General features: G+C 48.7%; 56 protein-coding genes and 3 pseudogenes. 38 read left to right on the top strand and 21 right to left on the bottom strand.

What is annotated here, in order from left to right:
- The 9 genes and pseudogenes from I6E49_RS09135 to I6E49_RS09095 form a co-directional block, all read left to right on the top strand.
- A pseudogene (locus tag I6E49_RS09135) lies at window positions 1-117 on the top strand (GNAT family N-acetyltransferase); the annotation flags it as partial.
- Window positions 118-160: 43 nt separating this feature from the next.
- Complete coding sequence (locus tag I6E49_RS09130) at window positions 161-1,282, top strand: efflux RND transporter periplasmic adaptor subunit (RefSeq protein ID WP_005816213.1); 1,122 nt, start codon at window positions 161-163, stop codon at window positions 1,280-1,282.
- Window positions 1,279-4,392, top strand: coding sequence for an efflux RND transporter permease subunit (locus I6E49_RS09125; RefSeq protein ID WP_007837417.1), 3,114 nt, complete (start codon window positions 1,279-1,281; stop codon window positions 4,390-4,392). Before I6E49_RS09130 ends, I6E49_RS09125 begins: the two co-directional genes overlap by 4 nt.
- A complete protein-coding gene (locus I6E49_RS09120; RefSeq protein WP_005816221.1) occupies window positions 4,393-5,751 on the top strand; it encodes an efflux transporter outer membrane subunit in 1,359 nt (452 codons plus the stop codon).
- A 137-nt stretch (window positions 5,752-5,888) separates the two neighbouring features.
- Window positions 5,889-6,203: pseudogene (locus I6E49_RS09115) on the top strand (hypothetical protein); the annotation flags it as partial.
- Window positions 6,200-6,964, top strand: a pseudogene (locus I6E49_RS09110) (SIS domain-containing protein); the annotation flags it as partial. The pseudogenes I6E49_RS09115 and I6E49_RS09110, both read left to right, overlap by 4 nt.
- Entirely contained in the window at window positions 6,961-7,149 is a 189-nt protein-coding gene (locus I6E49_RS09105) for a hypothetical protein (RefSeq protein WP_005816226.1), read from the top strand. The pseudogene I6E49_RS09110 and the gene I6E49_RS09105, both read left to right, overlap by 4 nt.
- Before the next feature lie 234 nt (window positions 7,150-7,383).
- A complete protein-coding gene (locus I6E49_RS09100) occupies window positions 7,384-8,526 on the top strand; it encodes an ImmA/IrrE family metallo-endopeptidase (RefSeq protein ID WP_007897423.1) in 1,143 nt (380 codons plus the stop codon).
- A complete protein-coding gene (locus I6E49_RS09095) occupies window positions 8,517-9,074 on the top strand; it encodes a DUF4411 family protein (protein WP_005816230.1) in 558 nt (185 codons plus the stop codon). The genes I6E49_RS09100 and I6E49_RS09095 overlap by 10 nt, the downstream gene beginning before the upstream one ends.
- 162 nt (window positions 9,075-9,236) lie before the next feature.
- On the opposite strand, the gene I6E49_RS09090 is transcribed toward I6E49_RS09095, so the two are convergent.
- Window positions 9,237-9,866, bottom strand: a complete 630-nt coding sequence (locus I6E49_RS09090) for a M23 family metallopeptidase (RefSeq protein WP_007837448.1) — start codon at window positions 9,864-9,866, stop codon at window positions 9,237-9,239.
- Window positions 9,867-10,086: 220 nt separating this feature from the next.
- On the opposite strand from I6E49_RS09090, the gene I6E49_RS09085 reads away from it, so the two are divergent.
- From I6E49_RS09085 to I6E49_RS09010, 16 genes are all read left to right on the top strand, one after another.
- Window positions 10,087-10,848, top strand: a complete 762-nt coding sequence (locus I6E49_RS09085; protein WP_235401886.1) for a DUF4099 domain-containing protein — start codon at window positions 10,087-10,089, stop codon at window positions 10,846-10,848.
- A 23-nt stretch (window positions 10,849-10,871) separates the two neighbouring features.
- Window positions 10,872-11,096 carry a hypothetical protein gene (locus tag I6E49_RS09080; RefSeq protein ID WP_005816237.1) on the top strand — a complete coding sequence of 75 codons (225 nt, stop codon included), beginning with the start codon at window positions 10,872-10,874 and terminating at the stop codon, window positions 11,094-11,096.
- Between the two features lie 37 nt (window positions 11,097-11,133).
- The gene (locus tag I6E49_RS09075) at window positions 11,134-12,729 is read left to right on the top strand and encodes a hypothetical protein (RefSeq protein ID WP_005816239.1); all 1,596 of its coding nucleotides are present in this window, start codon (window positions 11,134-11,136) and stop codon (window positions 12,727-12,729) included.
- A gap of 30 nt (window positions 12,730-12,759) precedes the next feature.
- Window positions 12,760-13,902, top strand: a complete 1,143-nt coding sequence (locus I6E49_RS09070; RefSeq protein WP_005816242.1) for a toprim domain-containing protein — start codon at window positions 12,760-12,762, stop codon at window positions 13,900-13,902.
- Window positions 13,899-14,384 carry a PH domain-containing protein gene (locus tag I6E49_RS09065; RefSeq protein WP_005816244.1) on the top strand — a complete coding sequence of 162 codons (486 nt, stop codon included), beginning with the start codon at window positions 13,899-13,901 and terminating at the stop codon, window positions 14,382-14,384. The genes I6E49_RS09070 and I6E49_RS09065 overlap by 4 nt, the downstream gene beginning before the upstream one ends.
- Window positions 14,365-15,066 (top strand): hypothetical protein, encoded by a 702-nt coding sequence (locus I6E49_RS09060; RefSeq protein WP_005816246.1) that lies wholly within the window; start codon window positions 14,365-14,367, stop codon window positions 15,064-15,066. The genes I6E49_RS09065 and I6E49_RS09060 overlap by 20 nt, the downstream gene beginning before the upstream one ends.
- A 17-nt stretch (window positions 15,067-15,083) precedes the next feature.
- Window positions 15,084-15,767, top strand: a complete 684-nt coding sequence (locus I6E49_RS09055) for a hypothetical protein (protein WP_005816248.1) — start codon at window positions 15,084-15,086, stop codon at window positions 15,765-15,767.
- Window positions 15,768-15,860: 93 nt separating this feature from the next.
- Window positions 15,861-16,523: a hypothetical protein gene (locus I6E49_RS09050; protein WP_005816251.1), complete on the top strand. Its 663-nt coding sequence runs from the start codon at window positions 15,861-15,863 to the stop codon at window positions 16,521-16,523.
- Between the two features lie 15 nt (window positions 16,524-16,538).
- Window positions 16,539-17,360, top strand: coding sequence for a M23 family metallopeptidase (locus I6E49_RS09045; protein ID WP_005816253.1), 822 nt, complete (start codon window positions 16,539-16,541; stop codon window positions 17,358-17,360).
- Window positions 17,361-17,392: 32 nt separating this feature from the next.
- Window positions 17,393-17,665: a hypothetical protein gene (locus I6E49_RS09040; protein ID WP_007897422.1), complete on the top strand. Its 273-nt coding sequence runs from the start codon at window positions 17,393-17,395 to the stop codon at window positions 17,663-17,665.
- A 9-nt stretch (window positions 17,666-17,674) separates the two neighbouring features.
- Entirely contained in the window at window positions 17,675-19,474 is a 1,800-nt protein-coding gene (locus I6E49_RS09035) for a hypothetical protein (protein ID WP_005816255.1), read from the top strand.
- Window positions 19,475-19,556: 82 nt separating this feature from the next.
- A complete protein-coding gene (locus I6E49_RS09030; protein WP_005816257.1) occupies window positions 19,557-22,013 on the top strand; it encodes a zincin-like metallopeptidase domain-containing protein in 2,457 nt (818 codons plus the stop codon).
- A gap of 4 nt (window positions 22,014-22,017) precedes the next feature.
- Window positions 22,018-23,574 carry a glucosaminidase domain-containing protein gene (locus tag I6E49_RS09025; RefSeq protein ID WP_005816260.1) on the top strand — a complete coding sequence of 519 codons (1,557 nt, stop codon included), beginning with the start codon at window positions 22,018-22,020 and terminating at the stop codon, window positions 23,572-23,574.
- Window positions 23,571-23,753, top strand: coding sequence for a hypothetical protein (locus tag I6E49_RS09020; protein ID WP_005816263.1), 183 nt, complete (start codon window positions 23,571-23,573; stop codon window positions 23,751-23,753). Before I6E49_RS09025 ends, I6E49_RS09020 begins: the two co-directional genes overlap by 4 nt.
- Window positions 23,754-23,825: 72 nt before the next feature.
- Window positions 23,826-24,431, top strand: coding sequence for a hypothetical protein (locus tag I6E49_RS09015; RefSeq protein ID WP_005816265.1), 606 nt, complete (start codon window positions 23,826-23,828; stop codon window positions 24,429-24,431).
- A 6-nt stretch (window positions 24,432-24,437) separates the two neighbouring features.
- Window positions 24,438-26,360: a zincin-like metallopeptidase domain-containing protein gene (locus I6E49_RS09010; RefSeq protein WP_005816267.1), complete on the top strand. Its 1,923-nt coding sequence runs from the start codon at window positions 24,438-24,440 to the stop codon at window positions 26,358-26,360.
- Between the two features lie 106 nt (window positions 26,361-26,466).
- Here I6E49_RS09010 and I6E49_RS09005 read toward each other — a convergent pair whose 3' ends face one another.
- Window positions 26,467-26,832 (bottom strand): DUF2958 domain-containing protein, encoded by a 366-nt coding sequence (locus I6E49_RS09005; protein WP_005816269.1) that lies wholly within the window; start codon window positions 26,830-26,832, stop codon window positions 26,467-26,469.
- 2 nt (window positions 26,833-26,834) lie between these two features.
- Window positions 26,835-27,128, bottom strand: coding sequence for a hypothetical protein (locus I6E49_RS09000; protein WP_005816271.1), 294 nt, complete (start codon window positions 27,126-27,128; stop codon window positions 26,835-26,837).
- 394 nt (window positions 27,129-27,522) lie between these two features.
- Between I6E49_RS09000 and I6E49_RS08995 the strand changes: the two genes are divergently transcribed.
- Window positions 27,523-28,785 (top strand): ATP-binding protein, encoded by a 1,263-nt coding sequence (locus I6E49_RS08995; RefSeq protein WP_005816273.1) that lies wholly within the window; start codon window positions 27,523-27,525, stop codon window positions 28,783-28,785.
- A 140-nt stretch (window positions 28,786-28,925) separates the two neighbouring features.
- On the opposite strand, the gene I6E49_RS08990 is transcribed toward I6E49_RS08995, so the two are convergent.
- The 7 genes from I6E49_RS08990 to I6E49_RS08960 all read right to left on the bottom strand — a co-directional run bounded on the left by I6E49_RS08990 (window position 28,926) and on the right by I6E49_RS08960 (window position 35,570).
- Entirely contained in the window at window positions 28,926-30,332 is a 1,407-nt protein-coding gene (locus I6E49_RS08990; RefSeq protein ID WP_005816276.1) for an OmpA family protein, read from the bottom strand.
- A gap of 54 nt (window positions 30,333-30,386) precedes the next feature.
- Window positions 30,387-31,838 carry a MobV family relaxase gene (gene mobV / locus I6E49_RS08985; RefSeq protein WP_005816278.1) on the bottom strand — a complete coding sequence of 484 codons (1,452 nt, stop codon included), beginning with the start codon at window positions 31,836-31,838 and terminating at the stop codon, window positions 30,387-30,389.
- Between the two features lie 208 nt (window positions 31,839-32,046).
- Entirely contained in the window at window positions 32,047-32,931 is an 885-nt protein-coding gene (locus I6E49_RS08980) for a hypothetical protein (protein WP_005816280.1), read from the bottom strand.
- Between the two features lie 79 nt (window positions 32,932-33,010).
- Window positions 33,011-33,505: a hypothetical protein gene (locus I6E49_RS08975; protein WP_005816282.1), complete on the bottom strand. Its 495-nt coding sequence runs from the start codon at window positions 33,503-33,505 to the stop codon at window positions 33,011-33,013.
- Window positions 33,495-33,932: a hypothetical protein gene (locus I6E49_RS08970; protein WP_224204808.1), complete on the bottom strand. Its 438-nt coding sequence runs from the start codon at window positions 33,930-33,932 to the stop codon at window positions 33,495-33,497. Before I6E49_RS08970 ends, I6E49_RS08975 begins: the two co-directional genes overlap by 11 nt.
- A 54-nt stretch (window positions 33,933-33,986) precedes the next feature.
- Window positions 33,987-34,433, bottom strand: a complete 447-nt coding sequence (locus tag I6E49_RS08965) for a hypothetical protein (RefSeq protein ID WP_004319947.1) — start codon at window positions 34,431-34,433, stop codon at window positions 33,987-33,989.
- A 24-nt stretch (window positions 34,434-34,457) separates the two neighbouring features.
- Complete coding sequence (locus I6E49_RS08960; protein ID WP_005816286.1) at window positions 34,458-35,570, bottom strand: hypothetical protein; 1,113 nt, start codon at window positions 35,568-35,570, stop codon at window positions 34,458-34,460.
- A gap of 254 nt (window positions 35,571-35,824) precedes the next feature.
- Here I6E49_RS08960 and I6E49_RS08955 point away from each other — a divergent pair, with 254 nt between their 5' ends.
- The 10 genes from I6E49_RS08955 (at window position 35,825) to I6E49_RS08910 (ending at window position 40,302) form a co-directional block, all read left to right on the top strand.
- Window positions 35,825-36,448, top strand: coding sequence for a recombinase family protein (locus I6E49_RS08955; protein ID WP_005816288.1), 624 nt, complete (start codon window positions 35,825-35,827; stop codon window positions 36,446-36,448).
- A gap of 16 nt (window positions 36,449-36,464) precedes the next feature.
- Window positions 36,465-37,148, top strand: a complete 684-nt coding sequence (locus I6E49_RS08950; protein WP_005816290.1) for a DUF3800 domain-containing protein — start codon at window positions 36,465-36,467, stop codon at window positions 37,146-37,148.
- A gap of 3 nt (window positions 37,149-37,151) precedes the next feature.
- Window positions 37,152-37,688 carry a hypothetical protein gene (locus I6E49_RS08945; protein WP_005816292.1) on the top strand — a complete coding sequence of 179 codons (537 nt, stop codon included), beginning with the start codon at window positions 37,152-37,154 and terminating at the stop codon, window positions 37,686-37,688.
- 194 nt (window positions 37,689-37,882) lie between these two features.
- Complete coding sequence (gene trxA, locus I6E49_RS08940) at window positions 37,883-38,182, top strand: thioredoxin (protein WP_005816294.1); 300 nt, start codon at window positions 37,883-37,885, stop codon at window positions 38,180-38,182.
- Between the two features lie 10 nt (window positions 38,183-38,192).
- Window positions 38,193-38,768 (top strand): DUF6155 family protein, encoded by a 576-nt coding sequence (locus I6E49_RS08935; RefSeq protein ID WP_007837469.1) that lies wholly within the window; start codon window positions 38,193-38,195, stop codon window positions 38,766-38,768.
- A gap of 14 nt (window positions 38,769-38,782) precedes the next feature.
- Window positions 38,783-39,028: a hypothetical protein gene (locus I6E49_RS08930; RefSeq protein WP_005816298.1), complete on the top strand. Its 246-nt coding sequence runs from the start codon at window positions 38,783-38,785 to the stop codon at window positions 39,026-39,028.
- Window positions 39,029-39,211: 183 nt separating this feature from the next.
- Entirely contained in the window at window positions 39,212-39,649 is a 438-nt protein-coding gene (locus I6E49_RS08925) for a DUF4186 domain-containing protein (RefSeq protein ID WP_005816300.1), read from the top strand.
- Entirely contained in the window at window positions 39,646-39,852 is a 207-nt protein-coding gene (locus I6E49_RS08920; protein ID WP_005816302.1) for a hypothetical protein, read from the top strand. The genes I6E49_RS08925 and I6E49_RS08920 overlap by 4 nt, the downstream gene beginning before the upstream one ends.
- 9 nt (window positions 39,853-39,861) lie before the next feature.
- Entirely contained in the window at window positions 39,862-40,098 is a 237-nt protein-coding gene (locus tag I6E49_RS08915) for a hypothetical protein (protein ID WP_005816304.1), read from the top strand.
- A 24-nt stretch (window positions 40,099-40,122) separates the two neighbouring features.
- A complete protein-coding gene (locus I6E49_RS08910; RefSeq protein WP_005816310.1) occupies window positions 40,123-40,302 on the top strand; it encodes a transcriptional regulator in 180 nt (59 codons plus the stop codon).
- 300 nt (window positions 40,303-40,602) lie between these two features.
- Here the strand turns inward: I6E49_RS08910 and I6E49_RS08905 are convergent, their stop codons facing one another.
- The 8 genes from I6E49_RS08905 to I6E49_RS08870 all read right to left on the bottom strand — a co-directional run bounded on the left by I6E49_RS08905 (window position 40,603) and on the right by I6E49_RS08870 (window position 45,053).
- Window positions 40,603-41,094, bottom strand: a complete 492-nt coding sequence (locus I6E49_RS08905; RefSeq protein WP_005816313.1) for an SLOG family protein — start codon at window positions 41,092-41,094, stop codon at window positions 40,603-40,605.
- 3 nt (window positions 41,095-41,097) lie between these two features.
- Window positions 41,098-41,664 (bottom strand): hypothetical protein, encoded by a 567-nt coding sequence (locus I6E49_RS08900; RefSeq protein ID WP_005816315.1) that lies wholly within the window; start codon window positions 41,662-41,664, stop codon window positions 41,098-41,100.
- A gap of 551 nt (window positions 41,665-42,215) precedes the next feature.
- Complete coding sequence (locus I6E49_RS08895; RefSeq protein ID WP_005816317.1) at window positions 42,216-42,494, bottom strand: plasmid partition protein ParG; 279 nt, start codon at window positions 42,492-42,494, stop codon at window positions 42,216-42,218.
- 7 nt (window positions 42,495-42,501) lie between these two features.
- Entirely contained in the window at window positions 42,502-43,257 is a 756-nt protein-coding gene (locus I6E49_RS08890; protein WP_005816319.1) for a ParA family protein, read from the bottom strand.
- Window positions 43,258-43,376: 119 nt separating this feature from the next.
- A complete protein-coding gene (locus tag I6E49_RS08885; RefSeq protein WP_005816321.1) occupies window positions 43,377-43,802 on the bottom strand; it encodes a single-stranded DNA-binding protein in 426 nt (141 codons plus the stop codon).
- Between the two features lie 53 nt (window positions 43,803-43,855).
- Window positions 43,856-44,212 carry a helix-turn-helix domain-containing protein gene (locus I6E49_RS08880; RefSeq protein ID WP_007837478.1) on the bottom strand — a complete coding sequence of 119 codons (357 nt, stop codon included), beginning with the start codon at window positions 44,210-44,212 and terminating at the stop codon, window positions 43,856-43,858.
- A 47-nt stretch (window positions 44,213-44,259) separates the two neighbouring features.
- Window positions 44,260-44,511, bottom strand: a complete 252-nt coding sequence (locus I6E49_RS08875) for a hypothetical protein (RefSeq protein ID WP_007837480.1) — start codon at window positions 44,509-44,511, stop codon at window positions 44,260-44,262.
- On the bottom strand, window positions 44,499-45,053 hold the full coding sequence (locus I6E49_RS08870) for a hypothetical protein (RefSeq protein ID WP_005816324.1): 555 nt from the start codon (window positions 45,051-45,053) through the stop codon (window positions 44,499-44,501). Before I6E49_RS08870 ends, I6E49_RS08875 begins: the two co-directional genes overlap by 13 nt.
- A gap of 882 nt (window positions 45,054-45,935) precedes the next feature.
- Here I6E49_RS08870 and I6E49_RS08865 point away from each other — a divergent pair.
- Entirely contained in the window at window positions 45,936-46,250 is a 315-nt protein-coding gene (locus I6E49_RS08865; protein ID WP_224204806.1) for a hypothetical protein, read from the top strand.
- A gap of 355 nt (window positions 46,251-46,605) precedes the next feature.
- Here I6E49_RS08865 and I6E49_RS08860 read toward each other — a convergent pair whose 3' ends face one another.
- Window positions 46,606-46,992: a single-stranded DNA-binding protein gene (locus I6E49_RS08860; RefSeq protein ID WP_004319910.1), complete on the bottom strand. Its 387-nt coding sequence runs from the start codon at window positions 46,990-46,992 to the stop codon at window positions 46,606-46,608.
- A 418-nt stretch (window positions 46,993-47,410) separates the two neighbouring features.
- On the opposite strand from I6E49_RS08860, the gene I6E49_RS08855 reads away from it, so the two are divergent.
- A complete protein-coding gene (locus I6E49_RS08855; RefSeq protein WP_007837486.1) occupies window positions 47,411-47,557 on the top strand; it encodes a hypothetical protein in 147 nt (48 codons plus the stop codon).
- 264 nt (window positions 47,558-47,821) lie between these two features.
- On the opposite strand, the gene I6E49_RS08850 is transcribed toward I6E49_RS08855, so the two are convergent.
- On the bottom strand, window positions 47,822-48,004 hold the full coding sequence (locus I6E49_RS08850; RefSeq protein ID WP_004319908.1) for a hypothetical protein: 183 nt from the start codon (window positions 48,002-48,004) through the stop codon (window positions 47,822-47,824).
- A gap of 15 nt (window positions 48,005-48,019) precedes the next feature.
- Complete coding sequence (locus I6E49_RS08845; protein WP_005816332.1) at window positions 48,020-48,604, bottom strand: hypothetical protein; 585 nt, start codon at window positions 48,602-48,604, stop codon at window positions 48,020-48,022.
- Window positions 48,605-49,522 lie beyond the last annotated feature (918 nt).

The raw sequence follows: 49,522 nt of genomic DNA, 5'->3' as shown, positions 1-49,522 counted from the left end.
GGATGTTTCAAAGAGTTTGTGACATTCGTAAACAATCCTGACGGCTCCCCAAAATATGAAGATACCTGTGTTTATGCCATTCTCGAAAAAGAGTGGAATACCATCCGTCAGTGGTGACACACCAAACCTATTATGAATTAATACAAAACAAGAAGAAAATATGAACAAGCAATTCATTATCACGAATTTCGCCGCATTTGCTCTCATGCTGTTCCTGCCGACCGGATGCAGGCAGGCGGACGGCAAGCAGGATGCGGTGCAGAGTTATCGGGTCATAAAGGTCGCGGCAAGTCCGGTGGAAATCTCCGAGTCCTATTCCGCCGCCATACGCGGACGGCAGGATGTGGACATCCTGCCGCAAATATCCGGGCGCATTATCCGTCTGAAAGTGAAAGAGGGTGAACGGGTGAAGACCGGTCAAGTATTGGCTGTAATTGACCAAGTGCCCTATCGGGCGGCATTACGCACGGCGCAGGCCAATGTCAGCGCGGCACAGGCAAAAGTGGAAACGGCAAGAATCGAGCTGCGGGGCAAGCAGGCATTGTTTGACGAGAAGGTCATATCCGACTACGAGCTTTCTCTCGCCCGGAACCAACTGGCAGTGGCGTGTGCTGAACTCGAACAGGCAAAGGCACAAGAATCGGATGCACGCAACAATCTCTCCTATACGGAAATCAAAAGCCCGAGCAACGGAGTAGTAGGCACATTGCCCTATCGCATCGGTGCGCTTGTCGGTCCCAATATGGCACAGCCTTTCACGGTCGTGTCCGACAATGCGGAGATGTATGCCTATTTCTCCATTTCGGAGAATATGCTACGGCGATATTTGGCTCGCTATGGCTCGATTGACAGCATGATAGCCGGGATGCCGGAAGTGGGCCTGCAACTCAACGACGGCAGCCTGTACAAGGCGAAAGGACGTATTGAAACCGTAAGCGGCGTGGTGGATCCTGTTACCGGAACGGTACAAATCAAAGCCCTGTTCCCCAATCCCGACCGCGAACTGTTGAGTGGCAGCATCGGCAATGTCATCCTTCAAAACCCGAAAACGGAGGCCGTAACCATTCCCATGACCGCCACCGTGGAACTGCAGGACAAGATTATCGCTTACCGTCTGAAAAACGGACAGGCGGAAGCCGCCTATCTCACGGTGGACCGCCTGAACGACGGCAACCGGTTTATCGTAAAAGAAGGTCTTTCGGTCGGTGACACCATTGTCGCCGAAGGCGTGGGACTGGTGAGAGAAGGCATGAGCATAACCCCTAAAAACGAAACGAAATGAACCTGCGATTTTTTATAGACCGCCCGGTGTTTTCGGGCGTTATCTCGGTGGTGATTGTACTGTTGGGCATGATTTCCATGTTTTCCTTGCCGGTGGAACAATACCCCGACATCGCACCTCCGACCATCAACGTATTCGCAACTTATCCTGGAGCAAACGCTGAAACTGTGCAGAAGGCAGTGATAACCCCTCTGGAAGAAGCCATCAACGGCGTGGAAGACATGACCTATATGACTTCCACGGCATCGAATACGGGAGATGCTTCCATCAACATCTATTTCAAACAGGGAACCAACGCGGACATGGCGGCGGTAAACGTGCAGAACCGCGTGAACGGCGCACTGAGCCAACTTCCGGCGGAAGCCACCAAGACCGGTGTCACCACTGAAAAGCAGCAGAATGCCGAACTGATGACTTTCGCGCTCTATTCGCCCGATGACCGCTTCGACCAGACCTTCCTGAACAATTACGTGAAAATCAATGTCGAGCCGAGGCTGAAACGTATCAGCGGCGTGGGAAAGGCACAGTTGTTCGGTTCCAACTACAGCATGCGACTTTGGCTGCGTCCCGACAAGATGGCGCAATACGGGCTTATCCCCGATGACATATCCACCGTACTCGCACGACAGAACATCGAGGCCGCCACCGGCTCCTTCGGTGCCAATCATCCTACCGCCAATGAATACACGATGAAATACCGCGGACGCTTGTCCGGCGCGGAAGAGTTCGGTGAGTTGGTCATCAAGTCACTGCCGGGCGGCAATGTGCTTCGGCTGAAGGAGGTTGCCGATGTGGAACTGGGCGATGAATACTACAACTATTCCTCCGAAGTGAACGGGCATCCGGCAGCCATGATGCTCATCAACCAGAAAGCCGGGTCCAATGCTTCAAGCACCATCAAGGAGATTCACGAAGTGCTTGACGACCTCAGCCGGGACTTGCCCGAAGGGACGGAATTCGTGGTGCTTACCGATACCAACAAGTTCCTGTATGCTTCCATCAATTCTGTTATCCGGACACTTATTGAAGCGATACTTCTGGTTATCGTGGTGGTATATGTATTTTTGCAAGATATTAAGTCCACGCTTATTCCTACGATATCCATTTTCGTCTCCATTATCGGTACGTTCGCCGTGATGTCCATGATCGGCTTCTCCGTCAACCTGCTCACCCTGTTCGCGCTTGTGCTTGCCATCGGAACTGTGGTCGATGATGCCATTGTGGTGGTGGAAGCGGTGCAGGCGAAGTTCGACGAGGGCTATCAGTCTGCGGTTCTCGCGGCTGATGATGCCATGAAAGGCGTTTCGTCGGCTATCCTGACCTCTACCATCATCTTTATGGCAGTGTTTTTCCCCGTTGCCATGATGGGCGGGACTTCGGGAGCGTTCTACACGCAGTTCGGTATCACGATGGCTGTTGCCGTGGGAATCTCGGCAGTTAATGCCTTCACACTCTCACCGGCACTTTGCGCGCTGCTGCTGAAACCCTATATCGATGAGCAGGGTAACACCAAGAACAATTTTGCAGCCCGTTTCCGTAAAGCGTTCAATGCCGTCTTCGACCGTCTGAGCCGACGCTATGTACGTGGAGTGATGTTCATTATCCATCGCCGATGGCTGTTGTGGAGCATCATAGGCATTTCTTTCGGGTTGCTGGTGCTGCTGGTCAATGTCACAAAGACGGGACTTATTCCCGAAGAGGACACCGGGACGGTCATGGTGAGCATGAACACGAAGCCCGGCACATCCATGGCTCAGACAAGTAAGGTGATGGAGCGTATCAACAGCCGTCTCGACAGCATCGGCGAGATTGAATACAGCGGTGCGGTCGCCGGTTTCTCTTTCAGCGGTTCCGGTCCCTCGCAGGCGATGTATTTCGTGACACTCAAAGACTGGGAGCAGCGTAAGGGAGAGGGGCAGTCGGTCAATGATGTCATCGGAAAGATTTATGCCGCCACTTCGGATATTCCCGATGCCACGGTGTTCGCCATGTCGCCTCCGATGATTGCCGGGTACGGCATGGGAAACGGTTTCGAGCTTTATTTGCAGGACAAGGCGGGCGGAAACATCGCCGCCTTCAAGGAAGAGGCAGACAAGTTTGTCGAAGCCTTGTCGCAGCGACCCGAAATCGGCGAAGTCTATTCCTCCTTTGCCACGGATTATCCGCAATACTGGGTGGATATCGATGCCGCCAAATGCGAACAGTCGGGTGTGTCGCCCGCAGATGTGCTTTCCACATTGTCGGGCTATTATACCGGACAATATGTTTCCGACTTCAACCGGTTCTCCAAGCTCTACCATGTGACCATGCAGGCTCCGGCGGAATATCGTGTGAATGCGGAATCCCTGCACCACATGTATGTGCGTGCCACCGATGGCGGCATGTCGCCTTTGAGCCGGTTCGTGCGCCTGACCAAGACCAACGGCCCGTCAGACCTCACCCGTTTCAACCTGTTCAACGCCATCTCGATTAGCGGGTCTCCGGCTCAGGGCTACAGTTCGGGGCAGGTGCTCGAAGCCATCGGCGAGACGGCACGTGAAGTGCTTCCGTCAAATTACACATACGAGTTTGGCGGCATTTCGCGTGAGGAAAGCAAGACGACCAACAATGCCACGCTTATATTCCTGCTCTGCATGGTTCTGGTCTATCTGATTCTGTGCGCCTTGTATGAGAGCGTGTTCATACCCTTCGCGGTTCTGTTGTCGGTGCCTTGCGGACTGATGGGCAGTTTCCTGTTTGCGTGGCTCTTCGGTCTGGAGAACAACATCTACATGCAGACCGGACTTATCATGATTATAGGCCTGCTTGCCAAGACAGCGATCCTGCTTACCGAATACGCCGGTAAACGGCGGTCGGAAGGCATGACGCTGGCACAGGCGGCATACAGTGCGGCAAAAGTCCGCCTGCGCCCCATATTGATGACTGTGTTGTCCATGGTGTTCGGTCTTGTCCCGCTGATGATGGCGCACGGAGTGGGTGCCAACGGCAGCCGTTCGCTTGCCACAGGTGTAATCGGTGGAATGATTGTAGGTACTTTGGCTCTGTTGTTCCTTGTGCCGTCATTGTTTATTGTATTCCAATATATCCAAGAACGTGTTAAGCATAATTAAATGAAGAAGACAGTAATATATATCATATTGTCGGGATGGATGCTTGCCGGCTGTGGCACATACAGCCGGTATCATCGCCCTGACCTCTCAACGGAGAATCTGTATCGGGACATGCCGGCGGACATTGATACAATGACCATCGCGTCCCTGTCGTGGCGGGAAATGTTTACCGACCCGAAACTCCAGTCCTTGATTGAAACCGGACTTGAACGGAACGCAGACCTCAATGTGGCACGGTTACGCGTGGAAGCGGCAGAAGCCGTCCTGATGACTGCCAGACTATCATATCTTCCATCACTGGGACTGACTGCCGAAGGTAATGCCAATAAACATGACGGAGCAACGGCAAAGACATATAATGTGGGAGCGTCGGCAAGCTGGGAACTGGACATCTTCGGCAAACTTACGGCGGCAAAGCGTGGCGCAGCCGCCGCATTACAAGGAAGCCGTGCCTACCGGCAGGCCGTACAGACACAGCTTGTCGCCACTATTGCAGACAGTTACTACACCCTTGCCATGCTTGACGCACAAATGACAATAAGTAACCGGACTTTGGAGAACTGGCGGACTACCGTACGCACTCTTGAAGCGTTGAAAAAAGTGGGGAAATCAAACGAGGCTGGCGTATTGCAGGCAAAGGCGAACGTGATGCGACTCGAAGCATCCCTGTTATCCATACGCAAGAGTATTTCCGAAACAGAAAACGCCCTGTCTGCGATACTTGCCATGCCGTCACACTCGATTGGACGAAGTGATCTGGCCGAGGCTGCTTTCCCCGATACTGTCTCGATCGGAGTCCCTTTGCAACTGCTTTCCAACCGTCCCGACGTGCGTCAGGCTGAAATGGAACTGGCGCAAGCATTCTACGCCACCAATGCGGCCCGTGCCGCCTTCTATCCCAATATTACCCTCTCGGGAATTCTTGGATGGACTAATAACGGCGGTGGCGTAATCGTAAATCCCGGACAATGGTTACTTAATGCCATCGGTTCCCTGACACAGCCGTTATTCAACCGGGGCGTAAACATCGCCAACTTGAAGATAGCCAAAAGCCGTCAGGAAGAAGCCAAACTGTTGTTCCGGCAATCATTACTGAACGCAGGAAAGGAAGTGAACGATGCTCTGACCGCATGGCAGACGGCAAAATCGCAAATTGAAATCAATGCTCGGCAGGTTGAAACATTATGCGACGCTGTGCGAAAGACAGAATCGCTGATGCGTCATTCCAATACCACCTATCTGGAAGTGCTGACCGCCAAACAGTCTCTTCTCGAAGCGGAAGTGCAACAGTTACAAACTCGTTTTGAACGCATACAAAGTATAATTAAACTTTACCATGCGTTGGGAGGAGGAATGTAACTTTACAAGAATTATAACCTAATACTGAACCATGTTGTGTAATTTTTATATTTCAGTCGTCATAAACTTATAAATAAGTAATTTAGTATGCAAAAACAAATTAAAAAGTCTTCTCTTTTTTTGAAGAGAAGCAACACCTGACCCACTTCGCTACCGAACAGGATGTAGCAGAAGAATTGTTTGAGTTACTCTTAGAAGCGAGAGAACTCTATCTTCAGGATGTGATTTTGAATGGCAAGCGGTATGACCGCTATGTGGATGACTTCATCAACAGTCATCGGTATATCAACTGCAACAGTGCAATTTGCCGAAACTGCCACGAGATGAACATCCACATCGTCAAGGGACTGCTGAACGAATGCGCCCACCTTATCCAGCCTCTTTTTGAGGCATCCGACTTCTCCTTTGAGAAGTGTATGGAGTTACAAAGGAAGTATGACCGCTCGGAACCGTTGCCGCCATACAGTTGGCACGGAGCAAGGGGGCTTTTGTGTATGGCATCTGCAACGTCGTGGGTGCCTCTATCCCAAGAAATACGGATTCCGGGACATACATCCATGTAGGACCTGAGATAGGTGTGGCTTCTACCAAGGCTTTTACAGGACAGGTAACGGTGCTGATGCTGCTTGCCCTCTGCGTGGGACAGATGCGTGGTACTGTGGATGATGCAACCGTAGAGAGGATTGTCCGGGAGTTGAAGAACATGCCCCTATATATAAAAGATGTGTTGGGACTTGCTGACAAAATCAAGAACTTGTCGAAGATATACACCTATGCCCGCAACTTCCTTTATCTCGGTCGTGGGTACAACTACCCCACCGCCCTTGAAGGTGCGTTGAAGCTGAAAGAAATATCCTATATCCATGCGGAGGGTTATCCTGCTGCGGAAATGAAGCATGGACCGATTGCACTTGTAGATAGCGAGATGCCCACGGTGGTCATTGCTCCAACGGACTCGCTGTATGACAAGATAATCAGTAATGTAAGGCAGGTGAAGGCGCGTGGCGGTACGGTTGTCGCCATCATTACCAAGGGCAATGACGCAATGAAGGACATCGCCGACCATTGCCTTGAAGTGCCCGACGTACCCGAATGCCTTACACCTCTCGTTGTTTCCGTCCCATTGCAGTTGCTGGCCTATTACATCGCCATCAACAAGGATAGGAATGTTGACCAGCCAAGAAACCTTGCTAAATCAGTTACCGTAGAATGAATAGAATATTATCACTTATTGTTACCATCCTCTTTGCGTTGTGCATTGAGGCTGGCATCTTTATGCTTATTGCCCACTGGTGGGGCATGACTGCGGCCATTACCGTGATAGCCATTGAATGTGTGTTAGCCTTATGGACAGTTTACGAAATGAGACATGCGAGTGATGAACCAGTTGATGAATAACATTGCAGGCTGTGGTTAGAACGAAAAAGGCTAAAAACAAAAGGACGGGTCGATGATTCGTCCTATTTTTGTGTCTTTTTGGTGGCAAAATGTAGCGATTTAGCAAAATAAACATAAATTCCAGTGATATTCAGCATGAAAATTCGCCCATTTAAGTGAAAATGTGTAATTTTGCAACGCAAAATTGTGCCTAAGCATTTGCATCAAAACAACAATAGTTCAATCGAGGCTGATATGAAAGTAGAGATTAACAAGAAACGTTTAGAATACCTGCTGGCATTATACAAGATGTCGGTGGATGACTTGTTGTCTCTTCTGAACAAAGGCAGGAAACGGATAACAGGAGCCGCAGACATCAGTGGAGATTCTATTGATTTGGGGGTGTTGAAGCGTATAGGTGAGATATTCGACAAAGAAGTCAGTTTCTTTCAAGACTATTCTAAGTTGTCAACCAATGCAAGCAGCAGTATCTTCTTCCGCAAGACCTCATTCGGAACAGAGCTGAACTTGGAGTCGATCCGTACTGTAAACCGATTCGAGAGTCTGAAAAACGCTTTGGATGCATACAACAAACTGTCGCAACTGGATGTGAAGTTTGACATAGAACACTACACCCTACAAGATGACCCTAAGACAGTAGCCGTACGTGCAAGAGATTTTTTTTATCCCGGGGAAACTGTCAATCATAGGCAGTTTCTTGTGAAGATGATAGAAAAAATCGCCGATCATGGCATTTTTGTCTTTGAATACATAGAGACATGGAACAAGAAAGAGAAAACCAACATTGACGGTTTTTACCTTAAGCCCAATGTGATAGTGCTTAAGCATCATAAGCATTACAAGCGAGAAATATTCACTCTGGCGCATGAATTGGGGCATTGTCTATTGGGGATTGAAGAAGTGGAGTCGGTGGACATGATGGACATCTCGGCACAGACTTCATACAGTGATGTCGAAAGATGGTGCAATGATTTTGCATATCAGTTCATTATGGGACAAGAAGCAGAAACACTTGCTAACATAGCATGTGTAGATTCCCGTAACGACTACTGCATTGACCTCTTCAAGGCTATCAGTGCACGGACGCACATTAGCCGTCTTGCCTTATATACAAGGATGTATATCGACAGGAAAATCAGCTATTCGAGCTACAGCAATGTCAAGAGTGAATTGGCAGAGGAATACAGAAGAAGAGAGGAACAGGAAAAGTTGAAAAACTCTGAGAAGAGAGGCGGGCGAACACCAAAGCCCATCATTTCTCCGCTATTCTTGAAAACCATGCAATATGCCTATTTCAATGGAGTGGTCAACGAGACCACTTTCTGTTCGAGACTCAATGTCAAACCAGCAAATTTTGAGAGGGAGTTATGGCGATAGTTGTTGATACATGCTCATTGGTGATGATTGCCAAGAATTATCTTCCCTTGGATAAGGACGGACAGTTGTACTCATTCCTGGAAGAGGCGTTCTCCCGCAAGGATTTGATGCTACTTGATGTGATTCTGGATGAATCAAAACGCACCTCCAAAGGAATTGCAGTTGAAAAGATGCCTTTCCTCAAAGACAAGAAATTGGTCATTCCGACAAAGGATCTATTTCCATGTGCCCCAGAGAGATTCAGCAACATGATAGACAACAATTTCTGTGTAAGACTGAAGAAGCAGGAACTGACTGAAGAAGAATACATAGAGCAAAAGGAAGAATACCTTAAAACAGGTGATGCTAAGATTATCATTTATGCACTGAATGTACGACACTCGGACGCTATCCATCTGGAAGAGATGCAAGTAATGACGGAGGAAACAAGGCAGCAGAATGACGGTAAGTTGTTCAAGAAACTTCCTTTGTTGTGTGAGCAGATAGGGATTGGAACACTAACCGTTTCAGAATATCTGCATAGAAACGGGTTCTTTATTGACAAATAGCATAGATATTAGTATCATCTTATGACATCTTTCACGAAATCATATTATATTCGTGAATAAAACACTTGTTTTTCAAGAATAGAAATTGTTGAGGATTAGATATTTAAGACATTATTGCAATGCGGAAGGGGTGATGTGAACGACAAAAGACAAGGCGTTCTATTAGAGTGGATGCTTGATAAGATTGAGAAGAATGGACGGGTCGATGGCTCGTCCTTTTTTTGTGTCTTTGAGTGTGAGGTGCAGGTGGGGACCAGTACTGCGACCACTGTTGCCTGTCAGCGCGATGATGATGCCGGGACGGACGTGGGTGCCTTTGGTGACGAGAGTTTGGGAGAGGTGGCAATAGCTGACGGTGAAGTCGCCGTGACGGAGGGTGACATAGAGGCCTGAACGTTTGTCCTTGCCTACCTTGATGACCTCGCCGTGCATCATGGCGTATGTGGGTTCGTAATTTGCCTTCAAATCAAGCCCGTTGTGTAGGGCTTTTCTTTTTGTAAATGGGTCTCTGCGGTAGCCGAAAGGGCTGGTGACAGAGATATGACGGAGTGGACTGACAAGTGCCGTGTGGCGGTCGGTCTGCTCCGTTTGGGTTTGTAATGGGGCAAAGGCAAGAGAGTCTCGCCGCTGATGCGGCGAGCACGGAGGCAGTTGTTCGGATGTTGCGGACTGCGTCGTTTTTGGCACAGCCTTGCGGTGTACCTTAGTCTGTGTGACGGTATTGAACTGAGCGCATACTGTTGCTGATGAACAGAATATTGCTGCTATTGTGATGAGTAGAAATCGTTTCATGGTGCAAAAGTAACAAGCAATTCTTTGACTGGCATAAAGAACAAAGGGAAGACAAGAAGATTGTAACATAATATAGCAATCGAGTTTGATTTTTGAGCAGAAATCAAACTCAAATAATAATAATCGTCAAAAATAACACGCATTATCTTATGCAATTCTGCTTGTCTCTGAATAGGTATATAACTTTGCATGAGTTTAATTTCAAATTCAAAGTTAAAGTATGAAGCAAGTACGATTTGAAGAGAGCGAGGTGCCTTATCAGACACTGGCTCGTTTTGGTCTCACACAAGAGAAGATTGAAGACCTGCCCATGTGGGCGTTGGAAGATATTGGTCAGGGACGACGTTCACCGTTGCTGCCCATTCAGGTGAATAATGATGAGGGCGAGACATTGAAGAGCCGCACCCGATTTGCGTTGGTCCGTATGGAGGACGGCAAGGTGGATGTGGTCTTCTATCCGCAGTTGGAGAAATCACCATTGGAGGCTTTTACTCAGGAACAGCAGGAGGACTTGCTGGCTGGAAAGGCTATCCTTGCCGATGTTAAGGATGCTGATGGCAGGAGCAGCAAGGCTTTCGTGCAGATTGACACGGAGACCAATCAGGTGATGTCGGTACCTACGCCTGTCATCGGGCGCAACTTGGAGGTGCTGAAGGATGAACTGAAACTGAGTTCGGCAGAACTGACCGTGATGCAGAAGGGTGAGCCGCTCACGCTCATCATGGAGGACGAACAGGTGACGGTGGGTATTGACCTGAACGATAAGACCGGCATAAGGATTAATCAAGGCGACAGTCAGAAGTGGAAGGAGAACACCAAGCGAGAGTGGGACAAATACACCTTCGGGTGCTATGGCTGTTGGGTAACGGGCGATGACGGTAATCTTGACTATGTGCCTGAAGAGGAATACACGGAAGAACTTTGGAATGAGCAGAAGAAGAATGGAGAGCGCAACCGCGCCTCTTTTTCCATGCACAAATAATCTACACATAATATAATAAGTATATGGCATCAAATAAATATTATCCAGAGGATGTGCTCGTCGAGAAGATACAGAGCGGCGAGTACGGTTGGTTGGAGTATGTCAACCATCATTCTGCTGAATGGCAGGAAGAATATGAGAGCTATTGTCTGAACAACGGACTCTGCATTTGTGAAGAGAGTGCGGAGCAGTTTGTCCATCACAAAGATGAGGAACTGGAGAAGGCAATAGAGAACGGTGAAGCATGATAAATGAAGAGTGAAGAATGAAGAGTGAAGAATAAGTATGGCGATAAGAAAGAATACGAATCCCCAACAGATGGACCTGCAACCAGAGATGCGTGACTTGCTCATGCGCAATGGTATGCAGGCTCATGTGGTGAGTAATGGCAGCGGCTATCAGCTTGTGGTGCAAGGGCATGACAGTCCGCTGCTTACCTATAACATCACCGAGAAGCAGATGTTGGCTCTGACCGACTGGGGTACGAATCATGCCAACAAGTTAGCCTACAATACCTTTACGGGCATTGTGGGCAACGACTTCTATATGCCCAAGAACTTCGTTCATGCACGCAATGCCAACGGTCGTGTAGCTATGGGGCTGCACGGCTATCGTGTTGGTATCGGCGAGTATGGACGGATGGGGCGCATCGATATGCCACCACCCTTTTTAGGTTGGACACCACGCAGTCAGGAGGGATTCCATCTTCGCAGAGTTGGAGGACGATTGTTCTTCCCCGAAGCCCCGATTGTGCCTGAACGTTGGGACGGCAGAATGAAGCCTGGCGAATTGCAGAGCGGCGGTTATGGGTTCTATTATAAGGGACAGCAACAGAGTTATAGCCCTCAGCAACAGGATGTGCTGAAAGATTTGGAGGGAATCATAATGCCTTCCATCAGCCGCACGAGAAGCACGGAGCCAGCCAAGCCTTATAAGGAACTGATTACCTCGCCTGTCTATTTCACCAATGAGAAGTGGCAGGAGTGTCTGGCATCGCATGGCATCATCATTGATGAGAATGCGAAGACGCTGACCATTCAGTCGAACAGCGTCAATGCCGACATGGTGTATGACCTGACAGATGAGGAACTGAAGAAACTCACCTCCAACTCCATCAAGGAAGTGCCCGTCGTTCAACGCTTGGAACTGCTGAATGGCATCATCAAGGACGACTTTGCTGACAAAATCCTGATGGACACACTGAATAGCAAGGAGCGCATCGACCTGCATCTGCATCCCGAACTTGAACAGGAGTTGCAGCAGCGTCAGCAACAAGACGAGGAACGGTTGCTTCCGTTGGAAGAGGACGAGACTGTCAGACGTGACGTGTTGCAAGGCGATGCCATGGTGAGAGGTGAAGACCTTGCCTTGATTAATGAGAACAAGGGTTGGTATCGTGAGGGAGCGCATGGGCGTGAAGTGAAAGTCGGTGACATCATGGTGGAGAAAGTGCCTCCGATGGAGGGAGATAAGAAAGGCGAAGATAAGTATCGCATGACCGCCATTATCAATGGAGAAGCCATCACGCACGAAATCAAGCAGAAGGACTACGACAAGTTCTTGGCGGTGGATGACTACCATCGCATGAAACTCTTCTCCAAGGTTTTCAGTGAAGTGGATATGAAGACACGCCCCGAAACCAACGCCGGACTGGGCACGAAGATATTGGCGGCTCTGACGGCAGGAGCAGTCGTTACAGCAGAGGTGGCGCATGACATAAGCCACCATCATCACCATCCAGCCCCGGAGTTCTATGCAGAGCATCATGGCGGTCCACGTCCTTACTTCAAACCGGGAGTGGATTCGCCACAGGAGATTGCGGCAAGGTACTTTGAGGCAGAAGCAAATCATGTTGCCACGGAGATAAGGAGAGGATATTAACAATGTATAATTTACAATTTATAATTTATAATGAGTAGTGAACTGACATACGATGACTTTCTGGACAGGTTGAGCATACAGGAAGTACTGGTGGACGCAGGGTATCATCTGAACAAGAGAGATGGCTTGCGTTATCCGTCGTATGTGCGTACTGACAGTGAGGGCAGACGGGTGCGTGGTGATAAGTTCATTGTCACGCAGAATGGGAAATGTTGCTTCCAACCACCGCAGCAGAAGGTGTATAATGTCATTTCGTTCATCAAGGAGCATCCAGAAATGTTTTCAGAGAACAAGGTGGGAATGTCTCCTGACCGACTCGTCAACCTCGTCTGCAACCGACTGCTCAACCAACCCATAGAGGACAGACCATCGAAGATTACAGAACCAAGAAAGGACGGAAAGCCATTCAACCTGAATGACTACGACATCCACAAGTTCAATCCGCAGGACAGGGAAACGCAGAAAAGGTTTTATCCCTATTTTAAGTTCCGAGGCATCGACCTCTATACGCAGTATGCTTTTCATCGGCATTTCTGTCTGGCTACTAAGCATCGGACGGATGGACTTACCTTTGCCAACCTTGCCTTTCCGCTTGTACTGCCCAAGACACCCGACAAGACTGTGGGCTTTGAGGAACGAGGACGACCGAAGATGGACGGTAGCGGCGGTTACAAGGGCAAGGCAGAAGGAAGCAACAGCAGTGAAGGACTGTGGATTGCCAACCTCACGGGCGAGCCGTTGGATAAAGCAAGCGAAATTGTATGGTTTGAGAGTGCCTACGATGCCATGGCAGAGTATCAGATAAATCCTGTAAAGATGGTGTATGTATCTACGGGCGGCACACCCACCGAGGGACAGATGCGAGGACTTCTGTCCGTTACTCCCAACGCACGGCACTATTTGGGTTTTGACAAGGACGATGCAGGGCGGCAGTTTGTTGCAAACTTCAGGAAGGTGGCAGCAGAGATGGGCTTCCGTCACGAGCATGTGCAAGCCTATCATCCATTGGGTTGCTACAAGGACTGGAACGATGCGCTGCTCAACAAGAAATCAGCAGAACTGATTGCCAAGGGCGAACCAGATACCTTCGACTATGCCGAGTTTATCGCAGCCGGCAAGGCAGAGAAACAAAGGGAAAAAGAAGAAAAGAACACATATCATAGAAGCGTATGAGACAAGAAGATAATAGCATCATCACCTTGTGCCCCAGCATCGGACAGTTTTTCATCAACGAACTGCCTCTGTTGCTGTTGTGCGTGGCAATGCTCCTAATCGGAGGATTGCCCGGTTGTGCATATAGTACCCTGTTGCTTGTCTTCAGCCTCCTGTTCTCCCTCTGTTTACTCTACCGATTCATCTATCTGAGGAGTATCCGCTACCATATCGGGAGCGAGCAACTCATCTGTGAGCACGGAGTGTTTCAGCGGAGCGTGAACTACATGGAGTTGTACCGAGTGGTGGACTTTGCCGAGCATCAGACATTGATACAACAGTTATGCGGACTGAAAAGCGTGACCGTGTTGTCGATGGATAGAACGACACCGAAACTGGAAATGACCGGCATCAGCAACAGCTATGACGTGGTGAGTGTGATACGAACAAGAGTAGAAACGAACAAACGAAGAAAGGGCGTATATGAGATTACGAATAGATAAGATTTGGTTCATTGTCGTGGCATTGGTACTGAGCGTGCCGTCAGCCCATGCACAGATTGTGACTGCCAACCCTTTGGAATGGATGGCATTAGCAGAGGGCAACGAAGCCATCAACGGTGAGATAGAGAAGGAAATCAAAGGTCAGACCAAGACTGCCCTGTTGCAGAATACCATCGCCGCAGAGTTCACCAAGATACACGAATGGGAGAAGAAGTACAACAGTTATCTGAAAACCGCCAGTGGTTATGCCTCTTCCCTCAAAGCCTGTACCTATCTGTACGACGATGGAGTGAAGATATTCATCACCTTGTGTAAGATGCGCAAGGCCATCAACAATAATCCGCAAGGCATCGTTGCCACCCTCTCGATGAACAACCTGTATATGGAGACCGCCACGGAATTGGTGTCCGTCTTCACACTGCTGAAAGATGCAGTCGCCAAAGGAGGCAAAGAGAACATGCTGACTGGTGCGGAAAGGAGCAAGACGCTGTGGGCACTGAACGACAAGCTGAGTGCCTTCAGCAAGAAGCTGCATCGTCTTTATCTGTCTATACGATATTACACCATGACCGATGTGTGGAACGGCGTGACGGCAGGGATGATAGACCGAAGCAATGGAGAGATAGCCACCCAAGCCCTTAGCAGATGGCGCAGAGCAGGACGTATGACCATCAGTGATTAACGATAAAGGAATCAGTCATGAAGTATTTCATATCAATTGCCATTTTTATGTTTATATCATCTTTTGCAGGAGTGCGGGCGCAGAACGACCCGACTCTTGCGGGGATGATTCTGATGTACACCAACAAGGCGGAGAAAGAACTGAAGAATCAGGAGAAAGTGATGCTGCTACAATCCACCGGCCATATCTGGACCAAGGAGGAAGTGGAAGCCACTACCGACCTGCAGCGGGAGTTCAACAACTATCTGGACTCCTTCCGTTCCATCGTCAGCTATGCCGCACAGATATATGGTTTCTATCACGAGATAGGTCAGTTGGTGGACAATATGGGTGGATTGGTGGCGCAGTTGGATGCCCATCCTGCCAACGGACTTGCCGTAGCCCTGTCAGCCAAGCGCAACAAGATATACCGCGAGCTGATTATGAACAGCATCGAGATAGTTAATGACATACGCACGGTATGCCTGTCGGGCAACAAGATGACCGAGAAGGAGCGTGTGGAGATAGTCTTCGGCATCCGACCCAAACTGAAGAAGATGAACAAGCAGTTGAAGCGACTGACGAGGGCGGTGAAATACACCACCATGGGCGATGTTTGGATGGAGATAGACGAAGGGGCAAGACCCACCAAAGCGAACAAAGCCGAGATAGCAGCGGCTGCCAAGAGGCGGTGGAAGCAGGTGGGCAAGAACGTAAACTGATGGAGCAGCGAGAGCAGAGCCGAACTTGTTCGAGCTATGCCGAGTCGTGACAGAAGAAGACGAAGTCAAACCGTGATTAAAAAACGATAAGATATGGGATTTTGGAGTTCATTATTGAAATATGGTGGCAAGGCGGCACGAGGTACTGGCCATGTCATCGGAGTAACTGGAAAGACCTTAGGCAGTGCGGCACTCCACCCGCAACGCACCCTTATGGGAGCCGGCAAGGCTATGCAGACGGCCGCAGTGGGTAGTGCCGCAGGCTATGTGACATGGGAGAAGCTGACCACAGACAAGAGCGTGGCACGCATCGTAGGTGATGCTGTCATCGGCGAGAATGCCACGGAAGCGGTGGCACAAACCGCCAACGATGTGCAACGTCTGACGGGCAAGGCTGGTGAAGCCGTTGATGCGGTGAACACTGTAGCCGGAAAGATGGACACCCAGTTCAGCGGCATCAGTGATTTCTTTAGGAATATGTTCGGAGGCGTAGGATGCGACATGATAGGCAATCTCTTTGGCAATATCGGCAAGGGCAACGTGTCGGGTATGAGCATCGTCGGACTGGTGGCTGCCGCCTTCATGGTATTCGGACGCTTTGGTTGGATGAGCAAGATTGCGGGTGCCCTGCTTGGAGCGATGATCATCGGGAACAATTCTAAGGTGGCGCAAACTCTGCCTAACAGAGGCGGTACGTCTTCACATGGGCAGAACATGAAAGAAGCAGAGACCCAAAGCAGAGGGATGAAACGATAACCAATATACAGTGATATGAGATATACAGAAGAAATGATACTGCGCTCATCGAGCGGCTACTGTATGCCGTTTGAGGAGCCTATAAAGCAGGACGTGCAGATGTCCTTGGGTTACGGAGAGCAGAAAAATCCCGTGACGGGAGAAACATTCTTCCATCACGGCATAGACTTCTCAGTGAACCATTACCTGCTGTCGGCGGTGGCAACGGGAACCGTCTCTGCCATTGGGTCGGACGCGGAGCATGGCATCTACCAGACCATCCGCTACGGCAAATACGAAGTGACTTACAGGCATCTCTCCAATGTCTTCGCCAACTTCTCCCAAAGCGTCAAGGCCGGTCAGACCATCGCCATCAGTGGCGACCTGCTGCACATGGAGGTGAGGTTTGACGGAGAGGAAATCAATCCGTTGGAGTTCCTCACCATGCTCTACGGCAATATCAAGGCATTGGAGCACAATTCCCAAATGGGCATCAATGAACTGGACATGAACATCCCTTCACCCTACGACACCGACCGTCAGGAGATAGAGGCATTGATGCTCCGCTTCCTTCCCTCCTACTTCGAGGACCTTCAACAAGGAGCATACTCTCTGCCCGAACATACGGAGCAGTCGTTGAGAAACATCTTCTCGTTGGGAGCGAGCAAGCATTATTTCTACGAGACCATGCCGAGCATGGCTAATCCCTTGGGCATCGGCAACCGCTGTATGCCTTTGGCGACTAAGGTGCAGAACCTGCTCATTGCCGACTTTCTCAACTATCTTGCCATGCGACATCAGGTATATCTCTCCACGATGGACGAGGTGTTAAAAAAAAACTCCAAGAGCAAGCCCTGACGCATGACGGCATCATCGACCCTCTTGCCGACTTGGACGTGGATATCCAGAGCTTCGACATTCCGAGGATAGTGAGCGTCTATCCCGACCGGGCTGGCGTGAGATGGTGGACAAAGGCATGGTTCAATGGTAAGGAAGAGGGGGAACCCTCCGTGGAGATTGAGGAACGTATGGCCGTGCAGTTCATCCACTGCCAAGTGGACAAGGACGCATGGTTGGAGGAACACTATCCTAAGCAGATGGAGATATATCACAATGCCATCGAGCAGACAAAGGAACAGATATTACAGCAGTATAATATATAAACAAGGTATATGGCAGTTAAGAACAGTCAGCGATTCGCAGAGATAGAGCGTCTGATGGGCGACTACTTCGGGTGTCACCTTGCCCCCGTGATGGGCAGGGTGCAACGGGACTTGTCCAACAGACAGGCAGACGAGATGCGAGCCTACTCCAACAGTACGGCTGGCATCCTACGCTCATTGGCCACTGCCAATATGCCTGGTGATGACCCATACGCCACGCTGAAGATTACAGGCAAGTGGAACAGCAAGACCACCGAAGACTATCTGGCGATGTGCAAGGAGGCTATTGTCGGCAACAAGGATATGCAGCGTGACCTTGCCGTGATGGCTGAGGAATGGCGCAAGGCGGTGGTGACGGAGATAGGACGAGAGCGGTACGATGCACTCTCTAAACAACTCGGTTGTGATTTGGCATACGCCTATATCGATCACCGCATGGAGCAGCTGATGATAGAAAAAATGGTGAAAGACCGTATGCCAACATCTTCTGCCGACTATATCATCCGCAAGGCGGCACAAAGCAGTCTGTTCGGTCTGCCCTACGAACTGAACAAGTCACCCCTTGCCGCAGAGATAGAAGCCAAAGGAGAGGCAGCCTATAAGCCCTCTCGAACAGAGAAGGCAGCGGGATGGGCAGCCGGAGCGGGTGCCGATGTCGTGGCCATGGGAGGGATTGGCTCATGGGCAACCTTCGCCAAGTTTGTCGGTATCGATATGGTGATGAATGTCGGCATGGAGCACCTAAGCAAGAAAGGTAGCAGCCAAGAGGTCTGTGTCGAGGAGTGTATCAGCAAGGGAGTTTTCGGTACGGGCACCAACGTCTTCGCCTCATTCCGCAAACAGGCAAAAGTCATCAAGAACCACGAGAACAGCTATATCAAGGCTACCAACAGCCATTTCAAGAACAAGATTCCCACGAGCAATATCACTTTTATGGATTGGACGAAACAAACCGAGCAGACCTCTTTTCCTTGGAACAAAGGTACGTTCCTTGACCCTCAGAGAAACGAAGCAACCAAACGTACAGGCAAGTACAAGGATGTGCCCTTGATAGTTGCGCCTGGACAGGAAGACGAGTATCTGGAGGTTAAGGCGAGACTGGATGCAGAGGCTGAGAAGGAGAAGAAGGCAGAACCGAAAGAAACTCCTGATTCATCGACTGAAGAGGCAACACCATCTGTAGTCCAGCAGGAGGAAACAGCCTTACAAACAAACGAAAATGGATGGGACGGGCTGTTGCAGAGTTTTGGACTGAACGGCTTTTCAGACATCGGCAAGAACCTTGGTTATGTGTTGGCGATGCTGCCCGATGTACTGGTGGGACTGTTCACTGGCAAGACAAAATCGCTGAATATGGACAATAGCCTCCTTCCTTTGGCCTCTATCGTGGCTGGAATGTTCGTGAAGAATCCTATACTGAAGATGCTGTTGATGGGTATGGGAGGTGCCAATCTGCTCAACAAAGCGGGACATGAGGTGCTGGGCAGGAAACAGCAGGAAGGCATTGCACCTACAGTTAGTCCTGCTGCATCTCGCATTCAGTACCGCCAATATCCTGATGAACCACTCAATCCTCGTATCAGCAACCCGATGCTGCAAGGGCGGTGTCTCGTTGCCAACATTGACCATGTGCCTTGTACCATTCAACTGCCTGACAGTGTGATTGGGGCGCATCAGTCGGGGGCATTGCCGCTGAATACATTGGCTAACGCCATACTTGCCAAGAACGACCAGATGCGACAGATGGCAGCAATGCAGTACGAAGAGCAGGCACGGGAGAGCGTGGTGCGACCGAGGGGAATACAGTGAAGCCCGACAACAAAATTGTCGGGAACGGTGGCTTGGTAAGCCAATTATAGAATGTGATTGAGATAAACAAAAAGATAAAAGCATGAAAGAGAAATCAGAATTTGAGAAGCGGACGGCGGAGAAGCAGGTGTCGCTGCTCACTGAGGCACTGACGAGTGCGGTGGATGCCAAGGGACATTGGTTGAATGCAAGCGGCAAACTCTATCCGAAGCTCTATCCCAAGGGCTTTTCGGTCAGTCCGTTCAATGCCCTTGTCCTTGCCCTTGACTCCGATGCCAAGGGTTGCAAGAGCAATCTGTTTACGCAGTTCTCCGAAGCGAAGGCACGGGGTGAGAGCGTGAGGGAGCATGAGAAAGGTGTGCCGTTCCTGTATTACAATTGGAATAAGTACGTCAACCGCAACAATCCCGACGATGTCATCACCAAGGAGGCATACGCAGAACTGTCGGAACAGGACAAACAGCAGTACAAGGGAGTGAAAAACCGTGAGATCCGTGTGCTGTTCAATATCGACCAGACGCTACTGCCTATGGCTAACGAAACAGCCTACACTACGGCATTGAAGAAGGATGGCACGGTGGAGGATAGAGGTTATGGCGACAAGGAGGACAAGCAGCTGCATGGGTGCGTCAACGGATTCCTTCAGAAGATGAAGGACAACCTCGTGAATGTACGTCAGGACGGCACGGGTGTGGCGCACTACGACACCGAGAAGGATGTCATCTACCTGCCACGGCAGCGTGACTTCGAGCACTACAATGACTATGTACAGGAGATGATGCGTCAGTTGGTGTCTGCCACCGGTCATCAGCAGCGGTTGGCACGTGAGGGCATGGTCATGAAGAACGGCAAAGCCCCGTCGGAGGATGCCGTGAAGAAGGAACGACTCATCACTGAGATAGCTTCGGGCGTGAAGATGCTCGAACTGGGACTGCCTGCCCGTCTGTCAAAGGACAGCCTTAGCATGGTGGACTATTGGACGAGGGAACTGAAGGAAGACCCTTGTCTGATTGATGCCATCGAGAGTGAGGTGAACGGTGCGCTGAAGGTGTTGAAGAAAGCCGAACTGGGTGAAAAGGTGGAGTATGCCACCGACCAGCATCAGCGAGAGACGGCGCAGATACAGGTGCAGTTGCCCAACCACTACTTCGTAGCAGACGAAATCAAGCAGCATCCCAACGAGGAGCAGCGTACTGTGGTCATCGTGCGTGATGATGCCAGCAAGACCGCCGATGTGGTGCTGCCACAGGGTGCATCGTTGGAGGTGAACAACGAGATCAAGGGCATGAACAAGCAACGCTTCACCAATGCCTTGCAGAAAGAGGGTTATGACAACGTGCGTTTCTACAATCCCGACGGAGCCTTGGGCTTCCGTCCCGACGACAGTTATTTCGCCGACAAGAAAATCACGGTATCAAGACTGCGCAACTGGTCTATCGAAGACCTATCCTCGTTGGATGCTTCTGAGGCCGTAACCCACAGCCGTGACATCGGTTTCGACAATGTGCAGTTGGTAAAGGATGACAAGGAGCGGTGGGCATTGTACATCAAGCCCGAAGGTAAGGAGGGCTTTGCCGTCTATCCCGACAAAGGAGACCTCAATCATTTCTTCACCACCTTGAAGCAGTCGATGGACAACATCGAGCGTGTGCGTGAGGAACTGGCACAGAAGTATTATGCTATGGCAGAGGCGAAACCCGACCTGAAGGTGGACATCTTCGGAGGTAATGAGCAGGAGGTTGATTTGAACCGCATCCAGCGTGTGGCAGTATTCCGTGCCAAATCGGGCGAATGCCTGTGTGCAGCCACTATTGACGGCAAGAAGTTGCAGCCGAGAAGTGTCAGTCCGTCACAATGGCAACGATTGTGGGTGGCTCCTGACAGGGATTCCTACAAGCAGAACCTTGCCGCCTCGCTGTTTGCTGATGTATTGCAGAAAGACAACAATGTCGAGCAAAGTACACAAGAGAAGCAGGAAGAAGCGACGGAGGTGAAGCAAGCGGAGACGGCAATTGTCGATAAGCATGATGAACAGAAGGAAGTGGTACTTAAGGAAGATAAAAGCTCTGAACAAAGGGAAGAGAAGAAACAAGAGGAAAAGAAAGAAGAAAAGAAGGATGAAAAGGCTGTCAAGGCTGCTGTCTCTCCCCTTGTCCAACAATATCTTGACTTGAAGAAGAAGCATCCTGATGCCATTCTTTTGTTTCGCTGCGGTGACTTCTATGAGACCTACAAGGATGATGCGGTGAAGGCATCCAAAATATTGGGTATTACGCTGACAAAGAGCAATGGGCGCAAGGATGATGAAGGCAAGCCGTTGGCAATGGCAGGATTCCCATATCATGCCCTCGACACCTATCTGCCGAAGCTCATTCGTGCTGGTGAACGGGTGGCCATCTGTGACCAGTTGGAAATGCCGAAGCAGACAACATCATCGAAGCGTGGAATTACGGAGATGGTGTCACCTGGAAAAGAGACAGGAAAGCAGATGGCACAGGAAAGTCAAGAAACAGAACAACACACCAGTCTAAGGAGATAGGCTTATGGGAAAGAACGCAGCGTATGCCGCACAATATGCGGAGGAAGCCAAAGAACAGATGCGGATGTATGGGATTCCTGCCTCCGTCATCTTGGCGCAAGCCATACTGGAGAGCAGCAACGGACAGAGCCAACTGTCGCGCGAATGCAACAACCACTTTGGCATCAAGGCTACGGCATCGTGGTTGAAGAATGGCGGAGAGTATGGAGTCTATACGGATGATAGGCCCAACGAGAAATTCTGTAAGTACAAAAGCGTGGGTGACAGTTATGAGCATCACTCGCAGTTCCTGAAGCAGAACAAGCGTTATGCGCAGTGCTTCACGCTGTCGCCTGACGACTACAAGGGATGGACGAAGGGCATTGAGCGTGCCGGCTATGCCACGGGCGGCGGTTATGCTGCAAGTCTGCAGCGCATCATTGAAGCCAACGGACTGGACAAGTATGACAGTGAGGTGATGGCTGAGATGCGGGCAGAAGGTCGGTCGTTCGGGGTGGAGAATAATCCTCGTAGAGAAATGCCTGCTGCCCATGTACCGCAGTCTGCCGGGTATTCCTTTCCTGTGGAGCGAGAGGAGTTTCTCTTCATCACCTCGCCTTTCGGCAATCGCCAGGATCCGATGGATGCCACCAAGCAGCAGATGCACAAGGGCATTGACATCAAGACGAACCATGAGGCGGTGTTGGCCACGGAGAACGGCGGCAAGGTGGTGGCGGTGAACCATAATGCGAACACGGCAGGAGGGAAATCCGTCACCGTGGAATACAGCCGTGAGGATGGCAGCAAGGTGCAATGCTCCTACCTGCATCTGTCTGACATAGCAGTAAAGGTAGGTGACGTGGTTAATGCCAGTCAGAAGTTGGGGGTGTCGGGAAATACCGGCACCAGAACCACTGGCGAGCATCTGCATTTCGGAGTGAAGAGTGTATCGGCTGACGGCTCAAAAAGGGATATGGATCCAGCCGCTTATCTGGCAGAAATCGGACAGAAAGGCAACATCAAGCTACAGGCCCTGCATAACGGCAATGACCTGTTGGCAAAATACAAGAGCAATGCGCCACAGGAGCAGAAGGTTTCGTCGGAGGACTGGATGAAGAAAATCCTTTCCTCGGAGGACAGCGGCGTGGGCATTTCGGGAACGAATGACCCTATACTCGACATGGCGATGACCACCTTCATGTCGCTGATGATGTTGGCAGCGCAGATTGACAGCAATGATGAGGAACGACAAAAAGGACTTATCTCTGCCATGGCAGCCAACCGGCTCGTAGATTTGACCTCGCTTGTTCCAGGCATGAGGCAATGCACCATTACTGTGGGTGAGAACGGCAAGACTGTGCTTCATGCAGAGAGCGGTACGGTGAAGATTGACCGTGAACTGACCTCCTCGGAGATGAACCGCCTGTCGCTCATTTTGGGCAATGCCAATCTGTCGGAAGAAAGCAAACGGACGAAGATTGCGGGAATGGTGACAGGCATCGTGGCGACACAGCAGGCTTCGCAGAACTTCGAGCAAGGGATGGAGGCTGAGAGTCAACAACAAAATCTGCAAAGGAAATGAAAAGGATAGCAAGTCATCTGTGTACATTGCTGGTGGGTATGGTAGCTGTGGCAGGACACTTCATGCTTACCCAATGGCTTTTCGGTCAGACCGTGGCCATCATCTATCTCGGCTTCCAACTTATCATAGCAGCGTGGATAGTCTATGAACTGATACGTGCGCTAGTATATGATGATTGAAAAGAGATTATTGTCATTGCTAAGACATTTCACTTGGACGATGGATATGTATAATTCAAATAGTATCGAGCAATGATCAAATGTAATGTAACAGTGTGCGGAACGGTCAGCAAGGCTGCGACCTGCCGCACGAACAAGGAGGGCAAGGCATTCGTGAGCTTTGCCATGAACGTAGTCATTCCAGCGAAGAGCGGGATTAACAAGACCATCGAGGTGTCGGTCATCAAAGATGGGACACTGACGGAGGTGGGCAGCTGCAACATCGGCGAACGCATTGAGGTAGCCGGTGTATTGGTACCAAGAAAATGGGGCGATGTCCTTTATTTCAACCTGTCGGCAAGCAGCATCAGCCACCAGCCTGACGAGGCAGAGGACTGCATCAAGGGCGTGATGGAGTTCCGCGGCAAGGTGGGCAAGAGCATTGAGGACAAGACGGACAAGAATGGTGTGCCGTACTGCCAGTTCTCCGCTTTCAGCGCAGAGAAAGTACAGGACGGATTTGAATACATCTGGGTAAGTTTCTTCCTATTCGATGGCAAATGCGAGGCATGGCTGCAACCAGGCGTGAAAGCGAACATCAAAGGGGCATTGTCTGTCAGTGTCTTCAATGACAAACTGGACTTCTCCTGCCGAGTGTCTGAAATGAGCGAATATGTTCCGCAGCCCTATAATGGTTAATTGACTATGGGAAAGCCTTATGCTAAGGAAGGTCCGAGTGCCGAAGACAAGGCACTCGACCTGTTTGCCGATATGATGATTGAGCGTATTCAGTCGCTGTCGGGCAAAGACGGATGGAAAAAGCCCTGGTTTACTGAAGGTGCGTTGCAATGGCCGAAAAACCTGAACGGACGAGAATATAATGGCATGAACGCTATGATGTTGCTCCTGCATTGCGAGAAGGAGGGTTACAAGATTCCTCGCTTCTGTACCTTCGACCGCATACAGCAGTTTAACAAAACTGGCAAGAAAGACGAGGAACAGAAGCCCCGTGTGTCAGTACTGAAAGGTGAGCATTCTTTCCCCGTGATGCTCACCACGTTTACGGTGGTCAATAAGGAAACAAAGGAACACATCAAGTGGGAGGACTACAAACTGCTCTCTCAGGAAGAGCGCGAAAAGTACAATGTATATCCAAAGCTTCAGACTTACCATGTCTTCAATGTGGCGCAGACCAACCTGAAGGAGGTCAGACCAGAGTTTTGGGAGAAACTGGAACAGGAATACTCGATGCCCAAGGTAGAGAAGGACGAGCAGTTTGCCTTTGAACCCGTGGATAGGATGATAGCGGACAACCGTTGGATATGTCCCATCAAACCGATGTTCGGTGATTCCGCCTATTTCTCCATCAGCAAGAATGAGATTGTGATGCCTGAGAAAAGGCAGTTCAAGGATGGGGAGTCTTTCTACTCGAACCTTTTCCACGAGATGGGACACTCCACGGGTGCGGAGGGACAGTTAGACCGCATCAAGCCCGCTACCTTCGGCTCGGCAGAGTATGCACGCGAGGAACTGGTGGCAGAACTGACGGCTGCGCTGACCGCTCAGCGGTATGGCATGACAAAGCATCTGAAAGGAGATTCGGCTGCCTATTTGAAGTCTTGGCTGGATTCGCTGAAGGAGTCGCCGCAGTTCATCAAGACCACGCTACTCGATGTGAAAAAAGCTACCTCAATGCTCACGCAGCATATCGACAAGATTGCTATGGAGATAGACCAGGAGAAAAAGGCTGAGCAGGAAAACGGGCAAGGGAAAAGTTATCTATCCATAGATGACGGCGACCATGCAGTCTTGGCATATAATGGTTCTGCTGTATATATCCAGCATCATGAGAAGGAGGACTCTGTAAAGATTGCTGTGCCGACGAGTAACGGTCTGGAAGTGAAACTCTCTGTTCCTTACGACCACGGCAAAGACCTTGACACCAATTATCAGGAGGCTTTTGCCCAGTACAAAAGCCTGACAGAGCCTTCACAATCGAAAGAAAACGTCTATTATGCCTCCATCGCCTATCTCCAATCAACGGATGACACATCGGAACTGGATAAGCTAAAGGAGAAAGGTGACTATCAAGGACTGCTGACGCTTGCCAAGGAATACTATGACGGGAACGGCATGGACGAGGAGCAGACCTACAGGAAGCCGTGCCAGAACAGAGGCGATGACCTGCTAATAGAGGACAAGGACTTTGCAGTGGTCTATAACGGGAGTGTCGGCGGTACGTATGAGGTGTTCCTGAAGCATACGGAGCAAGAAGTGCGTGACCATATAACTCGCTATGGCATAGGACGTGCCAGTGAGGACGTGAAGGCTGTGGCGAGGGAGATGACCGCCGAAGAGTTTTCGGAATTGGCGCAGCGAAAAATGCCGATATTCCAAATGCCGAATGGTGGTTTGCTGAACCTGCAATATAACAAGGATAAGGATAGCCTGGATGTGGGGACTGTGACCAATGCAGGACTCTCTGTGAAGCATACCTTCCCTTTCAGCCACAACCATTCTATGGACGCAAACATCAGCTCTGCGTATGAGCAACTGCTTGACATGGAGGAGTACCAGAAGGAAGAGGTACAAGAGGAGCACGTTGCCAAGTCCGCTTTCCGAAGATGAGAGTAGTATCGTAGTATATACTAATCGTAGGCTTTACTACTCATAGTAGGTACTAACAATAGTCAGCCGCAAGGAGTAATGTCCCTGCGGCTGATTTAATTTGGGGTCATTCCATATTATGAAGGAATGCTTGTAAATCCTCGTCTGGAATGCTCTTCAGTTTCACCGGCTTGAAGCCGTCCAACTGCTCCACTTGAAATATCTCGTCCACTCCATATTTGGAGCCATCCACCTTTACGCTCTCCATTTCATTGACGGAGGTATAGCCATACTCCGTTTCATGCAGACCGCATACGATGGTGAACAACGTGGTGTCGTTACCTTCCGGCTGTCCTTCAAGTACGAACCAACGGACGTGTCCGATGAAGAATATTGCCACACAAACGGCATCCTTGCCTTTGCCGTCCTGTGAATACAGAGGATAGGATTTCAGTATCTCCTCCAATACGGGTGTAATCAATCTGCTTGCCATAGTCAATCGTTGTTAAGTGTTCTGTAATACATTCTGTTCTCTACAAGGTGTTCGATGGCCTCTGCTGCCAATCGGCACACCCACTCGTCACGCTGGTCATAACGACCTTTTTGATAGTCGTTGGCAAGGCGTTCCAAGAAGGCAAACACCACCTTGCCCTTTTCGTTGATAAGATAGCGATGGTCATCTGCAAGGGCATTGCCTACCTTGGCGGCTGACCCCATCTGACCGTTTACGAACCGTGAGAAGCACTCGACAAATGCCTGCTCGTTTTCTGATAATCTGTGTAATTCCATACGCAAAGAAATTATTTGTTCAACTTGTTTTTCTTCCCTCCTTTTGAAGCCTTTCGGCTCCTCTTGTCGGGAACTGATTTTTCGTGCATCAAAAGACTGCGGAATGAGGGCGATAAGGCAAGAAAACAGACGGAGGAGTTAATGAAATACCCAAATCTTTGATTTGCGGAAAGCTGTCGTTCAGTCCTCTGCCTGTTAGCATGGCGGTACTTGACCATTCGCCCGGGCAGTAACTTTGCAAAGAAAAATGGGCATCGGCAAGTGGAATAGACACTACAAAACAGGAAAATCATTGATTTTTAGTGCATTTTTCTTTATTTCTTTCTTTGATTTAGGATAAAATATATAACTTTGCCTCCGAAAAAGTGTCACAAGTGACAGTTTTTCGTAAAATATGATAGTAAACAGATATAGATACATAGAACAGTTGAGCCGTTCAAAGAACAACGGGCTCATAAAGATAATCACAGGATTGCGACGTTCAGGCAAGTCGTTCCTTCTGAAGAAACTCTTTCATCAGCATCTATTGGATGAGGGCGTGAGAGAAGACCATATTCTCGTCATCGACATGGAGAGTAGGAAGAACAGAGAGTTCAAGAACCCGGACTACCTGTTGGACTGGGTGGAAAAGATGATGATTGACTATGAGACTTATTATATCATCATCGACGAGGTGCAGGAGGTGGAAGACTTTGTAGAGGTGCTCTCTTCCTTGTCAGTTACCGAAGGGGCGGATGTGTATGTCACAGGCTCCAACTCGCGTTTCCTGTCCTCTGACCTGGTGACGGAATTCCGAGGCAGAGGTGACGAGATACATGTGTGGCCACTATCCTTCAAGGAGTTCATGACGGTGTATGATGGTTCGAAAGAAGACGGTTGGGCTGAATACAGACTGTACGGAGGTTTGCCGCAACTACTTACACAGGTTGGGGATGAGAAGAAGGCTGATTTCCTGCGTCGCCTTTATCGCACGGTATATCTACGTGACATCTACGAGCGGAACAACATAGAACTGAGACCTGAATTTGAAGAATTGTCGAAGACCGTAGCATCCAGTATAGGAGCACCTGTCAATGCACTGAATATAGCCAATACGTTCAAGTCCGTAAGCAATGTGCAGAGCATAACCGACAAGACAGTGTCGGCTTATCTGGAATATATGCAGGATGCTTTCCTTATCGAAAAATCCGAAAGGTTCGACATCAAAGGACGGAAATACATAGGTTCGTTGTCCAAGTATTATTATCAGGACGTAGGTCTGAGGAATGCTATTCTGTCGTTCCGTCAGAGCGAGCCGACACATATCATGGAGAACGTCATCTACAATGAGATGCGTATGCGAGGATGGCTCGTGGATGTGGGTAACGTCTATCATCGAGTGAGGAATACGGAAGGAAAGCAGCAGAGGGTGACATTGGAAGTGGATTTTGTCTGCAACAAAGGGAGCGAGCGGATCTACATCCAGTCGGCGTGGCGTATGCCCGATGCAGAAAAGATGGAACAGGAGAAACGGTCGTTGCGTCTTGTAGATGACTCTTTCCGCAAACTGCTGATCGTGGGAGAACATACCAAGCAGTGGAGCGACGAAAACGGCATACAGATAATGAGTATATATGACTTCCTGCTTGACTGGTCAAGTACTGAGAAACACGGATAAAAAAAAGATATGCGCATAGAATATGCGTTAATACATATATGATTAAGGGAGGGCCTATCCATCACGGACAAGCCCTCCCTTTCTAAAATTTATCAATGAAAAAAAAGTTTTAGTGCTCTTGTTCGGAGCTGTATGTCTGGCTATAGATACAGCAGGATTCTGGTATGGCGGTTCGCCTCATTGGGCGAGTAATCGTCAATGCCGCCATCGAAAATCTGAGAGATGGTGCCATTTTCCATACCACGTTTCATCAGTTCCTCTGCAATGAATCTGGCACGGGAACGGCTGAGGTTATCATTGATGGCTTCACTGCCTGTGGCACTGTCGGCAGCGCCGATGACCTTAACTTTCAAGCCATATTTCTTGGCGATGCGTGCTACTTCGTCGAGATTGACGAGCTGTGACCTGTTGAGCAACCTGTCAGTGCCAAGTTCAAAGAAGAAATAGATGGGCGCACCTATGCAAGCCTTTCCTGAGTGGATGAGCGATAGGTAATCGTCTTCCGGCTCACCTTCAGCATTGCCATATTCTTCTGTACAAGAGGCGGACTCCATGACCTTTGTCTTTTGACCATTACCATACTTGTCTCTCATTCTTGCACGCAGCGAGTTGAGACCGCTGTAGTCGTTTCGAGGATAGCCATTTGTGACGGAAGAAGCGGCATCGTCAGAAAAGAGGTGGCCGTACTTGTCCAGAAGTCCCTCGATGGCAAGAATCTTGCGCAGCTGCTCCAGAGTCTGACAATCTCGATCGTGCTGGGCGTGATAGCGGCTGTTGCTGTCAGAAAGGGATGAGGCGTATGCCGAAAGCCATTCGTTCTGTGCGATGTACGGGCGAGCGTCTATCACTCGCTTCCAGCCAGTCTTGCCGATGCGGACAGAGAGGCCGAGGGATGCGGACAGCAGATGGTCGCCAAGGCGGTGTGCCTTGCCATAGCCGTCAAAATCCTGCATGGTGGTCATGTTGCCTATCTCTGCCGTAACAGCAATGCGTGGGGAGAGATGATACTGCCCCTGTATGCCGTAGGAAATGGCAAAGGGCTTGTGGGCATTCACCTTGTTGTGCAGCATACCCACGCCCACGTATGGAATGACACTCCATCTGGCAAGAGTGTGTACATCGTCCTTGTAGAGGTTGCCGAGGACATTCCACATGAAATCAGCACGCAGGTACTGGTAGTCCTGCGAGGAGTTGTTGCAGTCGTTGAACTGCATACCGCCATAGTTCAGACGACCGCCGACGGAAGGTGTGAACCATTTGCCGATCGACACGGAGAATGCCGGTTTCATGCGACCGAATAGGTCGTTGCATCCGAGCGGTTTGCCGAGGAAGACCGTAGTTCCTCCTGCCGCTTGGACAAACCAGTTGTCCGTCCATGGCGAAGCTACCAATGCCCCTTTCATGTAGGAAGGTTTAAGCGGACGAAGCATACCGTCTGCCGAAAGTCTGCATACAACGGTGGTGGTGTCCGCCGTGCGGTGATAGTCTTTGGCTTGCGCACCCAATGAAAGGGCGAAGCCAAGGGATAGAATAAGTATTTTTCTCATGTTGTTCAATTTAATCTGGTGAATACTATAACAGGTGATACGTGACAGTGCCGCTTATCGTTTCTTCCTTTTGCCGGAAGAGGGGCGCATCATGCGTGCAGCTTTCATCATGCAACGGCGTGCCCAAGCGCGTTCATCCTCGTCATCGTCACGTCCCCATTTGAGGTCGGACGAACTGCCGCCACCGCCATGACCTTCGGCAAAGGTGGTGGCATCATCGACGTAGCCGAGGAATAGAAGCGTGGCACAGTACATCACCTCCGTTCCATTCTCCGCAAAGGCCTGAAGCAGGGAACCGTCAAACACGTCCTTGCCCTCATTGGAAAGCCGTGCCACACGTTCGGAGAACTCGCTGACCATGTTTTCGAGAAGGGCATTTCTGAGAACGGTGTCCGCACCTTGTCGGATAGTATCGGAATATCTGTGTGCCTCCTGCCGCAACTCCTCCGTGCGCTCCTTCATGGCGGTCATCTCCTCACGCAGGGCATCGAGCTTGCGGTCAGCCTCTGAGAGCTTCTCCTGCTTGTCGTCCAGTTTCGACTGGATAGCGGACAGTTCCTGCTCCAGCTCTTGGACTTGCTGACGGAGAGCATCAGGATTGTCGTGACCTGCAAGAATCTGCCGATGCAATTCAGCAAGTGCCGCCTCCTTCTCAGCCTTCTCCTGCAAGAGGTTGTTGACCATTGAGGTGAGTCCTTTTACTCTCCGCTCTGCCAGACGGATGTCCGATTGGAGCGAGGCGAGTGTCCGCTGATGGGTGGCGACGGACTGCTCAATGGTGGTGCACTGTTCTGACAGCTGGCGGCGGTATTCTTCGGTGGTGCGGTGGCGTGCTCCCGTCTCTGAGACGGAAGTTCCGCGCTCCATGCCCCAACGCTTGTTGACATCGGCAAATTCGCTGTGCAGGGCTTTCATCCTGGCAGAAAACTCGTACTTGTCCTTTCCGGCGAATATCTGTTTGTATGCAAACTTGCCGTCCTTGATTGGCAAGAGGGTGCAGTGAACGTGCGGATTGGTTTCGTCCAAGTGTAAGATGAAAGCGACGATGTTCTCCTCACCGTATTTGTCCGCAACAAAGCGGTAAACATCCTTTGCCCATTCCTCAATGTCCTTGCATCGGGTTAGATGCGAATTGTCCGCTCCGTGAGTGAGATTCACCTTCTGGTCACCGAATGCCAATTCTGTCATACGTTCTCGTGAGCCTCCGAAGATGAAATTGACCACTGTGCGGAAGCGTGGCTCTGCCAGTCCCTCGTTGGGGTCTTTGATTCCACGGCTCCGCAGGATGTCTGCCATGCGCTCCGGGATGCTTCGGCTCTTGTCTATAGGACAAACCTTGCCGCCCCGAACCTCGAAGTTGAGCCGCTCACGGCTGCGGTCGTAGTTGCCTGTTGATTCAGCGGATCCCCAACCCTTTTCCGTCCAACGGCGTTGGTGCTCGTTGCTCTGTGCTGTGGTGATTCCCTTAGATGGTCGGAAATCCATAACCTGTTTTGGTGTTGCCATAACCTATTTCCTTTTATGTGTGTACAACTCTCCTGTCTCCAGCTTGCTGCTTGTAAGGACAGCCTCCCGATGGTCGGAGACCAAGAGGGGTATTAGGCTACCCAAATTCCCTCATTTCCGACCAACGGGCAAGCCCGATTATTTTACAGCAATGGCAGACGTGTAAACACTGTGCCAGTAGAAAAGAAGAAGCGTTGTACGGTGATTATTAGAGGTTAATACAGCCTTTTGATGGACAGGAGCCCTCTTGGTTGGCTACAATGGCAAGGAACGGTCGGCAGAGTGACTGAAACTGTGACTTGATGGCTGCGCTTTCCTGATGCAAGGCTGGTGAGCTGCCATCCAATGCCAATTCTGATATTGCCTTTGCCGCCTCGATGAATGAGAGCCAGTCTCCTCCCAGGTCTTTGTAAAAGAAGGGAAGAAGGGAGGTAACGAGGGCGTTATCTGTTTCCTGCGAAAGCACCTGATGGAAGGTGGCTTCGCAGACAGCTGTGAGTGCAGTCATACAAAAGGCGTGTCCTACAGATTCGGGAATGTTTCTTCCGCATGGCACCTTGCCAATTGAATTGCCATTGTCGGCTTTCTGCAAGATAATGGCTACTTCCTCTGTTGCATCTTCGTAGAGTTGTTCACATTCCGAGGCGCAAGCCGATGCGGACATCTTGCCGCTTCGCCATTCGTCCAATGCGGTACACATCTTCTGGCGGAACACATCCAAGGCTGCGTCAATCGGAGAAACGGCAGGTGTCTCAGCCAACATCGGGATGGTGATGATTTGGCTCTTCGTGAGACGGGTGACGGAAATCTGGTTCATCTTCTCCAACTGCTCGATGAAGGTGCGGACAGTGGCGCGGTGCCAATGCCAGCATCCTGCCAGTTCGGTAATGGTGATTACAAACTGCCCGTTGGACAGGCTGAACTCCTGCTTGCACAGATCCTTGGGGATGTACTGTACAGAAGCCTTGTCTACAAGGTCAAGGTAGGCTTCGAGCTTCGACAGCCTTATCCCGGACCTCTCTTTCAAGAACTCCAACAGGGACATCCGTTCAGACATCTTGCCGGAACTCGTTCTATGTTTCTGTTTCTTCATTTCAATAATCTGTTTGGTGAATACTGTTGTTTGTCGCCAGCTCCATTATACAAAAGGAACGGCATGATACAGGTGATACTTAATAGTAGTATATGATGAGCATTTCTGTGTCTTCGAGGAGCATCTTGCGGTCAGCCTTGTTCTTCCACAGCGATATGACTATGCGCGAGGGATAGAACAGTGATGCCAGAAGGACAAAGGAGATGGTGACAGCAAGCGTGAACAGATGAGGAGTGAAGACAAACACCACTGCCGCCAACGCGGCGATGCAGAAGGGTGTCCGCTCCTCGTGCAGACGCTGTAGCCACCTCTCCACATCCATAAAGACAAAGAATATGGCAAACGCTATGGTGGAAGCCACTACGCCTATGTCGTTATAGTGTACACAGAGGTAGAGGAAGTGGAACACGTACAGCAGGATGAGCAGCATCAACCGGTAGAGCTTCCTTGCTGTCACAAGCGCGGTCATGCGCAGATAGAACCGTGTCATAAACTGTCTGCGGCTTCTGTGCAGAATCATCGTCACAAAGAAGAACGCTGACATCAGGATGAGAAACAGTATCTTACTTGTCATAATATGTATAGCATGTGAATAATGGAAGTGGACTCAGGTCGGGCTGGACGACACCGTGTGTGGCAGTGGATATGATACGCTCCACATCCTCCAGTGTCAGTTCTCCCTTGATTATTCTCTGACGGAAAGCTCCGTCGGTTGTCCGAAGGCTCTTGATAGCCTGTTCCAAGTCGTACTCGGCTATCTGCCACACTTGCCCTCTCGTGTAGGGGAAATGATGGTGGATGGCCTTGACCACAAGCACACGGCTGAGGATGTCGGTCATTCTGCCGTTCCTGACTATCGTGTGGTTGCGGACAGTGGCGATGCTCTCAATCTCCAGCCATGTGCGGTGACGGTCGAGAAGATGGATAATCTTCATGTAAAGCGTTTCCTTCATCAGATGGTCGGGAGCTTGTGGCATGACTTTGGCCTTTGTTGTGGACAACAGAATGGAGCGTTGTTGCGGTAGAACAGGACTGTCATCTGGCAAATGTAACTTTCAAATGAAGTCGAGCAGGACTTCCTCCTTGGGCTTCATGTATTTGAAGAACCCGTTCTTGCAATGCAGACTGAGGTCGAGGCATACATCTGCCGACATGTGCTCCAGCGAGTCATAGATGGTCACTTTTATCTGGCTGACCATGCCACGCTCATCTGTGGAGCCGTTGACCTTGAACATCCGTCCGAAAGAAGGGTTGGAATAGGCACAGCAGCTGTGTCCGAACTCCGTATGACGGCTTGGAATGTGGTGATAGAGGATTATCATTTCCATCTCGTCTTCGAGCATATCCATCACCTCCTCTATCGTGAAAGGGGTGTTCAACTGGAAAGTAAGAAGCACGTAATCGTCATACTTGACAGGCTTCTCCATCTTGCGCTTGTCCAGCAGTTCTGGCAACTGCAAAGGCACGACGGCAAGGAAATCATCGCAAAACTGTTCTAACATAATCGTATTCTCTGTTTGGGGTGTTTATAATCTTGTGACATAAATCTTCATCATGAGCATGGGCATATCCGACAGGCGTTGCTTGTCGAGGTGCAGTTTCTTGGCCAGACCGTCCATCTCCTTGGGGAGCGCATCGGCTATTTTGTAGAGGTCTGCCTTGTCCTTGTCGGAGAGCACGCTCACGGAAAGGTCATCCATCGTCATGAACGGCTGCATCATCATCAGGAGGTAGGCGTGCATGGTGTGCTCGTCCTTTACCCTGCCACTATTCAGATCCTCGATAGCCGCTTGTGCGTTGCGCAGCAGACGGTGGTTGGTGCGCATGGAGAGGTATATCATTGCATCCTTGTGGGACAAATCCTTGCGGTCGGCGGCACGGAGTATCTCCCGACAGCAGTGTTCGGTGTTTCGTCTGATGTCACCGATGTCATCGTCAGCAAAATCCGGCAGGTATTGCAGGAAGGATTTGAAATACAAATGCTCTTCCTTGATGAAAGCGAGCAGGTCTTCCTTGCCGTGAATGCCTTGCTTGGCGGATTTTTGCAGGAACAGCAGGTAACGCTTCAGTACCGCCTGTTTACCACCTTTATTATATATAGGCAGGCTATCCAAGGAAGCGAAGAATGGCTGTGCTTCCTTCACGGCTTGCTGTAGTTCCTCATCACCAACATGGGAAGAGGTCTGTTCTCTGAGATAGAGCAGGTCGTGAAAGGTGCGTTGCTTAGACATCGCCATACGGCACAGCTCGATGTGGATGGAGTCGTTCAACTCATGATATACCGTGAACGGGTATGAGTGGGCTTTCCTGACAGTGTCACGTGAGATGCACGATGTCACGGAATCGTCCAACACGCGCCATTCGTTGACAATCTTAACTAATGTCTGAATTGAGACCTTGCCGTTCTGTCGAAGAGTGGTCAGAAAGCCATGATACTCTCTGATGGCTTCATCGCTCGAATGGAACGACTTCGTGCCGTTTCCGTCTGAACATGCTGTCAGCATGACTACGGCAAACGCAGTGGCAATACAAATGGCAAGTCTGATACAGCCATGCGAGTTTGATTTTGCATTATGCAATATTTGCTTCATGCAATGGAGGTTGGTTTGTCCTCCGAAAAGTTGGGTTTCATATTTCATTGTTGTCATTATTTTGAGTCTGATTTTGAAATTGACGGTGCAAAGTTAATGCGTTTCAGCGATATATTTGCAAGAATGACAGTAAGTTTAATCTTATTTGTGTATCATACTTGCGAGTATGATTTTCAATGAAATCAAGTGAAAAGAAAATGGCAAATTATCGTGTTTAAGTATGATTTTTTGTTCAAGTATGATTGTTTCTCGGAAAAATAGTGTACCTTTGCACTTGATTTCATTTAATAGCGTACAACAGTATGGCAAAAGTAGGTTACATCTTTATCGCCACCAATGGCGAAGAGTATGCAGAAGACAAGGCTTGGATGCAGCAATACGGCTGTGTTCAGGTGATAGAGGAACTGTCCGAACACGAGAGGCTGCGCCCGATGTGGAAGCAGCTCATATCGAGTCTGGAGCGCGGCGACGAGCTGGTGGTGTCGAGGTTCAGTAACGCACTGCGTGGCACCCGTGAACTGGCTACATTCATAGAATACTGCCGTGTGAAGGTGGTTCGCATCATCTCCATCCAAGACCGCATCGATACGTTTGACGAACTTTTCCCCGACACCAAGCCCTCACAGGTCATCCGTATGTTCGGGTCACTCTCTGAGGAGTGTGCCGTGCTGCGCAAGGCATCGGCACACATCATCCATCTGCAACAGAATATCCGGCCGCCCAAGAAGTCGGAAAGGGCACTGTCGAAACTGGAGCGTGAGAAGAATATCGTGAACATGTACAACGAGGGGCACAGCATAGATGACATCTTTGCCATCAGCGGCTTCACAAGCCGAAGTTCCGTGTTCCGCATACTCAACAAGCATGGTGTGACGCTGAACCGTGGACCTCATAGTGGACCGCTGAAGAAAAGGAATAAAGAATAAACAAAAAACAGATACAATGAATAAGACATTCAACATCTACTGTGATGAAAGCACCCACATGGTGCATGACGGTCATCCCTACATGCTTTTGGGATGTACAAGTATAGCATACACACAAATCCGCATGGCAAAAGATGCCATAAAAGATATTAAGAAGAAGCACGGCTATAGTGATGAGCTGAAATGGACAAATGTCCACGAGGCCACGTATAAAGTCTATGCAGAGCTTATAGACTGGTTCTTTATGAATGACATGGAATTTAGGGCTGTGGTTGTTGACAAGAGTCAGATTGACGAGAAACGAGAAGACTATACGTTTAATGATTTCTACTTTCGCATGTACTACCAATTGCTGCATCACAAGATGGACATGGATTATACATATAACATATATATGGATATCAAGGACACATGCAGTAGCGATAAGCTGGAGAGGCTCAGAAAAATAATGGAATACAACTCTTCCATTGGCAGGTTTCAGTTTATACGTTCACACGAAAGTGTCTTCATCCAATTGGCAGATGTTCTAATGGGAGCCATCAACTACAACCTTAGATATGAAAAGGGAGAAGTTGAAGGAAGGGTGAGAGCCAAAATGAAGCTGATTGAAAAGATAAAAAAACACAGTAATATCAGTCTCAACACCACAACTCCCAAATTTAGAAAGAAGTTTAATTTGTTTTTTATCGCACTGAAATAGCCAATGAGCAGTTTGAATATTATCAAGAAATACCCTGAGCTGCTGGAACTGGCATATCTCAGTGAACGAGAAAGAGAGCATGATCTTCATGCAATATTCAAGCGTGATATAGAAGATAACTGTCAATTCTCATTCAGAGGGTGGCGCATCTATCCTATAAAGACAGATGGCGAGATTGACATGGCAAGATTGTTCAAGCATCTTACCTGTGAAGAAATCATGGTTGAGAACGAAGACGGTACGACTTATCCAAAGCGAGTATTCGAGATGGCTCGTTCACAAAGGCTTCATTGGATAAATCACCATGTGAGAGAATTGACACCAGACAATCTGGATGTATTTACCATAGAAGAGAGGGACGGCAAAAAGCGTAAGGTCAAGAAAACATACATCTATGATAAAGTGGAAAAGTATGTTATTGTCTTGGAACAACAACGTAGCAACGGATTCTATCTGTTGACAGCATACCATCTTAACAAAGAGTATGGACTAAAGGCTTTGGAAAAGAAGATGAAAAAGAGATTGCAGACACCACTATAAAACGCAAGACCCGAATTGCATCAAAGGCAACCGGGTCTCGAAACTCCTTCTATCTATAGATGAGCGCTGCAAAGGTACGAATATTCTTTGAAATAACGAAGGTTTTTCATTGAATTCTTCTCGATTTTAACATTTGCAGGGCAGTATTGTAAGATAACAGGAAAGAAAATAGCATAATTTTACAGAAAATCGTAATGGAAACATTCAAAGACGTTATATCAAGTGACCAACTTGTCTTGGTCGATTTCTTCGCCACCTGGTGCCAGCCATGCAAGATGATGCACCCCATCCTTGAGCAGGTGAAGGAAGTGTTGGGTGACAGAATCCGCATCATCAAGGTAGATGTGGACAAGTATGGGGTGACTGCAAGTCAGTATGGCATACAGTCTGTGCCCACATTGATGCTGTTCAGACGCGGCGAAGTGTTGTGGAGGACGAGCGGTGTGATGCAGAAATCAGAGTTGCTGGCAACGATTGACCCGTTTTTAAGATAAAAGAGCAGAAATGTCAAAATCTAAATTAAAGTCTGTCCTCATGTCCATGGACAAGAGTGAAATAATAAAAATGGTATTGGAACTTTATTCTGCACGGAAAGAGGCAAAGGAATATCTTGACTTCTATGCAGAGCCGAATGAGGGCCAGAAGCTGGAAGAGTATAAGCACATCATACGGGAAGAGTTCTATCCGAGCAGAAACAGAGAGCCAAAGACACGCTTCTCAGTGTGCCGCAAGGCATTGTCCGACTTCAAGAAACTGAAGCCTTCGGAAGATTCAGTCGCAGAATTGATGGTGTTCTATATGGAGAATGCCTGTCAGTTCACTTATGACTATGGAGACATGTGGGAGCAATTCTATGATTCTGTTGAGAGTAATTTCGACAAGACATTGCGCCACATCGTGCTTTATGACCTTTGGGACAAGTATGATTCCCGAATCAAGCAATGCCTTCGTTGGGCAAGCCCTTGTGGATGGGGATTTCCTGACGCACTGAATGATATGTATGAGGAAATGAAGGCGCAAAATGAGGAACTCCGAAAGAAATACAGGAATTTCAAGATGCCCATCAACGCTGATTATTAAACGAATATACTCAAATGGGGAAACCAAAGAAAAAACATAAGAAAGCGAAACAACTGCCCTTAAGCAAAGAAGAGCAGATTTTTCAAGCGGCAAGAGACCTTGCAGCTGAAATTGGCATATCCTATTCTGAGGCATTAGGGTTTACTTTGGGCATAAAGGACGTAACGTATGGTTGGGAAGAAGACTATACGGAAGAAGAGTTTCAGGCACTGATTGACCACGCTGTGGGAGACACTGATTATGAGCACACCCTCTATTGAATCATCTACACGAGAGGAACGTTTGGATTACGTTCTGAATGAATGGAGATGTCTGCACAACTGTGTACTGTGCGGTAAGTGCCATATTCTGAAAGGCAGAAGCGAAGAAATACTCTATGCAGACTATATAGACGGCAAGCGGTCATATATGGATATAACATTAGAAATCAGAAGCAACAGATAATGATGTCACAGAAATACATATATCCATCGTTGTTCCAAGAGGAAGAGCCGCAAGAAAGCGTTCCTGGTGATAAGAAAGAGTATGACCTGACGAATCTCTTTGAGAGATTGGCAAAGTCTGATTTTCGCAGCCGGTTCCATCTGTCCAAGCAAGACAGGGAGTATGTAATGGAAAAGGGATTGCCGACGATACGAAAACACGCAGAGGACTTTGTGGCAAAAAGACTTGCTCCGGCTGTCATACCGAACGACGGCAAGCAGACTCCCATGCGTGGGCATCCTGTTTTCCTGGCTCAACATGCCACTGGCTGTTGTTGCCGGGGATGCTTCTTCAAGTGGCATCACATCTCAGCAGGCAGGGCACTGACCAAGGAAGAACAGGAATATGCTGTTGCCGTATTGATGGCATGGATTGAAAAACAGATGAATAAAGGATGAAGATAGAAGAAGCCATAGTATATGTGATGGTAAAGCGAAATGGCGGCATGACAACCGACCAGATTGCCGATGCCATCAATCGTCATAGGCTGCACCTGAGAAAGGACGGTCAGCCTGTGACAAGCAAGCAGGTGTATGCAACAATCTGCCGTTTCCCTGAAATGTTCACAAAAGAAGCTGGCAGAATCATGTTAATGATATGACGTAACGATATGACAATAGATACAACCAACATGTGCTCACACCTTCAGAAGAAGTTGTTTGAACCAGAAGGTGTGTATTATCCTATATGGCAAGCCATGCAGGATGATGAGACCTTGACAGCAGTGGTACGAAGCAGACAGCTGCACATCTACAGAAACGGGAAGAAAATTCTCGTTCTGGCAGGTAAGGCACAACCGAAGATTATAAGGGAAGACAAAATACAAGAGTTAATAACAAGATTATAAACAAAACATCAAATCATCAAAACAATGGACGCAAAAGAAAAAGTATTGGCAACAATGAAAGAGGCTGGTCAGCCTCTCAACGCAGGTAAAATCGCAGAACTCAGCGGTCTCGACCGCAAAGAGGTAGATGCAGCCATGAAGCAGCTGAAAGCAGAGGGTGCAATCGTCTCTCCTGTGCGTTGCAAATGGGCACCTGCAGAGTAAGGTTTATACTGCTGTCTTGAAATATAGGCAGCAGTATCTTTATTTTTATCAAAATGTTAAGGTGAGGAATCTGAATATCCTTGCCTACGGACACAATTATCCGCTGCATCTTTTTGGGGTAAGGTGCAGACGTATGGCTGTCAGCGTATCTTGGTTTAAAGACGCTTAGCGGTCACGGCGGAAGTCGTTTCGTCTCTCTCCGCCGAACAAAGCTCTGAGCACATTGCCCAAAGCTCCGAACACGAAGTAGCAAACGATGATTGCAACAATATCGTCCATAAGCATTTTCTGTTTTATGGGTTATACACTATTATGAAGATTCACTATGTCCAATCCCTGCCTCTTGGCTTCTCTGACGGTGTAGAACGTGCCGCCCTTGGGATTGCCATCGAAGTAGGCTATGAGACGTGAACTGCGGTTGACCATATAGTCGTTGCGCCTCAGAAGGCAGCCATTGTAGTATTGCTCGCTCAATACGACCACGTCATCCACGATGCGCAGGATGGCATCATACTTGGCTTGCTCTTCCTTGCTCCACCGGTCAGACTGACCACGGAACGGCACAACGGCTATCACCTGCAAGTCCTTCAACTCGCATTGCAACGAAAGGGCGGCTTCTGCCGCCAGCAGGTCAAATCCCATTGCCATGCCACAATAGAAATACCGGTAGCCGTCGGCATACGCCTTGGCTATCTCCGATTTGAGACATTGCTTCAACTCCCTCCGCTTGGCGAAAGGTACGCTGCGGTGTCCGCTGAAGCATACGGACACTGCCTTGTCGTACTTTGTCATACTTTACCTTACTTTATAATGTGTGCGTGCGAGGAACATACCGCCAATAACACATGCCCCGAGCCTTTCGAGTTGGTTGGCATACTTGGCATAGCTGAGACCCTTGGTTATCACATCGTCAAAGACCAACACCATTTTGTTGTCGAAGAACGGCTCATCAAACTCAACGACATTCGCCTTGCGGACTTCATCCTCGTTCTTGCGGTTATCGTGGATGGTCTTACGCTCTCCGCATACCCTCACGTGCTCGTAGCCGTTTTCCGCTCCTGTCAATTCACACACCCTGTGGCAGAAAGCCTTGTAGCGGAGTTCGTTGCTCTCGCTTGTGGATGCTGGAACGGGGGCGAAGACGATGTTCACGCAACCCTTGCCGTAGAGTGTCAGCATATTCTCTGCGGTGCGCTGCGCCACTTCCTCGTAGGCTCTTCCGTCCTTGAAGTCAAACACTAATTGTCTGTCGGCAATCTCCTTCTCACCCACATTGCGGATGCGTGCGGGATAGTATTTGCAGAACCAAGTCTGAGGCTTGTCTAACTGCTTTTGGATTTGATAGTCATTCTTGTGTGCCATTGCTCTTATGTTTTTTCTTCCCTTATTTCGGAGGCTTTTCCTGCCTGCCCAAGGGATATTTTTTGCTTTCCAAGAGTGATGGCGATCAAAAAGCCAAATCGGGAGCGAAAAATACGCTCTGCACGCAGAGGAAGATTTTTCGGTCAAATGCAATGGACGATTTGGTGTTTGAACAATCGCCAGCATTACCTTTGCAAAACAATATCCGCAGCGGCAAGGCAGGCGAAAAGAAATCTGTTATGTAAAAGAGGAAACGGGCGGGATGGCGTGGGGCGAAGCTGTATATGGGGAAGGACGATAGTTGATATGAGGGAAAAAGAGAAAATCTTGTAATAGGGAACGACATTGCCTTTTATCAGCATGGAGACAGTCCTACAAGCAGAGAAAACTATTGCCCTAAAAATGAGTTGGATAGTATTTTCTAAAAGTAGTATCGACTACGAATAGTATAATAGTCGAATAGTTTTTACTACCATACTACGGATAGTAAAGTCTGTTTATAGAAGAGATAGCGGTATCATCGTCTGTTCGGCGATGATACCGCGCGGCACTCATGTGTCATGCCGCTTTAGGTATTCTGTCATTGCCTCATTGACAATATCACGCAAGGACATCCCTTTCTTGATGGCGAGGTACTTCATCCTCGTGTGGATGCTCTTGTTGATAAGGAAATTGCAATGCACCGGCACTTCGGTAGTCTCAGAAACAGACACAGGTGGTGCTGGTGTAGTTTCTGTGACTATCTGCTCCTTACTCGGCTTCTTTGTGGAAGAAAGGAGTCCGTTGAGACCGCCTTTCATTCCCTCTTTCAACATACTGCTCTTGCTCATGGCTATGCTATTTTAAGTTTAACACTTCTTTTGCCAAAGACATATAATCACTGGCACCATTGGATTTGGGATTATACTCAAAGATAGTCTTGCCGTTGATGGGTGCTTCTGCCAAAGCCACATTATCACGGATGACGGTCTTGAAAACCTTCTCGTGAAAACTGTCATTGACGATTTCCCTCACGCTTCGGTTCAACGTCTTGCGGCGATCGAACTGGGTGATGACGATGCCGCCCACTTTAAGGTTGGAGTTGAGCCGCTCCTGAACGATGCGGATGATGTCCATCAACTTTGCCATACCTCTCATGGCAAGGTATTGCGCTTGAACAGGGATGATGATGTAGTCGGCTGCGGTGAGGGCATTCAAGGTCAGCAAGCCCAATGACGGTGGACAGTCGATGATGATGTAGTCGAAATGCTCTTTGGCGATGGCTTTGGTGATAAGTCCCTTCAAGATAAGCTCCCGTCCCGGCTCGCTGATAAGCTCTAACTCAGCCGCAGACAGGTCAAGGCATGAGGGTGAGACGGTGATGCCGTTGTGCAACTTGACCAACGGCAAGGTGTACTGTCCACACATTGCGCCATAGACTGTCTGTTCTTCCTCGATGGACAATCCCAAGGCTTCCGTGAGGTTGGCTTGTCCATCCATGTCAATAGCCAAGACGTTCTTCTTACTCAGTTGCAGAGCTGCCGCAAGGCTTACTGCGGTCGTACTTTTCCCTACACCACCCTTGTGATTTAATACTGCAATTATCTGTGTCATAACATGATACTACTATTAGTGAATACTACTTTACTATTCTACTACTGATAGTACATACTAACCATAGTAAAAGCGGATTTACTACGATTAGTACGTACTACTCTCAGTTGATACTACCCTCAGAAGGGAAGGTCTTCGCTCTTGTCCTGCGGTGCATCGGCTGGCGGTACGGGAGCCTCGCCCTCTGCCTTGGCTGCCTTGCGTGCCTTTGTTGCAGGTGTGTCGGTTGCATCCTTCTTCCCTGCATTGACAAAGGCGATGGAGTCAGCTATGATGCTATGCTGTATGTGGTTCTCTCCGTTGCGGTCTGTCCAAATGGAAGAAGTCAGTGTGCCTTCCACAAGCACCATACGACCCTTGGTGAGGTATTCAGCCAAACGGATATGGTTCTCCTTGCTGCTCTTCACCCTTACCCAAGTGGTGATTTGCTTGCCCTTACTGTAGTCGTCCACTGCGATGTCAACAGCCATGAATGTTCCGTGTGTACCTGTGATGACGCGGCAATCCTTTGCTCCGATGCGTCCGATAGTGTGAGTGTAAATCATAATGTGAAAATGTTATAGTGGCAAGTTGGTTAGACTTGCCGTTACCTTGTTATTTAAATGACTTTTCTTGTTGATTGAACATAAGCTATTGCTTCATTCATAATTTCTGCTCGTGACCTACTCTTGTTATCTTGCATCCACTCATCAATTTCAGATTTGAGGAACATGATACGTTTCCCCTTCTTATGGAATGGTATTTGTTTATTGCTTGTCCAACAATAGATTGTGTGTTCAACTGGATGGGTAGGGAGATACTCACTCAATTCGGAAACACTAAGCCATTCCAATCCCTTATCGGGCTGAATTTGAGTCATTAGTGTGGAAAACTTTTCTTCTAAAATCTCCAGCTTGTTTATTACTAATGACAATGCTGATGGCAAGTCATTAAAACTCAATATTTGCTTTTCCATATCAATATATGTGTGGCAAGTTGGTTAGGCTTGCCGTTACCTTGTTATTAATATCCTTTCTTCGTCTGCCTTGTATTGGCGACAAAAGACTTGTTGCTGCCTGTGAGACTGATAGAGCCGCAATTAACAAACTCTCCGTCGGAATAGACTCTGTACTTCTGTCCGCTTACCTCATGCTTCTGTTTGATGCGCTCTCGCATCCACTTCTTGGCTGCGGTCAATGAGCAAAAGGTCTCGCTCTCCTTGGTCGTCTCGTCATATACGATGCACTGGGTCATACATGCTCCTACTTCATCCATGCACCTATACTCGACGTGACATAGTCCAACTGACCGCCAAATATGTCGCTTGGCTCTATGTCGTATTGTCCATCCCTCACTTCCTTGTCCTCTCCAAGAAGCGACAAGTTTCCGTCGGCATCCAAACGTGCTGCGTCTATGACGATGTCACGAGGCTCGTCAAAGAGATAACCTGCCACGATGGGCTGCTCTCCCTCGAAATGCACCTCAAAGCCTCCGTCCACCTCCGTGCCGTACTTGCGAAGAGCCGCTTTCAGCTCGTCCTGCTCCCGGTGCTGCAATGCCTGGAGTTGTCCGTGGATAGTGAGGTCTTGCAGTTCTGCCTCTCGTTTGGTGTGGGTTGCCTCGCCGGTCTTGCAGTCGATGTCATACTTGTGGTAAACCACTGGGATATGGTCTGCCGATGTGACAAGCCATGTGATGTTGTTCACTGAGAAGCCCTGTCTGGTGAGGAACTCCTCGATGTCTGAGCCGAGAAGGTGGTCGGCTACGTCAAGATACTCGATGCGTGCGTCAGCATCATGCAGGATGATAATCTTCATTGCCTTTCTATTTTTAGTGATACAAATAAGTTTGTCGCCCATGTCGCTGGACTTGTTTAACTACGTTGAAGAAACTTACGCTCAGCATAGTGAATAAATTCCCTCTGCGTTCGCTTAACCGTTTCTTTCTCTTCCCTCCTTTCGAGACCTTTCAGCCTGTGGAGGGATATTTTCTGCTCCCACAAGCCGCAAGAAAAGACATAAAGACAAATTATGTGTGAAGAATACTCTTTTCCGAGGAAAAGGAAGATTGTTCACAGTCACAAGACCTCAAGCAGAATTTGACGATTGTCTCAGACGCGGCTAACTTTGCAGGAAATATGCCTACCACTGCGCTGATTGGAAGAAGATTATTGATATTGGCTGCAAGAGGAATGATGTGTTATATATAAAGAGGTAAGAAGAAAGATTGAAACAGTAAGGGTGGGCAGTGAAGTGTTTGCAGGTCTGCTGTACCGACATAAAGCGAGTGTGTTGGCTGACCGGGATGCAAGTCATCAAAGCTTCAGCCTTGATAGCTTGTAGCACGGACAGACAATTCTCTCGCGTCGGTACTTCGGCATACTGTCAGCTTTGGCTAATAGCAACGTGTTGCCATCAGCCAAGGATGTCTGTATGACGACAGACCATGTAACGCTTCGCAAAGGCGTGGGGCAAAGCAGTATAATTTAGAAGTAGATAGTAACGTATATCAGGCAAGAAGAGACAGTTGCGCAACGGACAAATCGGGCACTCCTGTCAGCATGACAAATGTGCCTTGTCCTTGCCGCAGGACACTGAGGCAGATTGGACGTAGCAGACATGTCTGCCACATTCAATATGCCTGAGTGGACAAGAACTGCCTCTTGTATAGCAGAAGAGAAATTGTAAAACAGTTGATTAGTGGTAAAGGTGGTATGGGTGGGCAGAATGGCATTACACGGACATTGCCGAAGCCCGATAATGGGACAGCCAGACAGCAATAAAGGCAGTTATCAGAAGTGTCAGTTTCTGATAGTGACATTGTTGGCTGCCTGTCACATGGGATTCGTGCGGTGTCCGTACAGTAATGCCGTTCTGAAGGTGTGGGGCGAAGCGATACAACGCACTTGGACGAAACCACCGCTTATAACAGAAAATATTTTGCAGTCAAAGAGAAGAAGAATAGTAAAGCAGGTGTGGGTGGGTAGTGAAGCTGTCGCAAGATTGACGGTCTGAATATCAAGGCGAGTGGATAGCCAGTAAAGGACACAATTATCAGAAGCCTCGGCTTCGGCATCTTGTGGCATAGATGGCAGTCCTCTCGCGTTCAGACCTTGGCATACTGTCTTTCTTGGCTAATAGCGACTTTGTCGCCATCAGCCGGGAATATCTGTATGCCAACCATCTTGGTGACGTTTCGCAAATGGTGAGGGACGAAGTGGTTAGAATAAAGGAAGACGGCGTTGCCGTTATGGTTAATAAATGCACATGGTTGTTATTAGAGAAGATTATCACACGCTATAACAGCAGATTGATGTCCCTGAGCAAAACAAAAGCGACCCGAAGGTCGCCTTGTTATGGAGAGGAAAGGCTATTTCTTGCCTTTCTTGGTTGCTGGCTTGGCCGGCTCTTCCGCAGGAGTCTCCTCCTTGTCGGGACACTCGTAGAACTTGGTTGCAACCATGATGATTCTGGAGTGCTTCACGCCATCCTTGTCTGTCCACTCCTCTGGCTTGAAGAAACCCTCGACGGTGAGCAACGTGCCCTTGGTGAGCTTGTCGAATGATTCGGTGTGCTCGTTCTTGCGCCATGCCTCCATATTCATGAAAGCCGATACGCGGTTGGTTTCCTCGCCGTTCTTCTCCTGACGGCCTACTGCCAATGAGAAGCGTGCTACGCTGGCGTTTGCGAACTGACGGATTTCTGCATCCTTACCTACGAAACCTGAAACTGTGAAGTTGTTCTCGATCTTTTTCATTTTGAATTGAATTTAAAAGTGAAACTTAATTTTTACATGCATTCAAAAGCAGGGATGTGGCACCATGTGGGAAGCACCATGAAAATCGTTCGCAATACTCTTTTTGTCGTTGGCGGTAAGGGAGAAAAAGGAAGATTACGCACTATTTTATTGGTCACAGCGATAGCGGCCACACAAGAAGGAGGAAGTCCTTCGCAGCATCACGCTACCTTTGCATGGTAAAAATAAGTGGCTTTCAAATAGCTCAATTCAGAAAAAGACGGGGCCAAACAATGGAACAAAGGTTGTAAGCAAGGAGGCAATCCGTATGCAACAGACAGGGGCACTGCTATGGCTGTATGCCTGGAGAAACGAAGCGGGAAATCCGACCTTACAGCTGTATCATCAGAAGAGTGAGGAGCATGAACACTGATGCACGATGAACGACAAGCCTAAGGGTCAGCTTAGCAATAGAGGCATCAAGCCAAAAGAGGACAGACATCAGAGGATTGGCGATAGCACTGTCATCATGCTAAGACCAAGTTCTGTGTCCGACAAGGAAGAGTCGCAAAAGACAGACGAGTAAAACCAAAAGGCGAAATGACCATTCCTATAACAAGGTACAGAGACGCTTAAAACGGCGAAGGGACTTTGGCGACGTATCGCTATACAGGTGTCGAAGCATCGCTTCTATAACAGGACTGGAGCAAGTGAGCAAACCGCACAACTTGCTCCCAAGGTATTTCAGTTACAACAGCCATAACCTCATTGGAGGATTGTCCTAAAAGAGTTTTTGCAGTCAAAGGAAGAAAGAGTCTGCAAGCCACATAGCCAACAGACTCTCTCCTGATTATTCACAGATGACAACATCATCCTTGTACTCCGTCACTTCCTTGCCGTTGATGAGCTGGACAATGACCTCACAACCCAAGTCCTCGACAATCGTTCCCTCTGTCTGACCTCTTCGGGGATAAAGCAAGGTGCAGAAACACCCTACAACGCCGTCCAACTGCTCCATGTCTATCGTTGCCATATCCGTTCCTCCTTGTTAGCCGAATGTGATTGGATTGATGCAGAAATTCGTGTCCTCTGCCTCATACTCGTATTCATTGATGAAGTCAATCATCTTCTGTTCGCTTCTTCCGTCCTGTGAGACACCAGTCTTCTCACACCACAACTTGATAGCATCACCAAAGGTGGAGTAAGCACCCTCACAATCCTCAAAGAGTTCTCCGTATGCAGTGACGTAGCACTCTTCGGGGAAGAAGTCGTTCTCATCGTGCGTATAGAAGATGTCGCAACCTGGCTCAACCTCTCGCCAACTGATTGAAAGTTCATCGCCAAGTGCCTTGTTCACCTCCTCAAAGAACAAGTCGCATGAAGACCAAGCACTTTCGGTGTCAAAGGACAAGAGGGCATAATCGTCTTCCACGTTCTCCTCATACTCTGCCCAATAGATGTGTCCTCTCACCGAGATGCCTTTCTTCTCGTAGTCAATGCCATAGTGTTCTGCCAAGAGATACAGATACACATTATTACTGTTCACCTCCAACTCTTGGAGTGTGTTCCAAAGGTCTGCCACGGCTTTGCGTGAGCCTGTCACCTTGTACTGAGTGTCGCAAATGTTAGCCATAAGATAAAATTTTTATTTTCTTCCCTTATGTAGAACCAACTACCATCGGGATTGATTAAAGAATTATGTTGCCCCAAAAGGTGTTATGGCTCATCAATGCAAGGTTTTGCCGTCAAATACTACCTCTGCCACAATCAGAGCGTGGAGATTTCACGGACAAACCACAGGCACCGACCTTGCAGGATGAACGCCATGACAGGTACCTTTGCAACACAATTCTTATCAAAGCCCGATGGGGTGGTACATGGCAGACTGCATGGTACAGCAGTGTGAAGTGACGTTATAGGTGGAGATAAGGCTATAAGAGGTTTTTGCAGTCAAAGGAGAAAAGAGTCCACAAAGTGCAGTATCTACAGGACAAAAACACTTTAGTTTACCTTGGTTAGCTCTTATATATATGCTAACCTAAAGTAAACTGTATATATGTCCGTCTAAAACCCGAAAACCGTACGGGTCAGCTTACGTCAGAAACAGAAGTATAGAACCATAGAAGTGGTTCAAGAAGTCTTTCTTCCTTTGACTGCAAAATATTATCTTTGCACGAATCATAATTGCCCTGTAGGATTTAATATAATTTAATACTCTTTGTTGAATGCAAGGAAGAACAGCTTCAATATGCTGAATATCAGTAGTATAACATTGTGTTAACCCTTAATCTGTAGAAAAGGATGTTATCATACAAAGTAATGTCCATTTGTACTTTTTCTATATGGTTTTATACTTACATTTGCATATCATTTGTATCTTGATAACAGTAACTAACTGATTATCAATATACTTTATATTTGAGGAGGTTAAGTAAGCTTGACTTTTAAGGATAGACATTCTGAATAAGAATAAATAATGAGGGCGTGTCAAAACTCCCAATATAAATAAAAAACTCGTTGTACGTTCTTGTGTGGATGTACAACGAGTTTT

Source organism: Leyella stercorea (genome assembly GCF_021531655.1).
This window is presented reverse-complemented; position numbering and strand designations above follow the sequence as displayed.

Coding starts and splice junctions, on each gene's coding strand:
- I6E49_RS09130 (WP_005816213.1), top strand. CDS start 161: ATGAACAAGCAATTCATTATCACGAATTTCGCCGCATTTGCTCTCATG.
- I6E49_RS09125 (WP_007837417.1), top strand. CDS start 1,279: ATGAACCTGCGATTTTTTATAGACCGCCCGGTGTTTTCGGGCGTTATC.
- I6E49_RS09120 (WP_005816221.1), top strand. CDS start 4,393: ATGAAGAAGACAGTAATATATATCATATTGTCGGGATGGATGCTTGCC.
- I6E49_RS09105 (WP_005816226.1), top strand. CDS start 6,961: ATGAATAGAATATTATCACTTATTGTTACCATCCTCTTTGCGTTGTGC.
- I6E49_RS09100 (WP_007897423.1), top strand. CDS start 7,384: ATGAAAGTAGAGATTAACAAGAAACGTTTAGAATACCTGCTGGCATTA.
- I6E49_RS09095 (WP_005816230.1), top strand. CDS start 8,517: ATGGCGATAGTTGTTGATACATGCTCATTGGTGATGATTGCCAAGAAT.
- I6E49_RS09090 (WP_007837448.1), bottom strand. CDS start 9,866: ATGAAACGATTTCTACTCATCACAATAGCAGCAATATTCTGTTCATCA.
- I6E49_RS09085 (WP_235401886.1), top strand. CDS start 10,087: ATGAAGCAAGTACGATTTGAAGAGAGCGAGGTGCCTTATCAGACACTG.
- I6E49_RS09080 (WP_005816237.1), top strand. CDS start 10,872: ATGGCATCAAATAAATATTATCCAGAGGATGTGCTCGTCGAGAAGATA.
- I6E49_RS09075 (WP_005816239.1), top strand. CDS start 11,134: ATGGCGATAAGAAAGAATACGAATCCCCAACAGATGGACCTGCAACCA.
- I6E49_RS09070 (WP_005816242.1), top strand. CDS start 12,760: ATGAGTAGTGAACTGACATACGATGACTTTCTGGACAGGTTGAGCATA.
- I6E49_RS09065 (WP_005816244.1), top strand. CDS start 13,899: ATGAGACAAGAAGATAATAGCATCATCACCTTGTGCCCCAGCATCGGA.
- I6E49_RS09060 (WP_005816246.1), top strand. CDS start 14,365: ATGAGATTACGAATAGATAAGATTTGGTTCATTGTCGTGGCATTGGTA.
- I6E49_RS09055 (WP_005816248.1), top strand. CDS start 15,084: ATGAAGTATTTCATATCAATTGCCATTTTTATGTTTATATCATCTTTT.
- I6E49_RS09050 (WP_005816251.1), top strand. CDS start 15,861: ATGGGATTTTGGAGTTCATTATTGAAATATGGTGGCAAGGCGGCACGA.
- I6E49_RS09045 (WP_005816253.1), top strand. CDS start 16,539: ATGAGATATACAGAAGAAATGATACTGCGCTCATCGAGCGGCTACTGT.
- I6E49_RS09035 (WP_005816255.1), top strand. CDS start 17,675: ATGGCAGTTAAGAACAGTCAGCGATTCGCAGAGATAGAGCGTCTGATG.
- I6E49_RS09030 (WP_005816257.1), top strand. CDS start 19,557: ATGAAAGAGAAATCAGAATTTGAGAAGCGGACGGCGGAGAAGCAGGTG.
- I6E49_RS09025 (WP_005816260.1), top strand. CDS start 22,018: ATGGGAAAGAACGCAGCGTATGCCGCACAATATGCGGAGGAAGCCAAA.
- I6E49_RS09020 (WP_005816263.1), top strand. CDS start 23,571: ATGAAAAGGATAGCAAGTCATCTGTGTACATTGCTGGTGGGTATGGTA.
- I6E49_RS09015 (WP_005816265.1), top strand. CDS start 23,826: ATGATCAAATGTAATGTAACAGTGTGCGGAACGGTCAGCAAGGCTGCG.
- I6E49_RS09010 (WP_005816267.1), top strand. CDS start 24,438: ATGGGAAAGCCTTATGCTAAGGAAGGTCCGAGTGCCGAAGACAAGGCA.
- I6E49_RS09005 (WP_005816269.1), bottom strand. CDS start 26,832: ATGGCAAGCAGATTGATTACACCCGTATTGGAGGAGATACTGAAATCC.
- I6E49_RS09000 (WP_005816271.1), bottom strand. CDS start 27,128: ATGGAATTACACAGATTATCAGAAAACGAGCAGGCATTTGTCGAGTGC.
- I6E49_RS08995 (WP_005816273.1), top strand. CDS start 27,523: ATGATAGTAAACAGATATAGATACATAGAACAGTTGAGCCGTTCAAAG.
- I6E49_RS08990 (WP_005816276.1), bottom strand. CDS start 30,332: ATGAGAAAAATACTTATTCTATCCCTTGGCTTCGCCCTTTCATTGGGT.
- mobV (WP_005816278.1), bottom strand. CDS start 31,838: ATGGCAACACCAAAACAGGTTATGGATTTCCGACCATCTAAGGGAATC.
- I6E49_RS08980 (WP_005816280.1), bottom strand. CDS start 32,931: ATGAAGAAACAGAAACATAGAACGAGTTCCGGCAAGATGTCTGAACGG.
- I6E49_RS08975 (WP_005816282.1), bottom strand. CDS start 33,505: ATGACAAGTAAGATACTGTTTCTCATCCTGATGTCAGCGTTCTTCTTT.
- I6E49_RS08965 (WP_004319947.1), bottom strand. CDS start 34,433: ATGTTAGAACAGTTTTGCGATGATTTCCTTGCCGTCGTGCCTTTGCAG.
- I6E49_RS08960 (WP_005816286.1), bottom strand. CDS start 35,570: ATGAAATATGAAACCCAACTTTTCGGAGGACAAACCAACCTCCATTGC.
- I6E49_RS08955 (WP_005816288.1), top strand. CDS start 35,825: ATGGCAAAAGTAGGTTACATCTTTATCGCCACCAATGGCGAAGAGTAT.
- I6E49_RS08950 (WP_005816290.1), top strand. CDS start 36,465: ATGAATAAGACATTCAACATCTACTGTGATGAAAGCACCCACATGGTG.
- I6E49_RS08945 (WP_005816292.1), top strand. CDS start 37,152: ATGAGCAGTTTGAATATTATCAAGAAATACCCTGAGCTGCTGGAACTG.
- trxA (WP_005816294.1), top strand. CDS start 37,883: ATGGAAACATTCAAAGACGTTATATCAAGTGACCAACTTGTCTTGGTC.
- I6E49_RS08935 (WP_007837469.1), top strand. CDS start 38,193: ATGTCAAAATCTAAATTAAAGTCTGTCCTCATGTCCATGGACAAGAGT.
- I6E49_RS08930 (WP_005816298.1), top strand. CDS start 38,783: ATGGGGAAACCAAAGAAAAAACATAAGAAAGCGAAACAACTGCCCTTA.
- I6E49_RS08925 (WP_005816300.1), top strand. CDS start 39,212: ATGATGTCACAGAAATACATATATCCATCGTTGTTCCAAGAGGAAGAG.
- I6E49_RS08920 (WP_005816302.1), top strand. CDS start 39,646: ATGAAGATAGAAGAAGCCATAGTATATGTGATGGTAAAGCGAAATGGC.
- I6E49_RS08915 (WP_005816304.1), top strand. CDS start 39,862: ATGACAATAGATACAACCAACATGTGCTCACACCTTCAGAAGAAGTTG.
- I6E49_RS08910 (WP_005816310.1), top strand. CDS start 40,123: ATGGACGCAAAAGAAAAAGTATTGGCAACAATGAAAGAGGCTGGTCAG.
- I6E49_RS08905 (WP_005816313.1), bottom strand. CDS start 41,094: ATGACAAAGTACGACAAGGCAGTGTCCGTATGCTTCAGCGGACACCGC.
- I6E49_RS08900 (WP_005816315.1), bottom strand. CDS start 41,664: ATGGCACACAAGAATGACTATCAAATCCAAAAGCAGTTAGACAAGCCT.
- I6E49_RS08895 (WP_005816317.1), bottom strand. CDS start 42,494: ATGAGCAAGAGCAGTATGTTGAAAGAGGGAATGAAAGGCGGTCTCAAC.
- I6E49_RS08890 (WP_005816319.1), bottom strand. CDS start 43,257: ATGACACAGATAATTGCAGTATTAAATCACAAGGGTGGTGTAGGGAAA.
- I6E49_RS08885 (WP_005816321.1), bottom strand. CDS start 43,802: ATGATTTACACTCACACTATCGGACGCATCGGAGCAAAGGATTGCCGC.
- I6E49_RS08880 (WP_007837478.1), bottom strand. CDS start 44,212: ATGGAAAAGCAAATATTGAGTTTTAATGACTTGCCATCAGCATTGTCA.
- I6E49_RS08875 (WP_007837480.1), bottom strand. CDS start 44,511: ATGGATGAAGTAGGAGCATGTATGACCCAGTGCATCGTATATGACGAG.
- I6E49_RS08870 (WP_005816324.1), bottom strand. CDS start 45,053: ATGAAGATTATCATCCTGCATGATGCTGACGCACGCATCGAGTATCTT.
- I6E49_RS08860 (WP_004319910.1), bottom strand. CDS start 46,992: ATGAAAAAGATCGAGAACAACTTCACAGTTTCAGGTTTCGTAGGTAAG.
- I6E49_RS08855 (WP_007837486.1), top strand. CDS start 47,411: ATGAACGACAAGCCTAAGGGTCAGCTTAGCAATAGAGGCATCAAGCCA.
- I6E49_RS08850 (WP_004319908.1), bottom strand. CDS start 48,004: ATGGCAACGATAGACATGGAGCAGTTGGACGGCGTTGTAGGGTGTTTC.
- I6E49_RS08845 (WP_005816332.1), bottom strand. CDS start 48,604: ATGGCTAACATTTGCGACACTCAGTACAAGGTGACAGGCTCACGCAAA.